The 57671-nt window shown below is 60.3% G+C and carries 43 protein-coding genes (1 of these 43 only partly in view); 25 read left to right on the top strand and 18 right to left on the bottom strand.

Translation table 11 applies throughout. The features are described 5' to 3' along the window. Positions 1-1281, bottom strand: partial view of a sugar transferase gene (locus tag IC235_RS14130; RefSeq protein WP_223847304.1) — the 5' portion only. The gene continues 141 nt to the left of window position 1, outside the view; only the first 1281 of its 1422 coding nucleotides appear in the window; it begins with the start codon at positions 1279-1281; its stop codon lies off the left edge, out of view. Positions 1282-1436: 155 nt separating this feature from the next. Between IC235_RS14130 and IC235_RS14125 the strand changes: the two genes are divergently transcribed. The 3 genes from IC235_RS14125 to IC235_RS14115 all read left to right on the top strand — a co-directional run bounded on the left by IC235_RS14125 (position 1437) and on the right by IC235_RS14115 (position 3521). After that, positions 1437-2096: a protein-L-isoaspartate(D-aspartate) O-methyltransferase gene (locus IC235_RS14125; protein WP_191005859.1), complete on the top strand. Its 660-nt coding sequence runs from the start codon at positions 1437-1439 to the stop codon at positions 2094-2096. A gap of 134 nt (positions 2097-2230) precedes the next feature. Continuing rightward, positions 2231-2749, top strand: coding sequence for an acyl-CoA thioesterase (locus IC235_RS14120; RefSeq protein ID WP_191005831.1), 519 nt, complete (start codon positions 2231-2233; stop codon positions 2747-2749). A gap of 49 nt (positions 2750-2798) precedes the next feature. After that, positions 2799-3521, top strand: coding sequence for a hypothetical protein (locus IC235_RS14115; RefSeq protein ID WP_191005830.1), 723 nt, complete (start codon positions 2799-2801; stop codon positions 3519-3521). Between the two features lie 75 nt (positions 3522-3596). Here IC235_RS14115 and IC235_RS22855 read toward each other — a convergent pair whose 3' ends face one another. From IC235_RS22855 to alaS, 6 genes are all read right to left on the bottom strand, one after another. Continuing rightward, a complete protein-coding gene (locus tag IC235_RS22855; protein ID WP_394355270.1) occupies positions 3597-3890 on the bottom strand; it encodes a DUF6896 domain-containing protein in 294 nt (97 codons plus the stop codon). 629 nt (positions 3891-4519) lie between these two features. After that, positions 4520-5653, bottom strand: coding sequence for a TlpA disulfide reductase family protein (locus IC235_RS14110; RefSeq protein WP_191005829.1), 1134 nt, complete (start codon positions 5651-5653; stop codon positions 4520-4522). 276 nt (positions 5654-5929) lie between these two features. Beyond that, complete coding sequence (gene gatB, locus IC235_RS14105; protein WP_191005828.1) at positions 5930-7393, bottom strand: Asp-tRNA(Asn)/Glu-tRNA(Gln) amidotransferase subunit GatB; 1464 nt, start codon at positions 7391-7393, stop codon at positions 5930-5932. Between the two features lie 83 nt (positions 7394-7476). After that, positions 7477-8445 (bottom strand): LIC11966 family surface protein, encoded by a 969-nt coding sequence (locus tag IC235_RS14100; RefSeq protein WP_191005827.1) that lies wholly within the window; start codon positions 8443-8445, stop codon positions 7477-7479. Positions 8446-8481: 36 nt separating this feature from the next. After that, complete coding sequence (locus IC235_RS14095; protein ID WP_191005826.1) at positions 8482-9234, bottom strand: energy transducer TonB; 753 nt, start codon at positions 9232-9234, stop codon at positions 8482-8484. Between the two features lie 393 nt (positions 9235-9627). Further along, positions 9628-12309: an alanine--tRNA ligase gene (alaS, locus tag IC235_RS14090; RefSeq protein ID WP_191005825.1), complete on the bottom strand. Its 2682-nt coding sequence runs from the start codon at positions 12307-12309 to the stop codon at positions 9628-9630. A gap of 79 nt (positions 12310-12388) precedes the next feature. Here alaS and IC235_RS14085 point away from each other — a divergent pair, with 79 nt between their 5' ends. From IC235_RS14085 to IC235_RS14075, 3 genes are all read left to right on the top strand, one after another. Further along, complete coding sequence (locus tag IC235_RS14085; RefSeq protein WP_191005824.1) at positions 12389-12751, top strand: MerR family transcriptional regulator; 363 nt, start codon at positions 12389-12391, stop codon at positions 12749-12751. Between the two features lie 137 nt (positions 12752-12888). Beyond that, positions 12889-14016 carry a DNA-processing protein DprA gene (gene dprA / locus IC235_RS14080; protein WP_191005823.1) on the top strand — a complete coding sequence of 376 codons (1128 nt, stop codon included), beginning with the start codon at positions 12889-12891 and terminating at the stop codon, positions 14014-14016. Between the two features lie 52 nt (positions 14017-14068). After that, complete coding sequence (locus tag IC235_RS14075; RefSeq protein WP_191005822.1) at positions 14069-14875, top strand: aminotransferase class IV; 807 nt, start codon at positions 14069-14071, stop codon at positions 14873-14875. Between the two features lie 529 nt (positions 14876-15404). Here IC235_RS14075 and IC235_RS14070 read toward each other — a convergent pair. The 3 genes from IC235_RS14070 to IC235_RS14060 all read right to left on the bottom strand — a co-directional run bounded on the left by IC235_RS14070 (position 15405) and on the right by IC235_RS14060 (position 17495). Then, positions 15405-16199: a thymidylate synthase gene (locus IC235_RS14070; RefSeq protein ID WP_191005821.1), complete on the bottom strand. Its 795-nt coding sequence runs from the start codon at positions 16197-16199 to the stop codon at positions 15405-15407. Positions 16200-16539: 340 nt separating this feature from the next. Then, the gene (locus IC235_RS14065; RefSeq protein WP_191005820.1) at positions 16540-17199 is read right to left on the bottom strand and encodes a hypothetical protein; all 660 of its coding nucleotides are present in this window, start codon (positions 17197-17199) and stop codon (positions 16540-16542) included. A gap of 89 nt (positions 17200-17288) precedes the next feature. Next, entirely contained in the window at positions 17289-17495 is a 207-nt protein-coding gene (locus tag IC235_RS14060; protein ID WP_191005819.1) for a hypothetical protein, read from the bottom strand. 179 nt (positions 17496-17674) lie between these two features. Between IC235_RS14060 and IC235_RS14055 the strand changes: the two genes are divergently transcribed. The 10 genes from IC235_RS14055 (at position 17675) to IC235_RS14010 (ending at position 31517) form a co-directional block, all read left to right on the top strand. Continuing rightward, positions 17675-19987 (top strand): efflux RND transporter permease subunit, encoded by a 2313-nt coding sequence (locus IC235_RS14055; protein ID WP_191005818.1) that lies wholly within the window; start codon positions 17675-17677, stop codon positions 19985-19987. A 310-nt stretch (positions 19988-20297) separates the two neighbouring features. Beyond that, positions 20298-21719, top strand: coding sequence for a Glu/Leu/Phe/Val family dehydrogenase (locus IC235_RS14050; protein WP_191005817.1), 1422 nt, complete (start codon positions 20298-20300; stop codon positions 21717-21719). A 207-nt stretch (positions 21720-21926) separates the two neighbouring features. Beyond that, positions 21927-22424, top strand: a complete 498-nt coding sequence (locus IC235_RS14045; RefSeq protein WP_191005816.1) for an FKBP-type peptidyl-prolyl cis-trans isomerase — start codon at positions 21927-21929, stop codon at positions 22422-22424. Between the two features lie 126 nt (positions 22425-22550). After that, the gene (locus tag IC235_RS14040) at positions 22551-23123 is read left to right on the top strand and encodes a TetR/AcrR family transcriptional regulator (protein ID WP_191005815.1); all 573 of its coding nucleotides are present in this window, start codon (positions 22551-22553) and stop codon (positions 23121-23123) included. 164 nt (positions 23124-23287) lie between these two features. Next, positions 23288-24301, top strand: a complete 1014-nt coding sequence (locus tag IC235_RS14035) for an SDR family NAD(P)-dependent oxidoreductase (protein ID WP_191005814.1) — start codon at positions 23288-23290, stop codon at positions 24299-24301. Positions 24302-24373: 72 nt separating this feature from the next. Continuing rightward, complete coding sequence (locus IC235_RS14030; protein ID WP_191005813.1) at positions 24374-25216, top strand: SDR family oxidoreductase; 843 nt, start codon at positions 24374-24376, stop codon at positions 25214-25216. A gap of 103 nt (positions 25217-25319) precedes the next feature. Then, on the top strand, positions 25320-26138 hold the full coding sequence (locus tag IC235_RS14025) for an oxygenase MpaB family protein (protein ID WP_191005812.1): 819 nt from the start codon (positions 25320-25322) through the stop codon (positions 26136-26138). Then, a complete protein-coding gene (locus IC235_RS14020) occupies positions 26128-26586 on the top strand; it encodes a ribosomal maturation YjgA family protein (RefSeq protein ID WP_191005811.1) in 459 nt (152 codons plus the stop codon). The genes IC235_RS14025 and IC235_RS14020 overlap by 11 nt, the downstream gene beginning before the upstream one ends. Before the next feature lie 484 nt (positions 26587-27070). Beyond that, positions 27071-28408 (top strand): SWIM zinc finger family protein, encoded by a 1338-nt coding sequence (locus IC235_RS14015; RefSeq protein ID WP_191005810.1) that lies wholly within the window; start codon positions 27071-27073, stop codon positions 28406-28408. Between the two features lie 100 nt (positions 28409-28508). Then, entirely contained in the window at positions 28509-31517 is a 3009-nt protein-coding gene (locus IC235_RS14010) for a DUF6493 family protein (RefSeq protein WP_191005809.1), read from the top strand. A 233-nt stretch (positions 31518-31750) separates the two neighbouring features. Here the strand turns inward: IC235_RS14010 and IC235_RS14005 are convergent, their stop codons facing one another. Together IC235_RS14005 and IC235_RS14000 are read right to left on the bottom strand one after the other, a co-directional pair. Next, a complete protein-coding gene (locus IC235_RS14005) occupies positions 31751-35350 on the bottom strand; it encodes a DEAD/DEAH box helicase (protein WP_191005808.1) in 3600 nt (1199 codons plus the stop codon). Positions 35351-35547: 197 nt separating this feature from the next. Next, entirely contained in the window at positions 35548-36015 is a 468-nt protein-coding gene (locus IC235_RS14000) for a 2-dehydro-3-deoxyphosphooctonate aldolase (protein WP_191005807.1), read from the bottom strand. Positions 36016-36028: 13 nt separating this feature from the next. Between IC235_RS14000 and IC235_RS13995 the strand changes: the two genes are divergently transcribed. From IC235_RS13995 to IC235_RS13980, 4 genes are all read left to right on the top strand, one after another. After that, positions 36029-36649 (top strand): hypothetical protein, encoded by a 621-nt coding sequence (locus IC235_RS13995; protein ID WP_191005806.1) that lies wholly within the window; start codon positions 36029-36031, stop codon positions 36647-36649. Between the two features lie 15 nt (positions 36650-36664). Continuing rightward, on the top strand, positions 36665-37024 hold the full coding sequence (locus tag IC235_RS13990) for a hypothetical protein (protein WP_191005805.1): 360 nt from the start codon (positions 36665-36667) through the stop codon (positions 37022-37024). A gap of 566 nt (positions 37025-37590) precedes the next feature. After that, positions 37591-39576 (top strand): AAA domain-containing protein, encoded by a 1986-nt coding sequence (locus tag IC235_RS13985; protein WP_223847303.1) that lies wholly within the window; start codon positions 37591-37593, stop codon positions 39574-39576. Between the two features lie 409 nt (positions 39577-39985). Beyond that, positions 39986-40501 carry an FKBP-type peptidyl-prolyl cis-trans isomerase gene (locus IC235_RS13980; RefSeq protein WP_191005804.1) on the top strand — a complete coding sequence of 172 codons (516 nt, stop codon included), beginning with the start codon at positions 39986-39988 and terminating at the stop codon, positions 40499-40501. Positions 40502-40716: 215 nt separating this feature from the next. Here IC235_RS13980 and IC235_RS13975 read toward each other — a convergent pair whose 3' ends face one another. Next, entirely contained in the window at positions 40717-41325 is a 609-nt protein-coding gene (locus IC235_RS13975) for an acyl carrier protein phosphodiesterase (RefSeq protein WP_191005803.1), read from the bottom strand. Between the two features lie 108 nt (positions 41326-41433). Between IC235_RS13975 and IC235_RS13970 the strand changes: the two genes are divergently transcribed. Both IC235_RS13970 and IC235_RS13965 read left to right on the top strand, forming a co-directional pair. After that, positions 41434-41943: a pyridoxamine 5'-phosphate oxidase family protein gene (locus IC235_RS13970; protein WP_191005802.1), complete on the top strand. Its 510-nt coding sequence runs from the start codon at positions 41434-41436 to the stop codon at positions 41941-41943. A 269-nt stretch (positions 41944-42212) separates the two neighbouring features. Next, positions 42213-42911 carry a spheroidene monooxygenase gene (locus tag IC235_RS13965; RefSeq protein ID WP_191005801.1) on the top strand — a complete coding sequence of 233 codons (699 nt, stop codon included), beginning with the start codon at positions 42213-42215 and terminating at the stop codon, positions 42909-42911. A 140-nt stretch (positions 42912-43051) separates the two neighbouring features. On the opposite strand, the gene IC235_RS13960 is transcribed toward IC235_RS13965, so the two are convergent. Together IC235_RS13960 and IC235_RS13955 are read right to left on the bottom strand one after the other, a co-directional pair. Then, entirely contained in the window at positions 43052-43576 is a 525-nt protein-coding gene (locus IC235_RS13960) for a hypothetical protein (protein ID WP_223847302.1), read from the bottom strand. Between the two features lie 449 nt (positions 43577-44025). Then, positions 44026-45636: a hypothetical protein gene (locus IC235_RS13955; RefSeq protein ID WP_191005799.1), complete on the bottom strand. Its 1611-nt coding sequence runs from the start codon at positions 45634-45636 to the stop codon at positions 44026-44028. 185 nt (positions 45637-45821) lie between these two features. Here IC235_RS13955 and IC235_RS13950 point away from each other — a divergent pair, with 185 nt between their 5' ends. Further along, the gene (locus IC235_RS13950) at positions 45822-47408 is read left to right on the top strand and encodes a hypothetical protein (protein ID WP_191005798.1); all 1587 of its coding nucleotides are present in this window, start codon (positions 45822-45824) and stop codon (positions 47406-47408) included. An 89-nt stretch (positions 47409-47497) separates the two neighbouring features. After that, positions 47498-49048: a hypothetical protein gene (locus IC235_RS13945; RefSeq protein WP_191005797.1), complete on the top strand. Its 1551-nt coding sequence runs from the start codon at positions 47498-47500 to the stop codon at positions 49046-49048. A gap of 37 nt (positions 49049-49085) precedes the next feature. Here the strand turns inward: IC235_RS13945 and IC235_RS13940 are convergent, their stop codons facing one another. After that, entirely contained in the window at positions 49086-50195 is a 1110-nt protein-coding gene (locus IC235_RS13940) for a DNA topoisomerase IB (RefSeq protein ID WP_191005857.1), read from the bottom strand. A gap of 400 nt (positions 50196-50595) precedes the next feature. Between IC235_RS13940 and IC235_RS13935 the strand changes: the two genes are divergently transcribed. Continuing rightward, positions 50596-51723, top strand: coding sequence for an App1 family protein (locus tag IC235_RS13935; protein ID WP_191005796.1), 1128 nt, complete (start codon positions 50596-50598; stop codon positions 51721-51723). 35 nt (positions 51724-51758) lie between these two features. Here the strand turns inward: IC235_RS13935 and IC235_RS13930 are convergent, their stop codons facing one another. Next, on the bottom strand, positions 51759-54767 hold the full coding sequence (locus IC235_RS13930; protein ID WP_191005795.1) for a T9SS type A sorting domain-containing protein: 3009 nt from the start codon (positions 54765-54767) through the stop codon (positions 51759-51761). Between the two features lie 672 nt (positions 54768-55439). Beyond that, complete coding sequence (locus IC235_RS13925) at positions 55440-57410, bottom strand: T9SS type A sorting domain-containing protein (RefSeq protein ID WP_191005794.1); 1971 nt, start codon at positions 57408-57410, stop codon at positions 55440-55442. Positions 57411-57671 lie beyond the last annotated feature (261 nt).

Here is a 57671-nt window from a genome sequence, read left to right as displayed (position 1 = left end):
TTTCACCTGGCCCAGCGAGGTGAGGCCTGGCCGCACCCGGTGCAGGTGGCGGTAGTGGGGGGCAATCAGCATGATCTGGTCGATGAAGAACTGCCGCTCTGGGCGGGGACCGACGATGCTCATCTCGCCTTTGAGCACGTTCCAGAACTGGGGCAGCTCATCGAGCCGCACTTTGCGCATAAACCGGCCCCACTTGGTGATGCGCGGGTCGTGGTCGGAACTCAGCGCGGGGCCCATCTTTTCGGCATCCAGAAACATCGACCGAAACTTGATGATGTTGAAAGGCTGGCCATTCTTGCCAATGCGCTCTTGCCGGTAAAAGACGGGCCCGGGCGACGAGAGCTTGACCATAACGGCCGTGAAGGCGTACACCCAGCTGGCTAACAGCAGAAACAGCGCCGAGCCGACCACGTCGATGATGCGCTTGAGCACCGCCTGCCACACCGGCAGCAGGTCCTGCTTGATTTCGATAAGCGGCGTCCCGAACAGATGGTTGACTTTTACCGAGCCGAGCAGCATCTGGTACAGGTCCGGCAGGACGCTCACCCGGGCGGGGGTGCCCTCCAGCAAGGCCAAAATGTTTTGAATGAGGCGGTGCTCGCTGGGCTCGATGGCAATGACGATTTCCTCGATGTTCAGGGCCTGGACCAAGGCTGGCAGGCGCTCGTACGAGCCCTGAACCGGTAGCTCGGCCGCCAGCTCGGGGTCGATGGTATCGCCCACGGGCGTAAAGCCTACCAGCCGCATCCCCAGGTTACGGCTGGTTCGCGCCAGATCACGCATGGTGTTCAAGGCTAAGCTATTGGACCCTATCAGGAGCGTGGGGAACGAGATGCGACCCCGGCGCACTTGGCGCTGCACGCTGCCCACCGCCCAGGTGCGCAACACTGCCGTAATGAAAAAGTGCAGCAGGTAGTAGGCCGTAAAGGTTTTATAGTAGGCGCGGTAGTTCACCACGCCTTGGTCGTCGAGCAGCAGGGTAAAGAAGATGAACACGGCCCCGAGCCCCGAAACCTGCGCCAACCGGATGATTTCGGCCAGCCGCGACTTGCGGTAAATGTCGCGGTATTCGCCCACCAAGCTGTACAGCACAATCCAGAATACGGCGATGAAGACGGCTGAGCCAGCGAGGCCCAGCAGGGCGCTTTCGGTGAATTGATACCCCGTCAGTTCATCGAGCAAATATTTGCGAACGAGGAAGAAACACACCCACGCGAGCAGAGCCGCTCCAAAATCGGCGGCAATTAGCTTAACATATTGAAAGCGGCGAATTAGCTGCAAAACGACAGGATAAGTGGTATTTTCGCGGCTCGATAAAAGGGCATCAAGCCCGGCAAAGGTAGTCCCTATAGCTAGTTGCTAGGCTTTGTTTTCCCGACCACCGGGCTAAGACCGGCCCAGCCACCTTTTTTTCGCCCTCAATCGCCTCATTCGCTATTCCAACGCTCCAGGACACATACCGCCACCAAGGCCGAAGACGGGCCCTCGTTCGGGAGCTGCGCCAGCGCGGCATTCACGACGAACGGGTGCTGGCGGCCCTGGCGGCCGTGCCGCGTCACTTGTTTTTCGAGCCGGCTTTCGAGGCCCACGCGTATCAGGACAAGGCGTTTCCCATCGGTGAGGGGCAAACCATCTCGCAGCCCTACACGGTGGCCTACCAAACCCAACTGCTGGGCGTGCAGCCGCACGACCGGGTGCTGGAAGTTGGAACTGGTTCGGGCTATCAGTGCGCCGTGCTGCTGCACCTCACCCCCCACGTCAGCAGCATTGAGTTTAATGAGGTGCTGTTTGCCCGCACCCGGCTGTTGCTGGCCGGTCTCGGCGCCGGCGGGGCCACGCTGCACTGCGGCGACGGCTCGCTGGGCCTGCCCGACCGGGCACCTTTCGATGGCATCCTGGTTACGGCCGGCGCCCCGGGTTTGCCGCCGGCCCTGTTGCGGCAGCTGCGCGTGGGGGGCCGGCTGGTGATTCCGGTGGGCGATAATCAAACTCAGCGCATGGTGCGCGTAACCCGCGAGGGCCCGGAAAGCTTCGTACGCGAAGAGTTCGAGAACTTCCGCTTTGTGCCCCTGCTAGGCGCCAGCGGCTGGCGCTAGCGCCCCCGAGCGCCACTTTTTTAGGAGATTCGGCATCCCTACGGGGCAGAGCTACCCTCTATCGGATCGTACCTTTGGGCTGGGCCCACGGTCTCTGGCTGGGGCCGCTTTTTCTTTACCTTCTTTCTTCGCTCATGCGCAAGCAAAAATCCGTCGCCGAGTCTTTCGTCATCATGACCGAGCTGGTGCTGCCTAACGACACCAATACCCTGAACAACCTCATGGGCGGCCGTATGATGCACCTCATGGACATCGCGGCCGCCATTTCGGCCCAGAAGCACTCCAACCGCATCGTGGTCACGGCCTCGGTCGACAACGTGTCATTTCGCGACTCCATCCGGCTGGGCAACGTGGTGACGCTGCAAGCCCAGGTAACGCGGGCGTTCAACTCCAGCATGGAAGTTCACATCGATGTGTGGGCCGAAGACATTCCCAGCGGCACCAAGATGAAGACCAACGAGGCTTTCTTTACGTTCGTGGCCGTGGACCAGGCGGGGCGCCCCATCGACGTGCCGGAGGCGGTGCCGGAAACCGAAGAAGAAATCCGACTCTACGAGGGCGCCCTGCGCCGACGCCAACTGCGCCTCGTGTTGGCCGGACGCATGAAGCCCACCGAAGCCCAGGAGCTGAAGGCCATTTTTGCCTTGGAATAGCACCGCCCCCGGCCGGTTCTTTGTCGTTTACCCGTAAACCTGATTTGCCATGTCCTCCGGAAAGCTGGCTTTTCTGCAGAATTTCTACACCGACGTAACGCTCTACGTTCCGGCCGAGCCCTCCGTCAGCCCCCCCGCATCGAGCCTGGCGCCGGCCGAAGGACCGGCCGCTACGCCTTCGCAGCCGACCCCGCCCGGCCACCTTCAGCCAGCGCCGGCTCCAGCGGCGCCCGCCCCCACTATGCACCTACCTCCTGATGCCGGCAGCTTCCCAGCCGCCAATGCGCCGGGCGCGGCTCCGGCGAATAAGCCCGCAATCGCGCCCAGCCCAGTTACTCCCACCGAGCCGGCCGTGCCACCCGTGATGCTGACGCAGTTTACCACCCTGGGCAGCAACGCGCAGGGCCTGGTGCTGTTGTTCCGCCTACCGCACGAGCAGTTCCTGAAGCTGCACCGCAACGTATTTCTGAACAAGATGCTGCAAGCGTTGGGTCTGGTAATGGCCGACGTTGTACTCGTGAATGTGGAATCCGAATTGCCGGTAGCCTTGGTTAACCTGCGCCGGGAGTTGGCGGCCACCCGCGTCATTGCCTTCGGCAAAAACCTGCTTGACGTTACCATTCGCAATACCCAGATCTACGAGCCCGTGCTGTTTCCCAGCTTGAGCCTCTCCTACCTGGCCTCGGCCACCGTAGATTTGGTAGAGTACGATGTGAGCCTTAAAAAACGGCTTTGGCTTGGCTTGCAACGCATGTTTAACCCAACCGAGTAGTCGAGTAAACAGTCGATTAAAACGAAGAGAGGCCCCGAACTCCATTGGGAATTTAGGGCCTCTCTTCGTTAGAATTCACACTTTTCTATACACACCAGCTACTTGCACCATTTTCTTCTGCCTTTCCATTGCTTCGAAAAAATTCAGCACATCAGAAAATGAATTTTCAAAATATCTGACTAAATAACTCAAATCATTAGTTGTCTGCAGGAAGTGATGAAAAAAATATGGGTCAAGATTCCCGATACTTTCTTTATTTCCAAGCGAAACCTCGACGCTTTGTCCGGTTATCGCATTCCTAAACAGGCAGTGTTCTCCGTGAACGTCAAACCACCAATTATCTGATAGGAATTCATTTCCATTTAGCAGGTCAGCATTTTGGATTTCATAATAATGACCCTTCTTAATCTTCTCTTTTTCAGGCTAGTCCGTTTCCGAAATTAGCTTATCAATAAGTTGCTCACTGATAGACTTGTAAGCCTCCATTGCCATCAGTAGCCTGTTTGCTATCTCCTCCGGGATCATCATAAAACTACTGATTTATCGCCTGTCGTAGTGAGCAATGTACAGTATATATCCGCTCACAGACCCGAAAGGCTGATTAAAGTACTAACTTTTACTATAGATTAAATTATTTCAAATGCCGGAATAAGAATCGGCATCTCCTTGGACGCACTTCCAGCTGCTTTTCGCCTATTCTATTGCTTGAATCCTCCGGTCTGATTTAACTGACTTTTAACTGCGTATAAAAAATTAGGCGGTGGTCTAACGTAGGGTGGTGCCACGAATTGCCCACAGGGCTTCGTGGTACCACTACTAGCTTGCACAACGGCCCGAACGACTAGTGGTGCCACGACTTGCCGTCGTGGCACCACCCCATTTTAGACCACCGCCAAATATTTAACCTTTTGCAGTAGCACCACTAAGCCTGACCGGCAATTCGTGGTGCCACTACAAAAGGTTATATCGCCTCGGGCTGGGCTCGTTAAGCTAAGCGATTACTTGCCGGCTCCTTTGCCTAATACTTCTTCCAGCTTAGCGGCGAGCGCTTCGCCGCGCAGATTTTTAGCGACAATCTTTCCCTGGGGGTCAATCAAAAAGGATTGCGGAATGGATTTCACGCCGTAGGCTGCGCCTCCTACGCTGTTCCAGCCGGCGAGGTCCGACACGTGGTGCCAGGTGAGGCCATCGGCGGCAATGGCTTTCTGCCACTTGGCTTTGTCCTGGTCGAGCGATACCGAGTAGATGGTAAAGCCTTTGCCCCGGTCCTTGAACTGATTGTAAGCCCGCACGACGTTGGGGTTCTCCTGCCGACAGGGGCCGCACCACGACGCCCAGAAATCGAGCAGCACGTACTTGCCCCGTAGGCTGCTCAGCGCCAAGGTACCTCCCTCGGGGGTGGGCAGATTAATTTCCGGAGCCAGCACCCCGGGGGCCGTCGTGCGCAAGGGCTCCAGGCGGGCGGCGAGCTCTTTGGTAAAAGGCGAAGTGGGGTTGGCTTTGCGCTGCACCGCCGCGACGGAATCGACGAATTGAAACTCGTCCTCCGGGCTCAGGAACGCTCCTACGGCAAAGCCGCTTACCACGGCCGTTGCGTTGCGCCGGATCAGGCCCTTTACTTTGTTGGTGTTGCTACTCTGAAGCACCCGGTACTGCTGCTCAAGGACCTTGAGCTCATCGGCCTTGCCCGCCTGGCCCGCGGCGTTGTAGCGTTGGCCGAGGCTTTCGAGCTCGGTCTTGGTGCCGTGCATCACTTGGATGAGCTGGCGCAGAACTTCCGCGTCCTTGTTGCCTTTCACCTGGTACGTGGTGGGCAGGCTCTTGGCGTCGCCATTGAGCTGCACCCGGGTTTTGTTGTCGAGCAGCAGCAGCACCTGGTTAGGCTCGTCGAGTTTCAGCTGAAAGATGCCGGGCGTGGCGCTGGCCCCCTTAATCGTAAAACGACCCGCGTCATCCGTTTTAGCCTGGCTTTTCTCCACGAACTGATTGGAAACCAGCTCTGAGAGGTGCAGCACGGTACCGGCGGGCGCGTTTTTTAGCTGGCCTGAGATTTCGTAGCCATCCGCCGCAGCCACGTTTTGGCAGGCATTGGTCAGGCCCAACACCGTGGCAGCCAGAAGAACAGATTTCATCATAATGGTAGTGGGAAGCATTAATCAATGAGTGATTAATAATGAGCAATTATAATCAAGAACTTACCAAGGGGCCTAGAGTAGTTTCAGAATCGAGGTACTGGGCCCAGCCGCAGCAACCTCACCCCCGGCCCCTCTCCACAGGAGAGGGGAGCCAGACAATTAGGTGCTATACCTCCAAAACGGCTATTAGTGTCCCATCATGAGCCTGCACGGGGCGCCCGGCGCAAAGCTCTAACACACTTCGGCGCGGCCATTGTTCATTATTCCTCCTCACTACTCGTTGCCGTCGAGCGCGGTACGCAGTAGCTGGTTGGCCAGCTTGGGGTCGGCTTTGCCGCCGGTCAGCTTCATCAGCTCGCCCATGAACATGCCGGTGAGCGACTTTTTACCGGCGCGGTACTCGGCTACTTTGGCCGGGTTGGCGGCCAACACCTGCTGCACCAGGCCGGCCAGCTCGCCGGTGTCGGCCTGGGTGAGCAGGCCTAAGTTCTGGGCCGCGCCCGTGGCGTTGGCCTGGGGGTGGTCGAGCAGGTACGGGAACAGCTGCTTCGACGCCACTGAGTAGTTCAGCTTGCCCGCGTCGATCAGCTCAATGATACCGGCCAGCTGGGCCGGGTCGAGCGGGAAATCGGCCACGGTCAGGGCCCGCTCGTTGAGGTAAGACTTCACCGGGCCCATCACCCAGTTGGCGGCGGCCTTGGCGTTGGGCGTGAGGCGGGCCAGCTCGTCGAAGAACAAGGCCACCTCCTTCTGGTCGATCAGCACCGAGGCGTCGTAGTCGCTCAGGCCCAGCTCGCCCACGAAGCGCGCGTACAGCTGCTGCGGCAGCGGGGGCAGCTCGGTGGCCACCCGGTGCAGCCACTCGTCGGAAATGACCAGCGGCGGCAAATCCGGCTCGGGGAAGTAACGGTAGTCGTTGAGGGTTTCCTTGCTGCGCTGGCCGTTGGTGGTGCCGCTGGCCGCGTCGAAGCCCCGGGTTTCGCTGTCTACTTCCCCGCCGGCTTCGAGGATGGCAACCTGCCGCTCAATCTCGTAGGCAATGGCCCGCTGCACGTTGCGGAAGGAGTTCATGTTCTTGACCTCCACCTTCATGCCGAATTTGTCGGCTCCTTTCCGCATCACCGAGATGTTGGCGTCGCAGCGCAACGAGCCTTCTTCCATGTTGCCGTCGCAGATGCCCAGGTACTCCACCAGCTTCTTGATTTCAATCAGGTAGGCGTAGGCCTCCTCGCCGGTCCGGATGTCGGGCTCGCTTACAATCTCAATCAACGGCACCCCGGCCCGGTTCAGGTCGACGAGGGTTTCGGTTTCGCCGGCCAGGTGCATGCTCTTGCCTGCGTCTTCCTCCAGGTGAATGCGGGTAACGCCGATTCGCTTCACCGCGCCATCGCTGAGGCGGATGTCGACGTGGCCGTCGTGGCAAATCGGGGTTTTGTCCTGGGTTATCTGGTAACCCTTGGGCAGGTCGGGGTAAAAGTAGTTTTTGCGCGCGAACAGATTGTCGCGCCGAATCTGGCAGTTGGTGGCCAGGCCCATTTTCATGGCAAACTCCACGGCCGTGCGGTTCACCTTGGGCAAGGTGCCGGGGTGGCCGAGGGTGATGACCGACAAGTTGGTGTTGGGCGCTACGCCGTACTCGTTCTCGTCGGCCGAGTACATCTTGCTGTGCGTGAGCAGCTGGGCGTGTACTTCGAGGCCGATGACGGGCTGGTAGTTGGCAAGGGTGGCTTCGTCCATATCAAAAGCAAGGCTGGATTGAGCCCCAAAGGTAACGGAACGGCCCGCGAGGAGCGGACGCCCCCTCCGGCGTCGGTGGTAGCTCAGTCGTTCATCACCGGCACGTAGGTATCCATAAAGGCGGCCGAGGTGCGGTTGTAGGCCTCGTTGAACTTCTGGTTTTGCGTGTTGTAAGCGTTGATGTTACCGTTGATGGCCTGGGCATCGGCTTTGGTGAGGTGGTCTTTTTGCTTGAGCAGCTCCGCGATCTTGACAAACTGGTTGGTGCACATCACCACGTACAGGTTGGCCACATCGCGGGCCGCGTTGCGGTACGCCACGTCTTTGCCCCGAAACGCCGACACGGCCGACAGCTCGGCGGCCGACTTCTCGGCCGCGGCGGCCAGCAGCACGCGGGCAGCTTCAAACGCGGCGGCATCCTGCGCATTCAGGGCGTCGGTGAGCTGGGCGCTGGCCTTCTGCACCCGGAAATAGGGTAAAAAAACCTGGTGCTGGTAGTGGTTCACGGCTGACACCTGCCGCGTGTATTCCGCCAGCCGGGCCGATTCCTTGCTGGCTTCGAGGCCCAGGCCGAACTGCTTGGCGAAGCGCTTCTGAGCGGCGTTGACGCTATCGTCGACCACGGCCAGTTTTTGGCCCGCCACTTCCTGCGCGTCAAAATACTGCTGCATGGCTTCGAAGCTTTGGGTGCGGGTGGTGGCCAGCGAGTTCACCTGCTTGTAGTCGGCCGAATACACTTGCAGCATGGTTTTGAACGCTGTGAGGGCTGTGGCCCGCAGCTCGTTGTTGCCTTTGTAGGCAGGCATGTGTTGCAGCTTGGCGATGGCTACTTTATTCTGCTCCACCACCTCCAGGCGGCGGTTTTCGATTTTGCGGTCGTTCTCACTGTGCGCGGCCTTGCTGATGTAGCGCAGGTTCTTCTTGAGCAAATCGATCTGCTCGTTTACGATGGCGTTATTGTAAGAAACCGGGTCGCTGAAGGTCTGGGCCGAAGCCGAGAAACCGGCTACGACCAGCAGGCCGGTGATCGCGAATTGCGTAAAAAAGCGCATAGGCAATGTTGGTTTTGAAAAACGAAAAATGAAGCCTTATTCAATGGCAAATGAGACGGGCACAGCGAAGCCAACTACTACTGGCTTTCCATCCACTTGGCCTGGCTTGAAGGGCTTCAGTTTCTGTAGCGCCTGCACCACGGCTCGATCAAGGGACGGGAAAACGCCCTGCACAACTTTGATATCCGCTACCTTTCCTTTACGGGTTACGTTGAAGCTGACTAGCACCCGGCCCGATTTTTTCGCGACGAGAGCGTCCATCGGATATTTTACTCTCTGCTGTATTGCCGCTACAATAGCCTGTTTGCTGCCGTCGCCATCCGGATATACCGGCATCTGCTCGTATTCGAAGAAAGGCACGGGCTGGCCATCTTTCGAAAAACATTCGCCGGTCGATGTGAAGGGTGCCGTGTAACTGGCCCGCCTTTTTAGTTGGCCATTCTCATAATACTGCCGCAGTTCGCCCACGCGCTTGCCGTGGTCAAATTCTGTGTGCTCACTGAGTTGCCCATTGTCGTGCCAGCTCTCCGAAATGCCATGGCAGATTGGCGACTTTCGTAGTTCGACTTCGCACACACTCCGGCGCCGGCCGTCAATAAAATAGGTGCGCTCAATGCCTTTTATCGAATCCAGCTGCTCGATTTCACGACGGTAGTAGGCCCCAACAGCGTCCGGCAGCACATGAAACGAAGCATCTAAGAACTCCTTTTTTATCGGGGTAATGCCCTGCTGTGCTGACGCCTCCGCGGCAAAGAGGCAAGCACCTGCAACCAATGTATAAAAGCGCATCCTGAAACACTTAAAATATTCGCAAATTAAATAACAAAAGTTAAATAACTGGCCGAAAACGCATAGGTATAAACTCACCCTATCATTAGCCTTCAGTTTCTAGGTCTGTAGCATACGGCGCGGCCGGGGCACCTCACCCCCGGCCCCTCTCCTCAGGAGAGGGGTGCCAGACGGTAGGAATAAGGATAGAATTCCTGCAAACAGTTCAGCTACTAGGGGTACTAGGGATTTTGCTAGCCAGACATCAGGTACACACCGAAAAACGGCGCTAATCCTGGTACTTACTACGGCAAGCGCAAAGCCATAGAATAAGTATCAAGACCAGCGCCGTTTCGTCGGCTGGCTCCCCCTCTCCCCCGGAGAGGGGGCGGGGGGGTGAGGCCCCACCGCAGCCTACAAGGACTTGCTCACGACTTCCTGCGCCTTGGCAATCGCGGCGCCCAGCCCGGCTACGTTCTTGCCGCCGGCCGTGGCAAAGAACGGCTGGCCGCCACCGCCGCCCTGAATCTCTTTGGCCAGCTCGCGCACCAGCGTGCTGGCGTTCAGCTTGCCGGCTTTGGCAATTTCGTCGTCCAGCATCACGGCCAACTGCGGCTTGCCGTCGATGGCGGCGCCCAGCACGGCGACCAGGTTGGGCACGGCCTGCCGCAGGTTGAAGGCCAGCGTCTTGAGCGCGTCGGCGCTGCCGGCCTGCACCTGAGTCGCCAGGAAATTCACCCCGCTCAGCTCTTGCACCTGGCCGACCAGCTGTTCCTTCTGCTGGTTGATGCTTTGCTGCTCGAACTGCTCGATTTGCTTGCGCAGCGCGGCGGTTTCCTCACTCAGCTTCTCAAGGCTGGGAATGAGGTGCTGGGGGTTGCCGAGCGTTTCGCGCACCTGAGCTAGCAAGTCGAGCTGCTGGTCGACGTAGGCTTCGGCGCTGACGCCCGTCACGGCCTCGATGCGGCGCACCCCGGCCCCCACGGCGCTTTCCGCCGTGATTTTGAGGTAACCGATGCGGCCCGTATTAGGCACGTGCAGCCCCCCGCACAGTTCTACCGAGAAGTCTTTGTCGAAGGTGATGACCCGCACGAATTCGCCGTACTTTTCGCCGAACAGCGCCATGGCACCCAGGCTTTTAGCCTCGGCGATGGGCACGTTGCGGCGCTCGTCGAGCGGAATCTGCTGACGGATGCGCTCGTTCACGATGCGCTCAATCTGGCGCAGCTGATCGTCCGTCACCTTGGTGAAGTGCGAGAAGTCGAAGCGCAGTAGCTTGTCGTTCACCAGGGAGCCTTTCTGCTGCACGTGGCTGCCCAGTACTTCGCGCAGGGCCGCTTGCAGCAAGTGCGTGGCCGAGTGGTTCTGGCGAATCTGGGTGCGGCGGGCCACGTCGGGCCGGGCCATGAACTCGCCGGTCAGGTCCTCCGGCAAGTCCAGTACGGTGTGCACGATCAGGTCGTTTTCGCGCTTGGTGTCAATCACGCGCACCTTGGCAAAGTCGCTTTCCAGGTAACCGGTATCGCCGACCTGGCCGCCGCTTTCGGCGTAAAACGCGGTTTGGTCGAGTACGACCTGGTATTCGGTTTTGCCCTTGGCGGTGGTTTTGCGGTAGCGCAGGATGCGGGCGGGCGCGGCCTCCAGATCGTAGCCCACGAAGGCAGGCTGCTCATCGGTATCGGCCACGATGGTCCAGTCCGACTGCTCAGTTTCCTGAGCGTTGCGGCTGCGGTTCTTTTGCTGCGCCAGCTCCCGCTGGAACCCCTCCTCATCCACGGTTAGGCCCTTTTCGCGGGCAATCAGGGCCGTGAGGTCGAGCGGGAAGCCGAAGGTATCGGATAGCTCGAAGGCCGTTTTGCCGTCGATGCGGTTGCCATTGGCGCGGGCGCTTTCTTCCAACGCATCCAGGCGGCGCAGGCCGGTTTCTAGCGTCTTCAGAAAGGCAATTTCCTCCTCTTCTATTACGCGCTGCACAAAGGCCGTTTGCTGCTTCAGCTCCGGGAAAATGCCGGCCATCTGGTCGGCCAGCACCGGTACCAGCTTGAACAGGAACGGCTGCTTCTGGTTGAGCGACGAAAACGCGTACCGCACGGCACGGCGCAGGATGCGGCGGATGACGTAGCCGGCCTTCACGTTGCTCGGCAACTGACCGTCGGCAATGGCGAAGGCAATGGTGCGGATGTGGTCGGCAATAACCCGGATGGCAATGTCGGTTTTCTCGTTTTCGGTGGCCGGCTGGTCATTCACCGTGGCGGGCGCGGTGCCATGATACTCCACCCCCACTTCCTTCGCGATGAACTGGATGAGCGGCTGAAAGACGTCGGTGTCGTAGTTCGACTTCACACCCGATACCGCCATCATCAGACGCTCGAAGCCCATGCCCGTGTCGACGTGCTGGGCCGGCAGCTTCACCAGGCTTTTATCGGCCAGGCGCTGGAACTCCATGAAGACGTTGTTCCAGACTTCCACCACCTGGGGGTGATCGGCGTTCACCAGCTCGCGGCCGGACTTTTGGGCCCGCTCCTCGTCGGAGCGCAGGTCGATGTGGATTTCGGTGCAGGGACCGCAGGGACCGGTGTCGCCCATCTCCCAGAAGTTGTCCTTCTTGTTGCCGGGCAGGATGCGGTCGTCGGTCGTATACTGGCGCCACAGGTGCTGGGTCTCGGTGTCGGCGCCGAGGTTGTCGCCGGCGTCGCCCTCGAAATACGTGACGTAGAGCCGGTCTTTGTCGAGCTTGAATACTTCGGTAAGCAGCTCCCAGGCCCAGGCAATGGCATCCTGCTTGAAGTAGTCGCCAAACGACCAGTTGCCGAGCATCTCGAACATGGTGTGGTGGTAGGTATCGTAGCCTACTTCTTCCAAGTCGTTGTGCTTGCCGCTCACCCGCAGGCACTTCTGAGTGTCGGCAATGCGCTTGTAGGGCGCGGGCTTGTTGCCCAGGAAATAGTCCTTAAACGGGGCCATGCCGCTGTTGATAAACAGCAGCGTGGGGTCGTCTTTCACCACAATTGGGGCCGAGGGCACGATGTGGTGGCCTTTGGAAGCGAAGAAATCGAGGAATTGCTGGCGGACGTGCGAAGCGGTAGGAAGCGACATATTGGGAGGGCCATGCCAGTGAAATGGCGACGGCTGCGGTTTTTTAGGTACTTTTCGGAGGAATTGCAAAGGTAGCCATATGCCCTACAAAGAGCGCAGCATTGAGAAACAGTACTTCACCATTGGCGAAGTGGCCGCCCAGTTCAAGGTGGCTGAGTCGCTGGTTCGCTTCTGGGAAACCGAATTCGATGAATTGCGCCCCCGCCGCAGCAAGAAAGGCAACCGCCTCTACACCCCGCAGGACATCGAGGTTTTCCGCACCATCTACCACCTGGTGAAGGAGCGCGGCTACACCATCCCCGGCGCCCGCGACATGCTCAAGCAAAAGGGTCCGCAGCTCAAGGAAAAGATTGACGTGGTGCAGAGCCTGGAAAAAGTGCGGGCGTTTCTGCTGCAGCTGCGGAAAGAAGTGGAAGCCGCCGGCAAGGCCGACCCGGAGTAAACCATAGGTGAATTAAAAAATAAAAAATTAAAAATGAGGGCTATAGCTGAAATTGAATACGGAATGACCTTCCTCCGGCGGGCCATTTTTAATTCTCCATTTTTAATTTTTAATTCAACCAAAAGGGTGGTTCCCCGATGAACGACGACGCCCTTTTCCACGAACTCGCCCTTACCCTCCTACCCGGCATCGGCCCGCAGCTCACGCGCCAGCTGATGAGCTACAGCGGGGCCGCCAAAACGGTGCTCACGATGCCACCGGGCAAGCTGCGCCGCATCCCCGGCGTGGGCGACGCCACCATCAAGATTCTCACCGGCCCCGACCGCGAAACTGCCCTGCGCAAAGCCGAGGCGGGCCTGAAGAAGGCCGAGAAGGAGGGCATAGAAATCCTTTTTTACACCAGCAAGCGCTTTCCCCGCCGGCTCAAGCTGATTCCCGACGCTCCGGCCATTCTTTATTACCAGGGCACGGCCGACCTGAACGCCCCCAAAGCCGTGGCCCTGGTGGGCACCCGCCAGGCCACCGACTACGGCCGGGCGCAAACCGAACGCATCATTAAAGGACTGTTGCCACACCACCCCTTGGTCATCAGCGGCTTGGCGTACGGTATCGACATCCTGGCCCACCGCGCGGCCTTGCAGGAAGGGCTGGCCACCGTGGGCGTCATGGCCACCGGCCTCGACATCATCTACCCGGCCGCCCACCGCAAAACGGCCGAAAAGATGCGCGAGCAAGGGGGCCTGCTCACTGAATTCGCCTTCGGCACCCCGCCCGACCGCTATAACTTCCCGGCCCGCAACCGCATCATTGCGGGCCTGGCCGATGGCACGGTGGTAGTCGAAGCCGCCCGCAAAGGCGGGGCCCTGATAACCGCTGAGCTGGCCCTGAGCTACGACCGCGACGTGCTGGCCGTACCGGGCAACCTCGACTCCGTGGCCTCCGAAGGCTGTAACGCCCTCATCAAAAACAACAAAGCAGCCCTCTACGCCGAGCCCCGCGACCTGGAAGAACTGCTCAACTGGGACGCGGCCCTGCACCAGGCGGGCAAGTTTAAGCCCGCTCCCTCCTACTCTGCCGATGATTTTTCGGCCGATGAGTTTGCCCTCATAACGCTGTTGGCGGGTGCACCGGGGCGCGAACTGCACATGGACGAGTTGGCCTGGAAAGCGCAGCTGCCCATTCACGCCGTGGCCTCCCTGCTGCTGGGGCTGGAGTTTCGGGGCGTGGTGCGGGCCCTGCCCGGCAAGAAGTTTCTGTTAATCTGAACCACGGATTCATGCGGATTTTTCGGATTTCACGGATTTTGTGGACGGCGCGATGAGGCAGAAGCAACTAGTATTTAATGGTGAGCTATTGGGGGCGGATTTATTTCGCGTTGCCCTGCCCAACCGGGGGCTGGCTTTTAGGGATGGTTTTTTTGAGACCTTTATTTTTATAGATGGGCGCGTCCGATTCGTGGCCGACCATGTGGTTCGCATGCAACGGGCGGCTACGGCGCTTTACTTGAGCCTGCCCGCGGCGCTGGCTTCTGCGGAGGCTTTGGAGGCTACCCTGGCTGACCTGGCTCGGGCTAATGGGCTGCTGGCCGCTCGGCTGCGCTTGCAGCTCTGGCGCGCCGGGGGCGGCCGCTACACGCCGCCCACTGATGCCTGCGAGTGGTTGGCGACAGCGGAGCCCTTTGTGCCTGATGATTCGCCGGTAGCGAAGGCTGACTTTGCGCTGGAAACTTATTCTATTCACTCCCCGCTCAGTTTTTGCAAAGGCCCGCAGGCGTGGCTCTACGTGCGGGCCGCGCACGAGCGGCACCAGCGCGGGCTCGATGAAATCATCCTCTGCGACGCCGCGGGGCACGTGGCGGAAGCGGGCGCGGCGGCTATTTTCTGGATTAAAAACAACGTGCTGTTTACGCCCTCACTGGCCAGCGGCTGCGTGGCCGGAGTGCGCCGCACCCAGGTGCTCCGGGCCGCCCGAGACGCGGGGATGGAATGCCGGGAAGGGCTGTTTTTGCGTGAAGAATTGCTGGATGCGGACGCGGTTTTTACGGCGAATGTGGCAGCCGTGCGGGTACTGGCACAGGTGGGCACCTTCGAATTTGGCCCACCCGACTTCAATTTTACTGCATGACAAACCGCTGTGTTATCGTCACGGTATCAGTTCCGATACTGCTTGGCTCAAAACGCAACATCCGCACAACACGCAGTACTTCTGCATCCAAATCGGCCCTACCACTCGCAGAATAGGGGTTATCGCTTCCCTCTCCGCTGAGTTCGCGGCGCGTGATCTCAGCTCTGCCTACGGTTCCGTCAGCCACTACCGTTATTCGTACGTGAATTAGGCCATCCAGGCCAGCTCGTAAAGTAGTAGTCGGGTACCTCGACTGGGAGCTGGCAAACCGATGCAGCTTCCACGTTGACCTAATTTTGGCAGTGTCGGTTTGGTGCCAAAAACGCGGCAGCACGGGCGGAACTACTGGTGCAGTGGTGACGATTGCCGGGGGCTGGGGACGCTGCCGAGCGGCAGCAGGTGGCATCCGCCCTGGCACTCTCACAGCCATCCCAGGTGCCGCATAGACCTCTCCCGTGCCTTGTGCTTGCGACACCGTGACCAGGCAACCCAGGAAGATAGTCAAAAGCCCTCTTTTTATCCGCCCAAGTTACACCGCTACCGGCGCTTTTATTGCGGGCCAGGGCTCGTAGTTCTCGAGCTGGAAATCCTCGTATTGGAACCCAAAGATATCTTTCACCGCAGGGTTGATGCGCATTTGCGGCAGGGCCCGCGGCTCACGCTCCAGCTGCAGGCGCGCTTGCTCCAGGTGGTTGCTGTAAAGGTGGGTGTCGCCGCCGGTCCAGATGAATTCGCCGGCCTGCAGGCCCGTCACCTGGGCCACCATGAGGGTAAGCAGCGCGTAGGAGGCAATGTTGAACGGCACCCCCAGAAACACGTCGGCTGAGCGCTGGTAGAGCTGGCAGGAAAGCTTGCCCTCGGCCACGTAGAACTGGAACAGGGCGTGGCAGGGCTGAAGGTTCATTTCCGGTAATTCAGCCACGTTCCAGGCCGAAACCAGGATGCGGCGCGAGTCAGGCTGGGTTTTAAGCTGTTGAATAACCTGGCTGATTTGGTCGATGTGGCCGCCGTGTCCATCGGGCCAGGAGCGCCACTGCCGCCCGTACACCGGGCCCAGGTCCCCGTTCTCGTCAGCCCACTCGTCCCAGATCTTTACGCCGTGCTCCTTGAGGTAGGCAATGTTGGTCTCGCCCTTCAGGAACCAGAGCAATTCGTGGATGATGCTCTTCAGATGCACCTTTTTAGTGGTGACGAGCGGGAAGCCCTCGGCCAGGGTGAACCGCATCTGCGGGCCGAAGATGGACAACGTGCCCGTGCCGGTACGGTCGGTTTTGACGGTGCCGGTGTCGAGAATCTGGCGGAGCAGGGCGTGGTATTGGCGCATGGGATCGTGGAGCGTTGTGACGATGTAAAAATAAGGTAATCCCAAGGGGCTCGCATCAGAATTAGCCGCTACTTTTGGCTATTCTAGATCCTGTTATGGGGTTATGTGCGAAATTAGCGGGGATGGGACCTACCCGCCGCGCATATCCGAGTGACGTCACCGACGATGAATGGGGCTTTTTGCTCCCGTAATTAGTTTGCTTTGCTTTCCTAGCGTCTTTAGCTGCATTCTTCATAAGTGCGCAGATTGCTGGAATCGGGTTGGCAACTATTTGGCCTTTGTTGGCTTGTTGCTTACCAAAGCGGCCTATTTCAATTTGCTCACAGATTCATCACACCATCTAGGCTTTAAATAACCGGCGTATAACAACGACAAGCACATAGATTATCGCTCCGTAAGCCAAGAGACTTCCCATTAATGAGCCCAGTTTATAAGCGAGGGTCTGCGTTTCGGGATCTACAGGAAGAGTTTTCTTTACTCCTGTTTGGAAAGACGAGAAAAAGCGTTTTCGACTTTCCGTAAGAATTGAGTCTTGGTCGGAGTTAGCCCAAAAGCTCTGACTATAGAATATCCCATTTGCTAATAATAGTCTCACGTATTTGACCTTGGGCAAACTTGGTCTGTTTGGTGTTATGTATTGTGCTTCAACACCTGTAAAATCATCAACAGTGAAGATTTTCTTTTCGGTGATTTGACCTCCTCCAGCAGCATCCATGGTCCCTTTCAACGCCGCGTTATAAAATTTTGTCAGCTCACTTTCTATGGGATTACCATTATAGGCATCTCGTTGTAAAGCAATAATATATATTGCCTGTCCGTTCTTATGATAGAATGCCTCCGTCTCCTTCGCCTTCTTTTTCAAAACGCGACCGGGCAATTCTACCGTTGCCGAATCGTCAATACTAACCCGGTGCCACTTATCTCCTTGTGCATTTGCACGATAGTAAGTTAGGAAAATTAGAAACAATGTGCTTCTTTGCAAAGCAGATATAAAGCTCATTTTAGAAGTAGGTATCTCTTTCCAGGTGATAAAAAGCCGCCTTGTTTCCAAGGCGGCTTTAATATTTATAGGGACGAAGCCACCAGCCTCTACATCTTTGCCGCAGCCGGGACTTTCTCGACGGGCTTTACGCTCGCAGTCTTGGCATCTTTTTTCGCGCAGCACGCGCCGGCGGCCATTCCTTTGGAACAGCTTTCTTTCTTGCCTTTTTTGCCGTCCTTATCGTGGCGGTCGTGAGCGAAGGCACTGGTGCCGACAAAAGCACACAGGGTGAGAGCAAGCAGGGTCTTTTTCATGGGGTACTTGATGAGGTGGGGAGAAACAAAAGACGAAAATGAAGGGTTTCCAGGCTCTAATATACGGGCGGGCCTCTCAACTCTGAGCCCGGGCGTAGTTGTTTTGTTCGCTTACTTGCTCACCATTTGCCGCCAGCCTGGCACCGGTTCCGGCCGGTGCTTGCGCAGGTGGCCCGCCTATGCCCCTTCGCCGCCTCGCCTACCTCACCCTATTCCTGCTCGGCCTGCTCACGGCCCTGAGTATGTTTTCCGTCGCCCAGCTGCGGTTCAACTATAATTTCAACGATTTTTACCCCGCGGGCGACCCCGACCTGGACTACTACCAGGGCTACACCCGGCGCTTTGGCAACGACAACGACTACCTGTTGCTGGGTGTGGAAGCCCCCACGGGCAAAACGGTGTTTGACCCCGCGTTTCTCACCCAGGTCGACTCCCTCACGCAGCTGGCGCGGCGGCAGCGCAACGTGCGGCACGTCACTTCCCCCACCACCCTGGCTAACCCGGTGGTGGAGGGCCTAGGCTTTTTCAACCTGCCCTATCTGCACCCCACCGAGCCGGGCCGGCGCGCCGACGACTCCACCCTGATTTACCGCACGCCGGGCTTGGTGGGCAACGTGTTCAGCCCCGACGCGCGGGCGGTGGCGCTGGTGCTGCAGCTCACGCCCGACCTCGAAAAGCCGCCCGGCGACTCGCTTTTCGCGACCCTGCGTGGGGGGATGGCCCGCCTGGGCCTGCCCGAAGAGCGGATGCATTTTGCCGGTCGGATAGTGGCCCAGTCGGTGTTTGTCGACCGGCTGAAGTGGGAGCTGGTCGTGTTTATGTCGCTGTCGGTGCTGCTGGTCACGGGCCTGCTCTGGCTTACGTTCCGGAACTGGTGGGGCGTGGTGCTGCCGCTGATTGTGGTGCTGGGGGCTATTTTTTGGGGCCTGGGCATAATGGCCGCCTGCGGCGTGAGCATCGACCTGATGACGGCCCTACTCCCGCTGATGCTGTTCGTGGTGGGTATGTCCGACACCATTCACATCATCAGCCGCTACGTGAGCGAGCTGGGCTACGGAGCCAGCAAGAAAGATGCGTTGCGGGTCACCATCAAAGAGTCGGGGTTTGGCTCGGGCTTGTCGGCCCTCACCACCAGCCTGGGCTTTTTTACCCTGATGACGTCCACCATCCGGCCCATCCACAATTTCGGGCTGTTTACCGGCATTGCTGTCCTGCTGGCCTTCGTGCTCAGCTTTACGCTGCTGCCGGCCATGCTCGTGCTGCTGGGCCGGCCCCAGCTGCGCACGCCGCGCCGCCAGGGCCACAGCTGGGACGGCGTGCTGGGCCGCCTGTTCCGCATGGTGCTGCTGCGCCGCCGGCTCATCTTCACGGTGAGCGGCCTGGTGCTGGTCGGGGCCATTGGGCTGGCCAGCCGGGTGCGCATCAACTCCTCACTCCTTGATGACTTGTCGAAAAATGACCCCGTCCGGCTGGATTTTGCCTTTTTTGAGCGCCAGTTTGCCGGGGTGCGGCCCTTCGAGCTGGAGCTGAAGCCGGTGCCGGGCCACGACATCTACGACCTAGCCGTGCTGCGGCAAACTGAGCGCATCGAAAGCTACCTGCACCACACCTACGGCCTGCGCTTCGCGGCCTCGCCGGTTACCCTGGTCAAGTCGGTGCGCAAGGCGCTGCACGGCGGCGGACTAGCCGAATACCGCCTCCCCGCCGACCCGCGGGAGCTAGGGCCCCTGCGTCGGAAGCTCCAACTGTTTCGCAAAAAGCCCGAATTCAGCGCCCTGGTTCTGCCCGACGGCTCGGCCGGCCGCCTCACCGGCCGCATGGCCGACGTGGGCAGCATCCGGGCCGATGCCCTGAATGCGGCACTGCGGACCTTCCTGCACACGTCCATCGACAGCACCGTGCTGCGCACCCGCCTCACCGGCTCGTCCAATCTCATCGATAAGAATAACGAGAACCTGACCCTGAACATGATTCAGGGCATGGCCATCGACGTAGCCATGGTGACGCTGATTGTGCTGGCGCTCTTCAAGTCGGTGCGCATGACGGTGGTGGTGCTCATTCCCAACCTGCTGCCCATCATCATCGTGGCCGGGGTAATGGGGCTGGCCGGCGTAAACATGAAGGTCAGCACCAGCATCATCTTCACCATCGCCTTCGGCATCGCGGTCGACGACACCATCCACTTCATCTCCAAGCTCCGGCTGACGCTCAGCAAGGAGCCCGACATTTTCCGGGCCGTGCGGCACACGTATCTGCTGGCCGGCAAAGCCGTGATTACCACTTCCCTGATTCTGGTGGGCGGCTTTTCGACCCTGCTGTTCTCGAAATTTGACGGTACCTTCTACGTGGGCCTGCTGATTGGACTAACCCTGCTCTTCGGGGTAGTTGCCGAGCTCACGCTGCTGCCGCTGTTGATTTTGTACTTCTACAAACGCCCAAAAGTCGGCCTCCCCCAGGCCCCCAACCTGGTGGCCGATACGGGCCGTAGCTAAAGGCTCCCAGCCAGGCGGTAGGTTGTGTGGTGCCCCGAATTCCGCGCAGCGGTTCGTGGTACCACTATTCGGGGTAACACGAACCGCTGAACCACCCTTGCGTGATTGTTCCAGTTATTACTAGTACCCACTACTCGTTAAATACTTTCACTGATTAGTGGTGCCACGAACCGCTGCGCGGAATTCGGGGCACCACGCCGTTCGGGTAGTGGGCCTCTCCCGGCAAGTTGGCCGCCCGGCACCCCGCCGGGCAACCGTTCGGTGGTGTTTGCGTTAGCGATGGGATACTCCCACCTAACCTTTTTGTAGCATGAGCGCGCCAATGCAGGGAAAAGATTTTTACGACAGCGTGTTGCAGTTTTACGACCAGGCAGCCCGCTTTTCCAAGCTCGACCCGGGCATTCTGCAACAGATTAAGGCCTGCAACAGCATCTACAAGGTCAACTTCCCGGTGGAAATCGACGGGAAAGTGCAGGTTGTGGAAGGCATTCGGGTGCAGCACAGCCACCACAAGCTGCCCAGCAAAGGGGGCATCCGCTACAGCATCCACGTCGACGAGGACGAGGTGAAGGCCCTGGCCACGCTCATGACTTTTAAGTGTGCCTTGGTCGACGTGCCCTTCGGCGGAGCCAAGGGCGGCGTGAAAATCAACCCGCGCACCAGCTCGGTCGAAACCCTGGAGCGCGTGACGCGCCGCTACGCCAGCGAGCTCATCAAGAAGAACCTCATCGGCCCGGGTATGGACGTGCCGGCCCCCGACTACGGCACCGGCAGCCGCGAAATGGCCTGGATTGCCGATACCTACCTCACCTTCAAGTACGGTGATACCAGCGCCCTGGGCTGCGTCACGGGCAAGCCCGTGGGCCAGGGCGGCATCCGGGGCCGGACCGAAGCCACCGGCCTGGGCGTGCTTTTCGGCCTGCGCGAGCTGTTTGCCGATGCCGACCTGCTCAAGCACCTGGGCTTGAGCAGTGGCCTGGCCGGCAAGCGCATCATCGTGCAGGGGCTGGGCAACGTGGGCTATTACGCGGCCCACTACTGCCAGCTGGGAGGCGCCCTGATTACCGGCATTGCCGAGCGCGAGGGAGGCATCTACCACCCCGATGGCCTCGATGTGGCCGCCGTGCTGCAGCACCGCACCGACAGCGGCTCCATTCTTGACTACCCCGGCGCGAAGAACGTGGCCGACTCGGCCGGGCTGCTCGAATACGAGTGCGAAGTGCTGCTGCCCGCGGCGCTGGAAAACCAGATTCACGAAGGCAACGCCGCCCGCATCCAAGCCAAAGTCATCGCCGAAGGCGCCAACGGCCCCGTTACCCGGGCGGCGGAAAAGATTCTGCTGGAGCGCGGCCTCGTTATTCTGCCCGATCTGTACCTAAATGCCGGCGGGGTAACGGTTTCCTATTTCGAGTGGCTTAAGAACCTTTCCAACGTGCGCTTCGGCCGCATGGGCAAGCGGGCGGAGGAAGCTTCACTCCAGCGGCTAGTTACCACCATCGAGCAGTCGACCGGGAAGAGCATCAGCGCGCAGGAGCGAGCCCTCATCGTGCACGGCATGGATGAGATTGACCTCGTCCGCTCTGGTCTGGAGGATACCATGATTGTCGCCTACCACGAAATTCGCTCCGTCATGAATCAGGTGAAAGGCATTCAGGACCTGCGCACGGCCGCTTTTTACAGCGCCATTGAAAAGGTAGGCGTCAGCTACCAGTCGCTAGGTATTTTTCCGTAGTCGAGCCCGAGTTGCCCCGCCGATATTTCGCTCAGTGCTCAGGCTGTAGGGTGTGGATGTCGGCGCTGCGTCTCTCTGCCCGCACCCGTCGCCCAGCTGCTGAACGCGAGATGAAGCCCACAACTGGAGCTTGCTTTGTAAACGTTTGTCACACTGGCAGCGGCCTGAACTGGGCGCGATGGCCTATTTTTACCAAAAACTACTACGATGAAAAAAGCATTTTGGGCGGGCGCGCTTCGGTTATTACTGTTGGTGGCAGTGGGCCTGGCCGGCTTGCTGACTACTGCCTGCAAGGACAAGAACTATGTGGAGATAGATGAGAAGCTCATCAAAAAATACCTGAGCGACAACAACATAAATAATGCGCAGCGACAGGGGTCGGGGCTCTATTACGTACCCCTTGTTACTGCCCCGAGTGCGCCGCGGGCGGTAGCCGGCAAGACAGTATCGGTGCTGTACACCGGCACGCTGCTCGACGGCACGGTGTTCGATGCCTCGTCGCGCCGAGGCAACCAGCCCCTGGACTTTATACTCGGGCGTGGCCAGGTTATCCAGGGCTGGGACGAAGGAATTGCGCTGATGCGCAAAGGCGAGAAAAGCCTATTGCTAATCCCGTCACAGCTTGGGTACGGAGCACAAGGTGCTGGATCCATTCCCGCAAATACGGTACTGCGCTTCGAGGTAGAATTAGTAGACGTGAGATAAGACGTTGCCCAAGTAAACTACCTGGCCCGTACCCGAGCGGGCGGAGCCCTAGAATATGTCGGTCCACCGGTTAAATGAGCACAGGGAGAACTTTTAAATGAACATTTATTCGCCTATCTTTGCGAAGTGAAATTAAAAGACGAAGGCAAAACGGAACTGATATACGCGGCCGCCTGCCGGTTGGTAGGCCGCGCGGGCATTGCTGGGTTGACGATGGCAACCATTGCTCGTGAGGCCGGACTAGCTACGGGCACGTTGTATACCTACTTTCCGAACAAAGAGGCCCTCCTGCGCGCGCTGTACCGACATGCCAAATTGCGTACTACGAAAGCTTTATTCCGGGATTTCAACGAGCAAGAGCCGCTACGCCTTGCCCTGCAGAAGATATGGTTGAACTACCTGCGCACTCGCCTAGATAGTTACGACGAAAGCGTGTTTGTGGAGCAGTACTATACCTCCCCCTATATGCAGGCCGATGAGGTGCAAATGTCTCTGGATACGATGGCCCCTTTGTTCCGGCTTTTTGATCGGGGCAAAAAAGGCTTACTACTAAAGGACCTGGACAACACCCTGCTCGCCATTTATCTAATGGGGCCGTTGCGCGAACTGGCCGGGCTTATTCGCCTTCAAGGTGGCACTGTGCCGTCGCCACTAGCCGATGCGGCGTTTTCACTGTGTTGGGATGGCATTCGATCTTAAATTTTTTTGCCGCAATAATGAATATTTATTCATCTAAAACGTCTGATCAGGTACCTCGCTGTCGGCGGAAAAATTCCCTATCAGTGTAAACCTGCTTCAACCGCCAACCCAGGCCATAGCCATTCCTACTCACGAAGTTTTTTTCACAATTTTCCCTACTCCATATGCGTCAAAGCCTTGTTTTCCGAATATTGGGCGAGTTTGCTGACCGGCTCCTGCTCCAACCTCTGATCCGGCTCAGCTTTGCTTGGTCTCTACTGGTCACCATTCTGGCCCTATCACCCAGCAATGGCTTAGGCCAGGCCAGGCCAAGGGCGGCTTCCGCGCCGGTAGTGCTAGTGACCGGAGCATCCAGCGGTATTGGGAAAGCCACCGCCCAGTTGTTTGCCCGCCGCGGCTACATAACCTATGCTACATCCATCGACACGAGCAGCGCCTTAACCGAATTGCAAGCGCTCGGATGCCGCACGGCTTACCTTGATGTGACTGATGACCGGTCCATGCGGGCAGTGGTGGATCAGATTGAGCGCGAAGCCGGAGGCGTGGACATTCTCATCAACAATGCTGGGTACGGGCAGAACGGCGTGCTGGAAGAATTGCCCTTGAGCGCCATTCGGCAACAGTTTGAGGTCAACGTCTTTGGTTTGGTGCACATGGCGCAACTGGTGGCTCCCACCATGCGGCGCCAGGGATTCGGGCGCATCATCAACGTGGGGTCGGTCGGCGGCGACTTTACCACGCCGGGAGCCAGTGCCTACCACGCCAGCAAGTACGCCGTAGAAAGCTTTAACGACGGGTTGCGGGGGGAACTAGGACTGTTCGGCATTGACGTGGTATTGATTAAGCCCGGTGGAGTGGCGACCAACTTCATGAACGTAGCCAATGCCCGGTATCCAGCCGCGATGGCCCAGAGCCCCTACCTGGAGTTTCGCGCCAAGTTTGCCAGTATGACCACGCGCATGTTCGATCCCAAGGGCAGTTCCTACGGCATTCTGCGCCCGGAAAAAGTAGCCGAAACCATTGTGAAAGCCGCTTCGGTGCGTAAACCCCGCACTCGTTACCGGATTGGCTTGCTGGCCAAGCTGACCCCGCGCATGCGCCGGCTGCTGGGCGACCGTGGATTTGAGCGCCTCCTGCTGCGGCAGATGGGGATGAAAAAAGACAAGATGAAAGGCTAACGGGACGGTTCCAGACAAACGGCTGCCCCCACTGCTTTCTGCTCATTTTAATTTCAATCAACTTCGCCGATTATGATTTCCCTCCCTAAAACAGTTCTCATCACCGGTGCCTCCTCCGGAATAGGATTGGCGGCCGCCCGCATGTTTTTAGCCGCCGGCGTTACTACTTACGCCTCGGCCCGCCGGGTGGAAAGTCTGGATGAATTGGCCCGCTTGGGCGCGCGCGTACTCGCGCTGGATGTAACCGACGACGAGTCTATGCGCCGGGCGATACAGCTCATTGAGGTGGAAACTGAGGGCCTGGACGTGCTGGTCAATAACGCTGGCTACGGGCAGAACGGTGTCTTGGAAGAGCTTCCCCTGGCTGAGCTACGGCGGCAGTTTGACACCAATGTGTTTGGCGTCGTTCGGCTTTGCCAGTTGGTATTGCCGGGCATGCGGCGCCGGGGCACTGGTCGCATCGTCATCACTGGCTCTGCCGGCGGCGACTTCAGCACACCCGGCGCCGGGGCGTACTGCGCCAGCAAGTTTGCCTTGGAGGCTCTGGTGGATGCCCTGCGCTACGAAGTGCAGTCCTTCGGAGTGCGGGTCTCCCTTATTAAGCCGGGTGGGGTGCGCACCAGATTTATGGAGGTGGCCGACGCTGGCTTTCCCGCCCCTATTACCGGTGATCCGTACCAGTTGTTCCGGAAAAACTTCTTGGCGATGACCGTACGCTTGTTTGACGCGAAAAGCTCTTTTGGTATTCTATCACCTGAAGACGTGGGGCAGGTAATCTTTGAGGCCGCTACAGTGCCTGTTCCCAAAACCCGCTACCGGGTCGGCGTGCTGGCTAAGGTGATGCCCCGCCTGCGCCGCCTGCTATCTGACCGGCTATGGGACCGACTTATGGCCGCTCAAGTACCTATCACTTGAATCTTGGGCCAGCTTGCGGTCATTGAATCTGTATTAGCTTTGTATCTCAAAGTTCTTTTCATATCACTGTAGCGAGCTATCGGTCGCCATTCTCCCTGTCTTTATGGAATACTTCGTGGCTCCTCATTCCATCGTGCGCCGCATTTGGGGTACTGCCGATACGGTGCTGTTCGTCTTCGCTGGCGCGGCGGCCGAGTTCGCCCTAAACAAAGCCGTGGACTGGCTTTACTTCACTGGCCGGCTGCCGGCCGACCCGTTGGGCCGCCTGTTCTCCACGGTTGACTACGCCCGCCGCATCGTGTTTGCGGACCGCGCCGGGGCTGAGCGCGCCATTGACACCATCGCGGCCATTCACGCGGCCGTGGAAGCAAAGCGTGGCCGGACCATTCCCGATTGGGCCTACCGCGACGTCCTATTCATGCTCATTGCCTATTCCATGCGCGCGTTCGAAATGCTGGAACGGCCCCTCACCGCCCCCGAACGTGAAGAAATCGTGGAAGTGTTCGGCCGCGTGGGCCAGCGGATGGGCATCCCCGGCTTGCCACGCTCGTACGCGGCCTGGCAGGCCGCACGGGCCCAGCACCTGGCTGAAGACCTGGCCCCCAGCCACCACACTACCGACTTGTATCGGCAGTATCGCCGACATTTGGGGGCGCCGCGCTACTGGCTGCTGCGGGGCGTTCAGGGAATGGTGGTGCCGCCCCTCGTGCGCGCGATGCTTGGTCTAAGCAAGGGTACCTGGCTGCAGCCCGCTCTGTCGCTTTATCGCGATACCAAGCAGTTTGCGCTAAGCCAATGGGCCAAAAACGCCCTGCTGCCAACCGAATACCAGGGCCGAATCCGGGCGCTGGACAATGAGCCAGTGGCTCTGGCACCGACGGGCTGCCCTTACTCAGGAACACGTACTCATCATGCTAAATAGCCCATCCCAGTCCCACCGGACGCTCCACACAATTGGTTTCCAGAAGAATTACGCCCTGGCCACCGTTCTTCTTTTCGCGCTCGAGGTTTGTATTGCCCTCTTTGTTCACGACCGGATTATCCGGCCTTACGCGGGCGACTTTCTAGCAACCATTCTGCTTTACTGCCTGGTGCGAAGCGTTGTAACGGCCCCGGCAGGAGTTATTACGGCCGCTGTTTTGGCCTTTTCCTACGCGGTGGAAGCCTCGCAATACTTCCACTTGCTGGCGCACCTGGGGTGGCAGAAAAATAAGCTGGCCCGTATCGTTTTTGGCAACCATTTCGAGTGGTCCGACCTGCTTGCTTACACCTTGGGAGCGCTGCTGATTTTCACAATTGAGCAACTGAAAGCCCGGCGGATACTTCGTACCCCCAACGGCTTGGTGAAGGCAGACAGGCTAAACAACTAATAATCAATTATTTATCCGTTATTTAACCTGGTAAGAACGTCAGAAGCATAACGATAAGCTATTTCCCCTGTTTTTATTATGGACAGTAGTGGGTGTCAGCCTGGGGTGAGTCAAGAAGGCTGACCCTAATTGCCCGCATGTTTCATTCCGCTTCGGGTGCTAATGCAGTAGGAGTAGCTCAAGCGCTAGCCTGTTGAGCAGCCCGGCTGGATTGGGCGGATATTTTATAGGCTCGACTGGCTTATTACGCCTGCGCCAGGCCCCAGTCCTGGACCGCCCGGCGAACGATTTCATAAGCTCAACTGGCTTATTACCCGACGTGTACAACCATTACTACTAAAAATAATAGCTTTGTGAATCAGTAAGTTGATAAATTACCAATTTATTTAGCAATAATTTGGATGATTTCCGTATACATTTGCAATAGTTGAAACAAAGGCGTGGCTGAGTACTACGTCTTACGCATAACCTAACTGTTGCAGCTATGTCTGATTTCGCCTACGCTTATGCCCGCCCTTCCATCCTGGAACGCAGCTCGGGAGGTAATACGCTCTCACTCGCCGCTTATGCTGAGGATACGCCCACGGGGGCTTCGTGCTTTTTTTGGGGACGGCTGCGCGACTCGTGGCTGGCGGCCCGTGGACTAACTACCTTAGCAAAGGTAGTAGCCTCGCGCTTCGTGCCGCAGAGCGCTGCCTTACGCGACCCCATCGTGACGGCCGGAGCGGGCATGCTGCGGTTTGAGGCATTTTCGTCGTGCAACGGGGTGTACGCCCGGCTCGACCTGGGCCCCGACGCGCTGGATGGTGAGTTTTTGAGCAGCGGCACCACCAACGTCGACTTCAATGAGCCGATGGTGAACGCCCTGGCCCGCATCTCGCGCACCGAGCCGGTGCTGTTGAGCGTGGGTGAGAAAGAAGTAGTGCTGGAACGCGCCGCCGGCAAAGTGACCGAGCGCAAAGTGACCCTGCCCGAACGCTGGATTAAGGGCCTGACGGCGGTGCAGGGCTACCTGGCCGTGATGGAGGACAAAATAGCCCTCAGCCGCGTGCAGGCTGTGCAACTGGTGCAAAGCATTCCGGCTGGCACGGCCAAAAGCGACTTTTTCCTGGTGCTGCGCGGCCCCCGGCCGAGCTTTGCGCCGGTGGGTAGCGCGGGCGCCGTGCGGGTGGGTGGCATCCACCGGCTACGGCTGCTGGAAGGGCTGCTCCCGCTCTGCGAGGGCGTGCGGGTATTTGCCACGCCCGACGGGCAAGCGGCGGCTTTCGTGCTGGCTATGGGCGGGGGGCAGGAGTTTGTACTGGCCTTATCGGCCAAGGTGAACCGGGGGTTTTCCGGCGAAGGCAACCAGCTCGACACGCTGATGGACGAGCTGCCGGCCGAGTGGATTGTAGGCGCTAACAACCTGTTTCGGGGCAACGAAACCTTCAACCCGACCTTGTTCGCGGTGGAAAACAACCTGACGCCCGATACCGTGGAGCGGCTTTGTGCCAGCCTCTCGGCCATGGGTCTGCTGGGCTTCGACCTCACCGAAAACCACTATTTCTACCGCCGCCTGCCGTTCAAAACCGACCGGATTATCAAGCTAAACCCGCGGCTGAAAAACGCCCGGGCCCTGCTCGAAACGGCCGACCACGTGCAACTGGTGGGCATTGGCGCCAATGGCCGCACCGAAGCCCGGGTGCGGGGCACCGACGTGTGGCACACCGTGGTAGTGGGCCGCTCCGAGCCGGCACGCTGCACCTGCTCGTGGTTCATGGGCAACCAGGGGCAACGCGGACCGTGCAAGCACATTCTGGCGGTGCGGATGCGGTTTTTGTAGGTTCTACCCGGCCTGGGTGGGGCTGGAGGCCCAATCTCGTTGGCAGCCCACTACTCTGCCACTGTCAGTGCTTCATTTATTCTGCTTACCCCGCTGCTTTATGACTGTTGTTGACAAGTTTGAACAGCTCGTCCGCCACTCGAGCCTTGATGAGCTGCTGCCGTTCCTGTTGGAACTGGAGAAGAAGGACCTGATACCTGTACGGCTGAAAACCAAGCAGCTATACAAGGAGAGGGATGAGTGGGACTCGAACCAGGCGCGGCAGTTGCACCAACAGGAGCCGCACTTGTTTCTGGCGGGGCTGACCACGTATTCTCGCCAGGAAGCGCTGACCCGAACGTTCCGTTTTCCGCACCGCTTCTACTACTCGCACAAAGCGCTGTTGATGCAGGTGCTGGAGCACTACCGCCCCGCTTGGCTCACCGACTGGTTGCAGAGCCTCGCCCGCCGCAATATGGGGTGGCATGGCTTCGACTATCACCTGTTGCGCGGGTTGGCCGACGCCGGGCTGGTCAGCTACGACCCCTGGCTGTTCAGCCAATTGCTGGCCGACTGCCTGAACCATCATAATCAGACCTTTGAGGAGCGCGGCCAGAGCTTCGAAGCGCACGTGCTGAAGCAGTTCCAGGCCGACGCAACGCTGCTGGAGCGGGATGTGCCCCTGCTGTTCGACTTCGACACGCCGGTGGATACGGCGTCTGGTTACGTCAACAAAAACCGCCCGGCCATCACCTGGCTTACCTTGCTGCCGCAGTTGGTTGCCTCGGGCCACCTCGACCGGAATGACTTGCTCACGCGTAGCCTGCTGGCGTTGCGCCGCGACTTCCGGCGCCCGCTGCTCACGTGGTTTAAGAGCCTGGTGCTGGCGCTCAACCCCACGGCGGCCGAGTGCCTGGCCCGGCAAACGGAGTTGATTGAGCTGCTGGCCCACCCCCTGCCCCTGGTCGTCAATTTTGCCCTCGACCAACTCAAGGACCTCTGGGCCGAAGCGGACTTGCAAGCTGCAACGCTGCTGCTTTACGCCGATGGGCTGATGACGCGGCCGGACCTTAAGACCGGCCTCAGAACGCTGCTGGGCGGTTTTAGCAAGCTATTGAAAGCCCATCCGAGCCAGGCACCGGTCGTGGCCCGGCTCTACGCGGCCGCCCTGAGCCACGCTGATGCGGCCGTGCAGGAGCGCGCCGCCAAGGGCCTGGCGGAGGTACTCAACGCCCGAGAGCCCCTGCTTGCGGCCACCGAGACCAGCGAAATCGTCGATGCGCTGCCGCTTTACGCGGACTTGCTGGCCCCGGCCGCGCGCACCACACTGGCCCCCTGGCTGGGGAACCCCGACGAGCGGCCCGGCGCCACGCACGCGGCTTACGCCCCCTCGCTCGATTTCAGCCCCGACATCTCGGCCGCGACGGCCATTGCGCCGGTGGCCGACTGGCACGAGTTGCTGTTCCTGACCGGCCAAGTGCTCCAGCACGACGACCCCAAGGCCCTTGAGCGTTGGCTCGCTGGCCTGCTACGCCTACGACCACTGTTTCCGGCGGATTGTAACGAGCCTTTGCAACCTTACGTGCTCCAGATTTTACCCTATCTGAAGGGCAAAACGGAGGCTGAAGTAGCAGCCATCATCAAAAGGCCACACCTTGCTAACGGGTACGTTGGTTTGGTGCAGGCCCTGACGCTGGGCTGGGCTAACGGTTTCGTCACGCCCCTGGTAAAATCAGTCCTTCTTCGTACCAATTACCAGACTGCGGACCCGCTGGTGGCCCTGGAACAACGCCGACTGCTTTTTGTGGAGCAGCTGTTACGCGACCAACAAACGTTGCCGCTGTTGAGCACGCCCTCGCACGCGCCGCACTGGGTAGCGCCTACCGTGCTGGTGCAGCGGCTTCTGGCTTACCAAGCCGCCGAACAGGAGCCCAATGCCGTCGACCTGACCCTGGCCCTGGCGCGCACCGCCCACCAGCATCCGGCCACGACGGCCGCGGCCCAGGCCCTCCTGCCCCAGCTGCGCCACACCGGCCTGCGCGAACTGCTGCAGTGGCTGCTGAGTGCGGCCGGTACACCGCTGCCTCAGGGCATCGCTAGCCACCATCGGCCCGTCGGGTGGAAAGTCTGGATAAAATCGTTGCGCCAGCAATTTACGGAACCGTTGGGGCAAGGGCTGCCCGCGGCGGTGGCGACGCCCAGCACCCTGGCCGAGGCCCTGCCGGGGCTGTGGGTCGTAGCGGCCCGCACCCGAATGCCCGCTGCTGAATTTCCCGAGCTGGCCAACCTGACGGCCAACGACTGTCCAGGCGTGGTGCGGTCCTGGCAACCCCGCTGGGAACTGCAACGCAAGTCGAATACCTACGTCGACAAGTGGAAGGCTGGCAGCCCGGAAGTCACCGAATACTGGACGGAATTACGGCTCTTGTGTGAACCCGCGGACGCCGTTTTGCCCGATTGCCTGTTGCTATATTCTCTGCACACAACCTTTAAGAGAAATGAACAGTACCAAATCTGGCGGCACATTGGCTCGCTATCCGCCGATTATCCCTTCCTGGTGGCGCTGTTGCCGCACTATCCGGGGCCGTTGTACTGGCACACCCTCAGGCTGGCCGCTACTCACGATACTGTAGATTCGACCACGCGTGACCCCTTAGTTCAGGCCCTGCGCAGCCTGCTCGGGTCGGGCCCCTGCTTTGATGAACCCGCCACGTTGCTGTTGGCAGTGGGCCTAACGCACAACGCCTCACTATGTCGGGCACTAGCTCTGGAAGTGCTGCTGGCGGCTGTCGAGCAGCGCCGCGTAGAAACCAGCACCTTGGGCAAGGTGTTGGGCCAGCTTTTAGCGGCTGAATTTGTGCCCGTACAACGTCTGGCCGATGGCCTCGCCCAGGCCCGCGCCATTAGCCCGGTCACCGACGACGCGTTGCGCCAAACCCTGGACGCGTTGCTGCCCCAATTGCCTGCCGAGCCACCCCGCAACACGCGCAAGCTGCTCGAAGCCTACGCCGACGTGCTGGGCCGAACCCATCAGCCCGTGCCCGAAACAGTAAAAGCCCGTTTGCACGAGTGGCAAGCTTCGGCCAGCCTCAAAAAAGCGGCGGCCCTGCTGGCCAAGCCTAAAATTTAGGGACTCGAGCACGGCATCGCCCCTTGCTTATTTTCAGGTTTGAGTTACAGAGGGCTCGCCTTAGAAATAGGCGTAGGAAGCCAAGCATAAGCCCGTTGGTTGTACCACGAGCCGACCTCCCGAACCTTGGGCGTGTAATAGCTCGCTTAAGCCGGCGCACCCGGGTGACAGTAAGCACCAAACTTTCTTGAAGAACCGAGCGGGATAAAACTACAGTTCAGGCCGGCCAAGACTTACGAATTTGACGTGGTTACTACCTCGCGGGCTAGCAGCCGCACCCGGGCCAGCAGCGCCGCGTGATGGGGCGCCCGGCTCAGAATCTCCTCGTTGCCCAGCAGTACTAGCTGCTGACGGGCACGCGTCAGAGCCACGTTTAGCTTGCGGTCGACGTGCCCGGTTTCGTCGGGCGACACCAGGAGCTCCAACTGGTGCTCGTGGTGGCAGCAGAAGCTCACAATGATGACCTCGCGCTGGCTGCCCTGATAGCGCTCCACGGTATCGACACTGACTTGGGCGAGGCCGGGGAGCCGAAGCTCAATGGCTAGCTGGGCCAGCCGGGCGCGGATACGAGCCGCCTGGTTGCGGTAGCTGGCGATGATGCCTAACGTACTTTCGGGGTCAAACGCCCCCACGTAGCCCTGGGCCACGTAAGCGGCGGCCCGGGCAGCCAGTTCGGCTTCCTGGGTCGATTCTTTCATCGATAAGTCCTCGGGTACGCGCTGCGTGGGCACGAACACCACCCGCTGGGTGCGCAACGACGCGATGAAGGCGTCGGCGGGGTCCGGCACGGGCCAGGTGGCGCGGTTAAGCGGGGCAACCTGCCAGGGTTGGGGGCAGCGCAACTGATTGTCGTAGAAATCCTGGTTGACCAGGGCAGCCAGGTCCTGGTGCATGCGGTACTGGTCGGCCAGGGTGCCGTGCGCGTGGGGCCACCGGGCCTCGGCCCGCCGGAACAGGCGCTCAAAGTAGGAATTGCGCAGGTTGGTCAGGCCCAGCTCTTCGCGCAGCAGCTCGGCGCACTCGGCGGCCACGGCGCTGGCTTCGGGTTCCTGAGCTACCACAGCGGGCAGCTGGCGATGGTCGCCAATAAGAATAAACTTGGGCACCTTGGCCAGCAGCGACAACATGGGCGACTCCAGCACCTGGCTGGCTTCGTCCACCACGGCCAGGTCGAACTGCTTCAGGGTGAACAGCTCGGGCTTGCCCAGCAGGCTGGCCACCGTGCCCACGTAGAACGGGCAGGTCGTGAGCCGGCCGCGCACCATCTGACGGCTGGTGCAGTCGCGCAGCATATTGTCGAGCAGGTACGGTCGGTACGCGGGCGCCGTCCCCAGCCGCGACCCGACCCGAATAAACGGCAAGCCGGCGTCGACCAGCTGCTCGCAGATTTCATCCACGGCGCGGTTGGTGTAGGCGGCCAGCAGCACTTGCTGGTCTTGCTTGTATAGCCTGACGGCCAGTTCCCGCAGCACGGCGCGGGTCTTGCCCGTGCCAGGCGGGCCGCACAACACAAACCAATCGGGCGCCGCCAGGGCGCGGGCCACCACCTCGGCAGCGCTGGTGGCCGGCCCGGTCGCAGCCGACCAGTCGGCCGGCTCGCGGGGCGCGGTGCGGGCCAGCAGCCTGCGGCGGCGCTCCGGGGGCAGCCCCAGAAAGGCCGACAAGCCCGCCCACTCGCGGCGGAAGGTGTCGTACGTGTCGGGCTCCAGGGCCCAGTGCGAGTGGCCCAGCAGGTAGCGCGGAGCCATGCGCCGGTTACGTACGCTCAGCACCACCAGGCCGTCGGCGCCAAGGTCCTCGGCTAAGACTACCTTGACCACCTGCGCGTCCAGCACGGTCAGGGGGCTGCTTTCATTGCCGGGTTCTTCCGCTTGGTCGGTACTTACGCCGGGGCGGCCCGCGGCGGTCCGGCGGCGCGGATAGAGAATAAGCGTATCTCCGGCCCGGAAGTTGACTTCCCGCCCTCCGTCGGGGCGGCGGAAAATAAGGTGCGGGCCTAAGCCCTCGCGGGCATCATCGTCGGCATCGCTATGGTCCTCGAACAGCACCAGATCGTCGAGTAAGCTGAAGTTCTGGTACTTGCGGGCCTGAGGCAGCAGCCACAAGCCCGCTTGGCCGCCCGCATCGCCCGGGCGCGCCTCGTCGCCGAGCAGGGTGAGGCGCATCTCACGTGCCGTGAAGCGGGCCAGCTCCAGGCAGTAGGCGCGCTCCACGGGGTCGGCGGCGGCCCAGGCCTGGGCTACTCTTTCGGCTTTGGCTTTGCCGAAGGCGGGTAGAGCCATCAGGTTGGGGTGCAGCACCGGGGCCAGCAGCTGGGCGGTTTGGCGCGGGCCGGTGGCGCGAGCCAACTGCAACTCGATGCCTACGAGCTGGTTACGAGCCGAGAGCAGGCGGTCAATCAGCTCCTGATCCTGGTCGACGCGGCGCACGGCGGCCTGGCCGCTGGCCGCGTTCGAGTAGAGGATGCTGGTACGGCCCCGGCCGGCCGTTTCGCCGTCGGCCCCGAACACCGACTCGAGCAGCAGGCGGTACAGCTGGGCCTGGGCGGCGTGGTTGCTCCAGGGCTCGGCGTGGGGCACTTTGGTGGAGCTTTTCAGCTCCACCAAATCGTAGCCAGTGCTGCTCTCGTGCAGCAAGTCGAGCCGCCCCTGCAGGCCGTAGGTGGCCGAGAGGAAAGTGGGCTCCAGAAAACAATCGGCCAGGCGTAAGGGCTCCTGCTGGTAGCCGGTGCGGCTCGGGGCTACAAAGCCCTGCACGCGGGTTTCGCGCAGCGTGCGGTGGTGACGGCGCAGGTCGTTGAGCAGCTCCGGTACGCCGGTGCGGGTCTGAAACTCCGGCAAGGTGCTCAGCGACAACGGCGCCAGGCGGAAGAGGCGTTTGCGCAGAAAGCCTTCGAGGTCGAATTCCTGAGGAGCGGCGGGCGGGCCATCGGGGGCGGGCTCGTCAGCCGCGGCCCCGCCCGCCACCAGCATGGACTCGGCCACCTGCTCAACCTTTCGGGCGGCGTGGCTTACTTCCTCGTCCAGCAGCAGGTTCACCAGGTTTCCGAGTACCAGCGGGCGCGAGGTTTCATCGGGCAAAAAGGCGTTCAGCAGCGCCCATTCAGGCACGGTAGCGGTGGCCTGGGCGCATTCGGCTACGGTGGTCACGCTCACCAGGTAGTCGGGCTCGAGCACTACGCGCCGGGGGCGCACGCTGCCGTCGGGCAGCACCACCGGCCCGACGAGGTGCAGGGTCGGGTGCAGGGCCGCGGCCAGGGCCCGCACGTTCTCGTAGGCCGCGGGCAGCACCAACTGAAAGGCGCCGCTGGGCCGGCCCTCAGCGGAAACGGCCATTTCCACGGTCAGTGCGCCGCTGGCTGCGTCGACGTGCAGCACATTCACGCGCCAGGCCGGACCCGCGGGGCCCGTATCAGGAATGAAGGGCTGCAGCGGAGCCGCGGCATTTTTGGTGGGGAGGGTTTCGACGGAGGGCGGCATTTCCGGCCACGCCGGGCCCTCGTAGGGCACGCCCGTCAGGTGCCACACCAGAGCTGTCAGGGCCGCGAAGCCGCTCGCGACCTCCGCTGGCGTGCCGGCGTAGCTCTCGTGCACCACCAGGTTGGCCGCCAGGCGCAGGGCCTGCAACTGCTGGCGCAGCAACAGGGGCAGGCCCTGCTCGTAAGCCACCAGCCCAATGGCCTGGTTGAGGTTGACGAAGGGCCGCTCCCGCCGCCGGCACTCGTCGCGCAACACCGTTTCGAGCAGCTTGCGCAGCTTGGGCAGCTGGTCGGCCGGCGCGGCGGTTGGGTCGGCCGCCAGAGCGGCGAGGCGGAGGTAGTAAGGGGTTGACATCGAGGGTAGAGATCCGGCGCGGTAACTAAATAACCCGGCAGCCGGCCACCGCTGGGCTTATGGCGGACTGGTTCTCCGCGAGAAACCTTCCCGCAAGCTAATTAGGAAGTCGCTTCGCCAAGCCGCTTTAGGCGGCCGCCGTACTTGTCCCTCAAAAGTAGCGGATTTACACCACCCTAGCCAGCTTATTATTCAACTCAGCGAGCCCCCGTAAAGCCGGCCGGGGCCAGGAGCTTGCCGCCCCGGTACATGTTGATGTAGAGAGTCACCGGCGTAGCTTTGCCCGTCCACGTTACCGTATAAACATCGAGCAGCGCCGTATTGTCCACCACGCCCCGGCGGGTTCGGAAGGCGCAGCAGCTGGCTTGCCGCTCGTAGGTAACGGCCTGGCCCTGGGGGCCTCGGAGCGCATTTAAGTAGCGCAGTTGATTGCGCATGCCGGCCGAGCGGCCCCCGCCGACCCGCACCGGGTTTTTCTCGGTGTAGCCGTACGTTTCGTCCTGGCTTACTTCGCGCACCACAAAAGGCAGTACGGTGGTACTCGCGGTGGTGGCCGGCGCCGGCTGAGCCCCCGTACCGTATAAGGCGGGGACTTTCTGGCTGGGGCCGCACCCGACTGCCAGCAGCCCAACCGCTCCGCAGAGGAGACCTATCTTTTTTCTCATGACTTGTCAGTAGATGATAACTGCTTCCCTACAACCCTCCCATTTAAAGCCCCAAAGTACGCTCCTCTCCGCTAAACGCTGTTTTGGAGGGCGCCTGGCCGCGGCCCTGGCCCTGAGTGGGCTGCTGCTGACGCCAGCCTTTGGCCAGGCCGGCCCCGTTGGACGGGATAGCTCCCTGGCCGGCTTGCTGCGGGAGCGCGCCGTGCTCACCACTCGCTACGCAGCCGCCAGCGCCCAGCGCCATAGCTTGTTCGGCAACAAGCCTTCCAAAAAAGATTTGCAGGAAGTGGTGGATGCCCTGCAAGGCATCGTCGATAAAGACCAGCAAATTGTGGACGTGCTAAACCAGACGGCCCGCCAGGCGCAAAGCACGTCGGCGCGGCTGGCCGCCACCACCACCCAGCTCGAAAGCACCGGCCGCGACGACCGCAACCTCACGGCCCAACGCCTGGCTGAGCTGCAAAACGAAACCGAAAACCTGCGTGAGCGCGAGAAGCAACAGCTGGCTCGACAGCTGGCGCTCGAAGCCGAGGTGGCCGAGGTTAAACACAGCCGTTTCGTGCGCGACGCCCTGATTGTCTTTTTGTCCGCGCTCAGCGTGGGGCTGCTGGTGGCCCTGCGGCGGCGCAAATAACTATAAAGCCACCCCATGCCTTCCTCTTTTCCCTTTCAGGTCGCGGTCCTGCCGCCCCCCACTGCCCCCGAGCGCCAGCTGGCCATTTTTGCCGATGTGGGCGGGCTCGAGGAGTACTACGTGCTGTTCCGCAACTACGGCTTCGGCGGCACGGCCGAGTCCTGGGTCGAGCACCTGCAAACCATTATTGAAGAGCATCAGCCCGAGCTACTCGAGGAGTTGGCGTTTGAGGAAGGCGGCCACACGTTCGTGGCCTACGCGCCGAATCAAGCCGTGGCTGACCGGTTTCTGGCCTGCGTGCTGCCCTTTTTTGGCACGTTGCCCCGGCTGCAGAACTACCTTAGTCAGGCCGACCCGGAGGACTTTTTCGCGTGAATGTTGGGCGAGCCTACGCTGGAAATCAGCGCCAATGAGCGCCGTCCCGCTGGCTTAATTTACGCGAGGAAGCGTTTACTGGAAAGCATATTCCCCCCTAACAAAATTGCTGAACTTATCATGGGAACTATTGTAATGGCGGACACCAGACCAGGAATCATGGTTTGAGCTGCCCTACAGCTACTTTCCTTCACGTCCGGAAGCAACTGATTTTACCAGCAGCTTAATCAGGGACAAGTAAAAGCTTATCAATGAGTCATCATTTGAGATGAAACGGAGTAATTTAACTCAAGCGGTGGAATAGCCGCATAGCGGCGACCGGTTGGTAGAAAATCTAACCCGGGCCAAACCTAAGCCGCGTAGCGGTACCAGACGAATCTGTCACCGCTACGCGGCTCTCAACCACGCTACTTTTTTATTCTACCAACCGGTCGCCGCTATGCGGCTACAGCTTGAATTTATAGTCGTTTCTCATACTGCTATGCAATAATCCGCTCACCTTTGTCACTCATTTCCCGCTTTCGTTGTTACCTGAACCTGAGCACCGAAATCAATTCATCATTCTTTTGTCAGAAGTATTCACTCCCGCCGACCCTTACGCCCTCGAAAAAGAGCTGCGCCACACCCAGGCCCTCATGCAGCTGGAGCAGAAGGAAGACCTGGAACAATTCAAGATTAAGAACGCCAAGGCCAGCATTGCCGAGCGCCAGCAGCGCGGCCTGACCTGGTACCCGGTTAGCATCACCAAAGAAGACATCGGCTTTGGCGGCAAGGTGGTGCTGGAGCTGGAGCGCCCCGCCGGGCAGCAGAGCCTGCACCTGTTTCAGGTAGGTAAAAATGCGTCGCTGTTTGGCAACATTCCCGGCCGCTCGGCCACCGACCGGCCCACGCTCAGCGGCGTGATTACCAGCGTGCGGCGCAACAAGCTGCTGCTGGCCACCACCAAAGAGGACCTGCCCGACTGGGTGACCGAAGGCGGCAAACTCGGCATCGACCTCACCTTCGACGAGGTGAGCTACCGGGAGATGGACTACGCCCTGGGCAAGGTGATGGGCGCCTATGGCGACCGCCTGGCTGAGTTGCGCGACATGCTGCTCGGCGCCCGGGAAGCCCGCTTCCGGGAAGAAAAAGCGTCGGACCTGTTTTACCCCAGCCCCCTCAATGAGTCGCAGTTGGCTGCCGTGCGCCACGTGATGGCGGCGCAGGACGTGGCCATTATCCACGGCCCGCCCGGCACTGGCAAAACGACCACGCTGGTGCAAGCTATTCTGGAAACCATCCGGCGCGAGCGGCGGGTGCTGGTGTGCGCGCCCAGCAACACGGCCGTGGATCTGCTCACCGAAAAGCTGGCCGAGCGCGGGGTCAACGTCATCCGCATGGGTAACCCCAGCCGGGTGTCGGACTTGCTGCTCGAGCACACGCTTGACGCCCAGGTGATGGCCCACAAGAGCTATAATGAGCTGCGCTCGATGCGCCAGACCGCGGAGCAGTACCGCGAAATGGCCGGCAAATACGTGCGTAACTTCGGCTACGAGGAACAGCAGCAGCGCAAGCTGCTGAAGGAAGAGGCCCGCGAGCTGCACCAGCAGGCCGACGCCTTGGAACGCTACATCACCGAGGACTTACTGGAGCAGGTTCAAGTGATTACGTGTACGCTGGTGGGCGCGGCTAACCGCAACATCCGCCACCTCACCTACGAAACGGTGTTCATCGACGAAGCCGCCCAGGCCCTGGAGCCGGGCTGCTGGATTCCGATTGCCAAGGCCAACCGCGTGGTGCTGGCCGGTGACCACCACCAGCTGCCGCCCACCGTGAAGAGCGAAAAAGCCGCCCGCGAGGGCCTGCGCGAAACGCTGTTTGAGAAGTGCATCAAGCGCCAGCCGGCCACCGCCCGCATGCTCATGGTGCAGTATCGCATGCACGAGCAAATTATGGCGTTCAGCTCCGAGCAGTTCTACGAGGGAAAGCTGGAAGCGCATGCCACCGTGCGCCACGCCGACCTGGCCGCCTACGACCTGCGCTTCGCCCCCGACCTGCCGGTGGAATTTCTCGACACGGCCGGCTTTGGCTTCCAGGAAATCACCATTCCCGAAAGCCGCTCCACTGCTAACCCCGAAGAAGCCGACCTGCTCCTCAAGCGCCTGGCCCAACTGCTGGAGCCCTACGATCAGGCCGACCACGAGGAAGACCTGCTCACCATCGGGGTTATTGCTCCCTACCGCGCCCAGCTCAACTATCTGAAGGATGCCATCGAGGAAAACGACGAGCTCAATGGCCTGCTGGCGCACCGCATGCTGAGCGTGGGCACCGTCGATGCGTTCCAGGGCCAGGAGCGCGACATCATTGCCATCAGCCTCACCCGCAGCAACAACCACGGCGAGATTGGGTTTCTATCCGACATCCGCCGGATGAACGTGGGCATGACCCGCGCCCGCCGCAAGCTACTGTTGGTGGGCGACTCCTCGACGTTGAGTGCCAACCCGTTTTTCAAGGCGCTGCTCGAATACGTGGAGCGCATTGGCGGCTACCGCACCGCCTGGGAGTTACAATAAAATAACGAGTGCCGGCGCGCCCGGCCCGGCAGGTACCCTCTTAAGGCAGTTTCCTCGTCAGGGTACCCGCCGTCAGGCTCCCCCTGCTGGGGCTTCGCGCCTCCCGCGAACCGGGGGCGAACCCTACCGGGTTCGTTGGCTTGGCAGACGACGAGCGGGGTGCTACCCAGCAACGAAAATAGCTTATGCCGGGAGCAGAAGAGAAAGCGGCTGACAGTCAAGCGTAAGGCGAATCCAAGCGCTGAAAATACGGTAGGGCTCGAACCGGCACTACCACGGCTCCTGCTGCTACCCGACGAAGAACCCGACGGCTCCTCGCCCTTTCTCCCGGTTTTGCGTACCTATCTTGCCTGAAATTTAGTCTTACCACCCCTTTCCGTAGCCGGCTCCCACCGACGTAATTATCCCTATGGCCACAATCAGCGACAACAAAGTCGTCACCATCACCTATGACCTCAGCGTGACCGACGAAAACCAGGAAAAAGTACTGGTCGAATCTGCCGAACCTGATTCGCCGATGGTGTTTCTATTCGGCCACAGCGGCTTGCCCGAAGAGTTTGAAGCCCAACTCAACGGCAAGAATCCCGGCGACACCTTTCAGTTCAGCCTCACCCCCGAGCAGGCCTACGGCGACTACGACGAGCAAGCCCTGGTCGAAATTCCCAAAGAAGTGTTTCTCATCGACGGCAAGCTCGACGACGAGATGCTGCAGATCGGCAACTTCCTGCCCATGGCCGATAACGAAGGCAACCATATGCAAGCCAAGGTGGTTAGCATCGGCGAGACGGCCGTGCAAATGGACTTCAACCACCCCTTGGCCGGCATGGTGATGCACTTCGTTGGCCAGGTGCAGGACGTACGCGAGGCCACGGCCGAGGAGCTTGACCACGGCCACGTGCACGGCGACGGTGGCCACCAGCATTAAGTAAGGTATCACGAAGTCGGTTAGCTGGGCTAAGGGATGATGACGCGCGGGCTTGACTCGAGGGCAGGCAGCGCGCCGCGGACACGCGCCAACGCCCCTGCCTACCAACCGACCTTTCTACCCTTAAGGAGAGCTGCGATTAGCTGGCTTGTCCGTCATTGCTTCGCGCCGCTTGCAGTGACGGACAAGCCGCGCCTCTTCATCCTCCTGATTCCTTAATTGCCAGCCCTCCCCAGCTGCGCTTCGGCGTGGGCCTGCAGCTGGGGAAAGAACTCCCAAAAGTCGCCCTCGTAGGCAGTATAATTAGCTTGCAGCTCCTCTACGGCGGTTTCCATGCCCGAGCCCGGCGACGCCCGGCGGCTCAAGCCTTGTAGTGCCCGCGCAATGCCGGCCGGCGCGGCGTAGCCCAGCAGCCAGTTGTGCTGCGCCATGTAGGGCAGGAATTGCTGCACCCGCGGCGGCATTTCGGCTTGGCGAGCGGTGAGCACAGTATAGACCCGCTGGGCAAAATCAGCCAGGGTTTCCGCCGAAAATTTCCCAAAGTGCCCGGCCAGGAAATGGTCGAAAAACATATCCGAGATCACCCCGGCGTACTTGCCGTAGCCGGCCGCGCGCAGGCGTTGGGTGGCGCGGCGCACCACGGGATGCTGGTCGGTAAACGTGTCGATGGCCCGGTGCAGGCGAATGCCGACCTGCACGGCCGGCGGGTAGTTCTCGAGCTGCCGGCCCGGCACTGAATCCGCAATAAAATTGCCGATCAGCACGTCGGAGTACGCCGCGGAGCCGGGCTGGCCGGAGAGGAACAAGTGAGCCAGGAAGTTCATGAGTGCTACAACCGGTAAGTCGTCAGTAAATCACGGCCGAAAGAAACAAGTACTGACGAGGGCCGTAAACCAAGCTCTTCCTCTAACTCTTACTAAACACCTATTCCCATGGCCGATCAAGTTGCCGTAAGCCACGACGTAACAAAGCTCGTCGAAAAAATCAAGGACGTCAAAATTGCCATGATGACCACCATCGAGAATGGCCAGGAGCTGCACTCGCGCCCCATGTATACCACTTTGCCCGAGGCCGACGGCACGCTCTGGTTCTTCACGGAGCAGGACTCGCAGAAGGTAAGCGAGGTTCAGCAAGACCGCCACGTTAGCCTGGGCTACGCCAGCCCCGGCGACAACCTGTACGTGGCCATTACGGGCACTGCCCACGTCGTTACCGACCGTGCTAAAATCAAAGAGCTGTGGAGTGAGGCCCTGCGGGGCTGGTTTCCCAAAGGTTCTGACGACCCCAACATTGCTCTGCTCCGGGTCACGATTAACAAGGGAGAGTTCTGGGATACCCCCAACTCCACACTGCTGCGGGCCTACGCCTACGTAAAGGCCGTGGCAACGGGTGAGCGCGACCAGCCCAGCCCCGAACGGCAGTCGGTTGTTATTCCGCAATAGTCTAATCTACTGGTTGTTATAGCAGTTTCTGAGCGAGTGCGCGTGCCCCAGACGTGAGGACCTCACGTGACCCCTACGGGGCGAGCCCCTCTCCCCAGGAGAGGGGAGCCAGACGTCGTGTACACGGACGAGGAAACGGCTCTAATCTACTAGGAGAAGGGAGCTTAATGGCAGGGATACTGATCTGAGAAAGGCCGGAAGCAATTCTGGTCTTTTTTTGTTGCTAGCAACCCGCCAACTAACCAAGTGCCGGCTGCTCAGCCTTCCGAATGCCACATACTACCCTTACCGTTTTTACCCTCAAGCCCGGCCACCGGCGCTGGGGCCTGGCCCAGATGGGCACTTCGCCCGCCACGCTGCAGCGGGTGCCGGGGCTGACGTTTTTCAAGCTACTGGGCAGCGGGGCCCGCAATGGGTTCGGACTATGGCCAAATCTGGAGCGCTACGCCTTCCTGGGCGTTTGGGAAGAGGCCGCCGCGGCTGAGGCTTTTTTCGGGCAACACCCGTTATGGGCCGGCTATCGGCAACGGAGTGCGGAGCTGTGGTCGGTGCAGCTGGCCCCGCTAAAATCGCAGGGCTTATGGGACGGCAAAACGCCCTTCGACTACGCCCCGCCCCTCCTACCGGCCGGCCCGGCACCGGTGGCCGTGCTGACCCGCGCCAGTATTCGCCTGCGGAAAACCCGGCGCTTCTGGCAGTTTGTGGAGCCCACCAGCGCCGCGCTCGCCCAGGCAGTGGGCGTGCGGGCGGCCATTGGCTTGGGCGAGCTGCCGGTGGTGCGCCAGGCCACGTTCAGCGTGTGGGAGTCGGCGCAGGCCATGCAACAGTACGCATACCGCGACGCTCGGCACCGTGAAGTCATTCAGCTGACGCGCCGCGAAAACTGGTACGCCGAAGAGCTGTTCGCCCGATTCCAGGTGCTGAGCAGCGAAGGTACACTCGACGGCCAGGACCCGCTGGCAAGCTGAGAGCCGTACTTGATTGTTAGCCTTTGATAGATTCGTCAAAGGCGTTAAGTTTTCGCAAATCTCTCAATAATCATAACAAGACTATCAGATACTTTCATTTGCCACTATAGCCCTAAAATGAAAGCAGTGTATTTATAGCATTACCAGCTTATATCACCATCAGATAATCTTCTCTCTAATGTCCAGTCTAGCTCCTTCATCACCTTTCCAATAGGCTCTAACTCAATTCCATCAAAAATTGCCTGGTACTCTGACCCGTTGAGCAAGTGCCTGTCTGATAAATTAGACTCATAAGATTGTGCTTTCCCTCTCAAATCGACTCTAGTGAAAGCCTCCCGGTTCAGGGTTTCGTAGTAAGAAAAACCACCATGATGCAAAACCCATACAATTTTTTCTATTGGAAATTTTATATGCGTTCCCAATAACTGTATCACGGATTTTGCTACACCAATAAAATCGCGCGTGATGTCTAGACCCGGTGGGTTGCTCCTGAGTTCAGATAGAACGGCTAGTGCTTTAGAAGTATCCGACCAAATATAGAGGCGCACTAAACAATGCGCTTCGCCACCGTCTTTGTGGAGCCAATGAAGAATAGTCTTGATTTGCTTGACGTTGCCATGATTGACTTCAATCAGTTTGGGTCGGTTATTTTGCATGTGATTCACCGGTGCTCTTAAGGAAATAACATCGCCTAGTTTTGTCGCGATCTCAATAGCATTAGTTCCTTGACAATCACTACAGGGATAGAATCTCCAATTCCATTAATATCAAAGATATATAATCAAATTAATACCTAATCTTCCCTAGCTGATAGCTGGAGCACCGCCGAATTTAATCAAGCCGAGAAGGAAGTAAGCAGATAAGTTGGCTAAATTATTAGCTAGCAGAGTTTGAATAACAGCTATCTTATTCCTATAAAGCGAGTTAGACAATACCCGGTCTGTTCACCCTACCTTTCCAGGAACGGTTTGAGTTAGCTGGAAGCCAAGCCTGCTCCCGGCTCATCATGGGCCGAGGTGTAGGGACAGTTACCGAAGCACGACGCAAATAATGAGCGACACTGGCTGGCATTATCATCCCATTTTTATGCCACGACAACCGTTCCGTCAAGCACTTAGTCATGCAGGTTGTAGCGCTTCAACCAGGCTGCGGAGTTGCTGGTTAATTCCGGCTGACGGTCGGGCTGGCTAGTTACTTGCCCCGCCTTACTAGGGCGCTGGTTATCCGGGTTTTGGTACCAGGTGACGTCCGCCACGCTGGCGGCCGAGGTGGCCCGGTTAAGCACCAGGTCGTGGCCGGCGCCGTCGTACAGGCCCACGCTGATGCCAGTGTTCAGGGGTGGCAGCAGCTCGAAAATGTCGTTTCCCGCCAAGCCGTACAGATTTATTCGGGTAGTTGTTTTCCGGTCGTATACCCGCTCGGCTAGCAGGCTATCTGCCTGGGCCGGCCGGCAAGCCAGGATTTTCACCCGCACCTGGCCCGGCCCGGACCCGCTCACGACGAATCGCTCAGCTTGGTCGGTGCCCACGAGCCGGGCTTCCTTGGCCAGGATTTCGTAGTACTGCTGGGCTACGCCGGGCAGCTGCTCCCGCCGGGCCCGCAGCAAAGGGCCGAACCGGGCCCCTACCGCAGCCCGGGTTTCGGCGGGCCCGGCCGTCAGGGCATGGGCAATGACGGCGTCGGTCAGCCGGCGGCGCAACGAATCAGCCTCCTGCCGATAATCGTCGGCGGTTAGCGTACTCAATAAGGTGCGGTCGAGTGCCCGGGCGGTGGTGGTGAGGCCATATACGGTGCCGGGTCGAATGGTAGCGTGAAAGCTGTGGTATTTGGGCACGAACCACGCCACCAGGCGAGTGATGAGCCCGTCGTCAAACAGGAAAAAAGCCTGGTCCCGGTCGCGTGGAATAGGTTGGTAGCTCACCCCACCCGCCTGCGGAAAGCTGGCCCAGCGCCACTGGTCCTCGCGCCGGCTCCAGTCGCCCAGCCACATGTCGAGCAGCCGGGCGCGTAAGTAAGCCCGGGCCACCACCCGGGCGCGGGAGCGCTGGCTGATATCCCTGAGCATGCGGGCGGTGTTCACCACGGCGGGCGAATGCCCGAAGCAGGCGGCAGCCCGCTGGTCGCCTTCGGCGCGTTCTTCCAGCAGGTACAGCGCATTGGCGAACCTCGCCCGAAACGGCCCCAGGCCAGGGTCGTCGGGCATATACACCAGCCGCGGGTTGGTGTGGTACACCCCCGCCGCGGCGGCCAGCTCGGCGGCCACGTAGGCACCATAAGGCTGAGTTGCGCTGGTTTGGTCCTTCATCAGGCGGCCCAGCACCCGGCGGGTTAGCCCGGCCGGCAAGGCCAGGCTGGCGTCCTTATCAACGGAGCGCAGCACAAACTCACGGCCCGTGGGGGACCGCAGGCGCAGGGTGCGGCTCTGGTAGCTACCACCGGCTTGCAGCGGCGTGAGCCCACCCGGTACGGCCGTGGCCAGGCGTAGCACGGGGGCGGTAATCGGCGTAGCCCACAGCGCGCGATAATGCGTTCCCCAGAAAAACCGCCACCCTGCCCCCCGGGCGTAGTGGGGCCCCGCCGCCAGTTGCACCGTGGTCGAGTCGGCAGCCCAGCGCGGCGCGGGGGGGCCACTCCGCCCGGACTCGCTGCAGGCGGCTAATAGCACGACCCCCGCGCACCATACGCGGCGAAAGAAGAAGCCGGATAAAGCAGCTGGCCCAGGCATGAATGGCAGATTATACTGGGGGTAAAGCTCTAAGTGGCCGTAAGCGGGCACTCCGGACTTGGTATACCGCAAATGCGGGAGCAACGTTCGGTTTGAGAATGGGCAAAGTCCACCTTTACCCTGAGCTTACGTTAAAGGCTCAACTGCGGCCCGTATTTTCCTGAATGCCCATTCTCTCTGCTCTCTTGCCTGCATTTCCTCGGCGCCTGTTGCTACTGGCCGGACTAGCCACCAGTGGCTGTGCGCGTCCGCACTACTTCCAGGCCGATGCCCGGATTGGCCCCGGCAGTACCGCGGCCCTGCCGGCCACCACCGATACGGTTCGCGTCGCAGCTGGTCGCCACTATAACCAACACTCGGGGTTCTACTGCTTCTTCATGGGCCGCCACTACCGTCGGGTGTGGGCCGCCCCGGCCACGGTGCCGGTCTTGCGCCTGGCCACGGCCGCGCCCGGCGGCCTGGAGCCCGGCCGGCCCGGGGGCGGCTACCAAAGCATCAGTATGACCCTGACAGGAGCGCAAGGGCGCGAGTACGCCCTGCGAGCCCTCGACAAGGACCCCCGCCGCACCGTGCCCAAGGTGCTGCGCGCTACGTTTCTGCTGAATGCGGTGCGCGATGCCACTTCGGCCGGCATGCCCTATGGCGCCCTCACGGTGCCGCCGCTGGCCCAGGCAGCTGGGGTACCTCACTCCCGCCCGCGCCTGGTGTACGTGCGGGACGATGAAACCGGCCTGGGAGCAATGTCGGAGCGTTTTCGGGGCAAAGTTGCGCTGCTGGAAGAAAAATACGCGGTGCTGGCGTCCCGCACCCCCGACCTGGCCGGGGCTACCGGGTTTGTGGACAGCGAAGGCATGTTGCAAAATGTGTACGCCCACCCTTGTTACGCCCTCGATCAGCTTGCCTTCTTGCGCGCGCGCCTGCTCGATGTGTGGCTCGGCGACTGGGACCGGCACGAGGGACAGTGGCAGTGGGCCGCATTTCCCGAAGCGGCGGGCCGGGTACAGTACCGACCTATTCCGAAAGACCGTGATCAGGTTTATTTTAAGCTTGATGATGGGCTGGTGCCTTGGCTGCTGACCCGGCTAGCCCCGCAGTTCCAGACGTTTAAAGCGCACTATGGCAACGTAGCCGGGCTGGTAAAGCAAGCTCGATTCATCGACCACCGCGGCCTCTCGCAGCTCACCCGGGCCGATTTTCAGCGCCTGGCCGCCGACTTGCAGCGCCGCCTGCCCGACTCCCTCATCGACCAGGCCCTGCGCCGCCTGCCGCCCGCCGTGTTTGCCCTGGAAGGGCCCCACCTGGCCGCGGCGCTCAAAGCCCGCCGCGAAGCCTTGCCCCAGGCCGCCGATGCCTTCTACTTAACCCTGGCCCACTCGCCCGTGCTGGGCGGCACGGCCGAGCCCGAGCGCTTTGTAGTGCACCGCTACCCCGACTCTACCACCGTGCAGGTATTTTCGGCTACGCTGGCTCACCTCCGTCCCGGTGGCGATTCCCTGCGGTTTCGCCGCACTTACCTTACCCCCGAAACGCGTCGCCTGACCCTGGAAGGCCTGGGCGGCGATGACGTGTTTGAAGTAATCACCACCGGGGCGGGCCGGCCCATTCGCCTGCGCCTGTTCGGCGGACCGGGCCACGACCAGCTGCGCCTGCAAGGCTCTCCCCAACGCTTGGCCCTCTTCGACGATGCTGCGGACATGCGGGCCGACGCGGGCCCCCGGCCGCAGCTACCACCGAAAAGGCACCGTGCTTACGACCGCCTCAACGACGACTGAGCCTGGTTTGATACCGGTTTGATAACTACTCCCACTCTTTTTTAGCCCGCACCTGCTGAGAGCCCGACCTCCTGTTTCACCCTGTTTTAATGCCCTTGCGACTATCGATCTGTTTTCAACTTCTGGCGGTTCTGGCCGGCGGGCTGCTGGGAACTGGCTGCGTCCGAAAAAACTTTTTCCAGCCTGATGCCCGGCCCGAGGCGGACCTTGCCTACCGGTTGCCCGCTACGGCCGATAGCGTGCGCGGCGCCACCGCCGGCCGCCAATACGCCCGGCCCAGCCGCCTGTACCAGGTCCTGGTGGGCCGGCATCACCGCCGCAGCTGGGCCGCCCCGGTTACCGTTGCCGTGCTCAGCCTGGCCCAGGCCCGGCGCGGTGGCCTGCAGCCCGGCAAAGTAGGCGGCGGCTTCAACAGTACGAGCCTGGCTTTGGCGGCGGCCGATGGCCAGACCTACGTGCTACGCACGGTCGACAAGGACCCCATCCGGGCCACCCCCAAGCTGTTGCGGGGCACTTTCCTGGTGAATGCCCTGCGCGATAACGTCTCGGCCACTTACCCGTACGGGGCCCTGGTAGTGCCCCCGCTGTCGCGGGCCGTCAGCGTGCCCAGCGCCGCACCCCGCTTGGTCTATGTGCGAGCCGACGACCCGGATTTTCAAGGGGACTCGCTACGCTTGTTCCGCGGCCAACTGGCGTACCTGGAAGAAAAATTCGCTCTTTCGCCCACTCAGCCGGCCCTGGACGATGCCCGTACTGTGAAAAGCAGCGAAGCGTTTGCGGCCGTGTTCGCTCATCCCAGCCAGCGCATCGACCAAGCGGCGCTGCTCCGGGCCCGGCTGCTCGACGGCTGGCTGGGCGACTGGGACCGCCACGCCGGCCAATGGAGCTGGGCCCTAACCGAATCGTCCCAAACCGGCCTGACCACCTTCGCTCCCTTGCCTAAAGACCGGGACATGGTTTTCTACCGCCTCGACGATGGCCTGCTCGGCTGGCTGCTGGGGCACGTGATACAACGGCACTGGGTCACGTTTGGCCCGAGCTACCGCAATGTGCCGGGCCTGGTATCGTCCGGCCGCTACCTGGATACCCGGGGCCTGAACCAGCTCACGCGAATCCAGTTCGGGGCCGCCGCCCGGGCAATGCAGCGGCAGCTGCCCGATACGCTCATCGACCGGGCGGTTCGTCGCTTGCCGCCCGCCGCCTTTGCCTTGGAGGGGCCGCGCCTCATTAACGCGCTCAAAGCCCGCCGCGACGCCCTACCGAGACTGGCCACGGCCATGTATGAACAACTGGCTCGCCGGCCCGTGGTGGGCGGTACGGCCGAGGCTGAACGGTTTGAGGTGCACCGCTATGCCGACTCCACCGTGGTGGCCGTTTATGCGGCCCAGGGCACCACCCGCACCTACCGCCGCTGCTTCCTCCCGACGGAAACCCAGCGGATTCAGTTGGAGGGCCTGGGCGGCGACGACGTATTTGTAATCGAGAATCACGCCCCTAAAAAGGTAAGCCGCCCCCAGCTCCGGCTCTACGGTGGGCCCGGCACCGACGAGCTGCGCGCCCAGACGACTACCAAAGGCATCCATTTTTCACAAGGCAGTCTACCCACCAAGCACGCTTACAACTGCCCGCCCAAGGAATAGAGGGAGCCCCACCCTGGCGCACGGTCAGGCCTAGCCCCTAAGCCTGCTCCAACGTTTTCAGCACCAACCGCTCGATGGGCGAAAGCCGGTCATCCGGGTTCGGCTCGGCATCGTGTTTTCGCAAGTACTCGATCAGCCGGCCCGACTTAAACAGCTCCACCACTTGCGGATGAATGTAGTACTTCGAACACACCGTCGGGGTATTGCCCAAACCGGTGGCCACTTCCTTCACAGCCTTTTTTACCACTTTGTCCGGCGCCAGATCCGGCTCTTCGTCGAGCACGCGCTCCAGGCACTCCACCATCTTCACGGTGCCCCCCCAGGTGCGAAAGTCCTTGGCCGAAAGCGCCAGGCCCGTGTGTCGCTGTAAGTACTCGTTCACATCGCCCGACTCCAGCGGGTGCCGTTGCCCATCGGCCGAATAATACTGGAACAGGTGCTGGCCGGGGATTTCTTTGCACTTGCGTACCAGGCGGGCCAGCCGGGCATCGTGCAGCGTCACGTCGTGCGCCACCCCCTTTTTACCCACGAACGTAAAGTGGACCTCATCGCCCTTGATGGCCACGTGGCGGTCACGCAGCGTAGTCAGGCCGTAGCTCTTGTTTTTCTTGGCGTACTCCTTATTGCCCACCCGAATGAACGATTGATCCATCAGGGTCAGCACCAGCGCCACCACCTTGTCGTGGTCCAGGCCGGGGCGGCGCAGGTCTTTTTCCAACTGCTCACGCAGGCCCACCAACTGCTCGCCAAAGGTGCGCAGCCGCGAAAACTTGGTCAGGCTGCGCATCTCGTCCCAGGCCGGGTGGTAGCGGTACTGCTTGCGGCCCAGGCTGTCGCGCCCGGTCACTTGCAAGTGGGCGGTGGGCGAGGCAGCAATCCACACGTCCGTCCAGGCAGGCGGAATCACGAAGCTGGCGATGCGCTCCAGGATGTGGGGGTCGGTGATTTTGTGGCCTTGCGCGTCGTGGTAAGTGAAGTTTCCCGCCCGGGTGGTCTTGCGCGTAATGCCCGGCCCCTGGTCGGTGGCGTAGCGCAGGCCGGCCATCTGGGCCTGACGGGCAGGGTCTTTGTACACGATATGCGCTTCATCTTGCGGAAGAAGGGCCTTTTTGCGGGTTTTGGGACGGGGCGCGGCGGCAGTAGTCATCAAGGGTACGAATAGTTGGGTCTTCTTACGCAGGATTCCCCGGTTGGGGTGAGCCCTGAGCCCAGCAGGCCCCCTTCGCCTGGCACGGGAAAACGATCCTACCGCGGGCCGGCCCAACATCAAACTCAGAGCCTATCCGGAAAATAAGCGAACGTCCTGCTCTATCTAGCGTCCGCTGGTCGCAGCCTCTCTACCACGAGAGTAAATCCAATCGAATGCAGTACTGCTGCAGTCAAGATACTTCGACTCCGCAGACGCCAGATAGAGTAGGACCGTTTTTATTTAGGCAAACAGCCTCTTAAATGCAGGCTCAGCTGTGGTAAGGGCCGCTGTTGGACGAGGGGCGGTACATATTTCGGGGGACGCAGCCATTATTTGCCGCCAGCCGTAGGTTTGCCCCATGAAGCTGCTCAAGGCCCTCTCTTATCTCACTGAATGGACCGACCACCTGGTCACCCGCTTCTGGGCGCAAAACGGCCGGCTGCGGCCGCTGCAGCTCGACGCCTACCGCAGCTACGGCACCGCCGCAATATTTTACATCAAGGGCCGCCTGCTGGCTGCCCCCGGCCTGGTACCCCAAACCGCGGCCGACTCGCGTTGGCGCAATTTCCGCAGCATGGTGCGCCGCTTTAACAGCCGCGAAGTAGGCGGGGCCGACCTTGTGGCCGAGCTGCCCGACGGCAGCCCACACCTGGTCACGACCGACGACGAGGGCTACTTCACACTCATCATCAAGCCCCAGGCCCTGCCCGCGCCGCTGGCCCACCTCTGGTATCCGGTGCCGTTGCGCGTATCGCGGCTGCCAACGCATTTTCGGGGGCCCTTACCAGCCATTCAGGCCACGGCTAAAGTGCTGGTGCCGCCGCCCAGCGCCGAGTTCGGGGTCATCAGCGACCTCGACGACACCGTCTTCGAAACCAGCGCGACCAACGTGCTGAAAATGCTGGCGCGTACCCTCTTCAGCAACGCGCATTCCCGGCTGCCCTTCGTGGGCGTGGCCGACTTCTACCGCCGCCTGCAACGCGGCCGGACCGGCCAGCCCGACAACCCCTTCTTCTACGTCAGCAGCAGCCCGTGGAATTTATACGACGTGCTCGAGGAGTTTCTCGCCATTCATAAAATCCCCCCCGGCCCGCTGCTGCTGCGCGATTTGAGCGTGATCCGCCCCAAAACCACGCCCCCGCCCGGCGTTACGGGCTCGGCCGCCATCCATTTCGCCCACAAGCTGCACGAAATCGACGACCTGCTCACCACCTACCCGCACCTGCCCTTCGTGCTGCTCGGCGACAGCGGCCAGGAAGACGCCCGTATCTACCGCGAAGTAGTACGCCGCCACCCCGGCCGCATCCGCGTCATCTACATCCGCGACGTCCAGGTGCCGGCCCGCGCCGCCCTCGTCGGGCCGATAATCGAGGAGCTGAGCAGCGAGCAGGTGCCCATGCTGCTGGTACCTGATTACGCCACGGCAGCGGCCCACGCGGCGGAACTGGGCCTGATTTCCAACGCCTGGGAAGGAAGTAATGAGTGAAGTACTAGGGCCCAGCAGTGCCGGGCCCGCTCGGCCTAGGGCTGGAGCAGCAGGAGCTTGTGTTTGCTGGTTTGCGTGCCCGTGGTCAGGTGTAGGAAGTACAGGCCCCGGGCCTGCTGCCCGAAGTCGAGCGCCTGGGTGTGCGCGCCGGCCGCCTGGTTGCGGTAGTCAGCCGCCTGCACGGCCCGGCCCAGGGCGTCGTACAAGATCCAGCCGACGGGCTGCACCTGGGTCAGTGTGTAACGGAGCGTGGCGTGCCCATCGCGCACCGGGTTGGGAAACACGTCTACCACCGGGTCCTTTTTCACCTGCGCCGGGCCGGTGGCCAAGGCGATGGGCTGGCCTTGGGTACCGAGGCAGACCGAAAATTCGGCCAGGTGCCATTGGTAATGCTCATCGTGGGGCGGCGCGAGCAAGCGCACATAGCGGTAAGGTGTGGTGCCCGTAATGGCCACGTAATTTGTCCCGGCCGTGGCCTGGTCGATGGTGTATAAGTCCACGTAGCCGGCCGTGGCGCTCTGGTTCGACCCCTGGATCTTACTGCCGATAATGCCGTACGCTTCCCGGTCTTGCTGCGGCGGGGTCACGCCAATGACGCCGATTTGCTGGGCAATGCCCAAGTCAAACCCCACGGCGTTCACGTTGAGTTGGTGAATAAAGGTTGACGGGTCGCCGTCGAACACCTCCGCGGGGCCGAAGGGCGTGCCCGGTACGGCGCACGTCGAGGCGCCCACGTAAAACTGCACGGTTTGCGATTTACTCGTGCCGCTCGTGTCGCGTGCGCGCGCTTCCACCGTGTGGTAGCCGGTGGGGATGTTGGTGAGCGTCAAGGCGTAGTTGGCGCCCGTGCCCTGACCAATTTTGCGGTTGTTTTCGTAGTACTCCACCGCGGCCACCGGCTGGGGGAAGTTGGCCGCTAGCGCCGTCAACGTCAGGGCCTCGGCGGGGCTGTACACGCCACCCTCCTGGGGTGAAAGCACGGTCAGCACTGGGCCCGTGGCCGGCTGCTCGGTGCAGGTGGGCACGCGCACGGCACTCCAGTCGTTGTTGGGCCACATTTGCTGGGCCCAATCGACGAGGCCGTTGATCAGCTGGCACGAAGCCCCGATCTTGGCGAAATACGACAATCCCTCGTAGAGCTGATCCGGTGCCCGCCGGCGCTCCGATCCATTCTGTCGGTAGTCGCCCAGGTGGTAGGACGACGGCGGCCAGGAAGATTCGTTGTTCTCGGAGTCGCGCACGTACTCGGCGGGGGTCCACCGGCGGCAGTGTTGCAGCACGGCGCCCAAATACGCATCGATGATCTGTTTGCGCAGGGCGGGAGAGGTATTCTTCCAGAGCACGTTGCGACTGGCATAGTTGTAAAAGGCCCCAAACGCCCAGATTCGTGGCGACCAGGCGAAATCGAACGGCGCATCCGTGCTGCCGGGGGTATGTTCGCCGGGTTTGAGCCCGTTGTTGGACGCTTGTACGCCGGCAATGGCGTGCACCAAGAAGCGCATCAGCTCCGATTCGTGGTTATAGCTCGCCAGGTCATTGAATTTGCCATAGGCGTATCCCCAGTCGTAGGGCTGAATGCCGGTAACACCTGGCCGTCGCCCCCCCAGCGAAAGCAGCAGTTGCAAATGATACCACATGTTCCCAATGGCTTCGCTGTTCTGCGCCGAGTGACCCACCATGTTTTGGCCCTCGCCACTGTCGATTCCCTGCATGAAGGGCGAGGCCCTGAAAGCGGTATAATGGCCCCCCGTGAGCCACATGCGGGGCTCGCCGCCCTCGTTGCCGTGCTTCTGCTGGCCCAGGCCTTCGAGGGCAAACTCCTGGTGCAGCTCCCACATCTTCACCAGCTTCCAGAGCTGCGCAGAGTAGATGGATTCAATCTCTTGCTTGGTGTTGTTGCCATTACGAGGAATCCATTCGGAGAACCTACCCACCGCATCCTGGAAGTTAGCTGACCCGGATTCGAAGCCGAACCGGTCAATTTTGTATTCCGGGCCTCTCGTGGCCAGGTTGTTCCGCAGGTTATTGTAGAGCCGGTCCACCTCCGAAAAGTCCCCGCCGCCCTGGTCGAGCGGGTGCACGGTCGGCAGCCAGTGCTTCCAGTCGGGCAGCATCATGCCGATGGGGATTTCGCGCGGATTAAACTTGCCGGTAAAGTCAAAGCCGGCCGCCGTGATCCCATTCGGAAACAAGTAAGGTAAGCCCTCCTCGTCGTTGTCGAGCACGGCGTCAATGCCGGCCCCCGCGGCCCATTCGTCGACGGGCTTCGACTCTAGTCCCGGGCCCGGCTGGTAAGGCGGATTCCAGGGCCGGCCGGGCTGTTTCATGTTCAGGGAGCGAACGTAGCTGGCGATTTTCTCGCCCTGGTCCTGGCTCAGGCCGTGAAACTTGACCCGCTCAATGATGCTCTTGTTGGAGTAGGAGAAGTACTTCAGGTCGCGGGCGTTCTTAGCGTGGCAGTCCTCGCATTTGGCATTGAGCACGTGGTTGTTGGCCAGGTAGCTGCTGCGTAAGCTGGCCGTTTCCCACAGGGTTTTACCGGCCGCAATGGCGGCGGCATTGTTTTGTGGGGCTACCCAGGTGGCGGGATTATCCTCCACGAAGGCGGTGGCGGGCACCAGCTTGCGTCCTCCTTCATCCACGAAGTTGAGCTTGAGGACGCGGTAGCCAATCGAAACCCCATCGGAGCTGTTGAAGCGGAAGGCCACCGTGTTATTGCCATTGCGCACGGCCCCCGCCGCGACGGGTAGGGTGAGCTTAATCGTGCCGAAAAAGGCGCGAGCCCCGCCGATGCCGCCGAGGTTACGCTCGCGCTCGGTAAAGCGCACGGTGCTGTTATTCAAGTTCACCCACGGACCGTCGTTTATTCGGACGCTGGCCTTATTGGCATAGGACAAATTGTTGACTTGCAGCCACAGCCCGCTGGCCAAGCTGCCGGTGGGCACGTTGACCGTCACGGTTTCCACGGTGCCTTCCGCGCCGAGCACCTCAATGGGCAGCGTGACGGTTTGCGCAGATCCGACGTGACTAATCAGCCACAACAAGGCACTGGTTAATAGGAATCTAGCCCTCTGTGTACCGACTCTCCAGTTCTCAAGTTGATAATATTCGCTTTTCATAGTTGCGGTATGCAGTAGGATTGAACAATGAATGAAATCGATTTGATAATGCGTGATCGCTATTACACGCTATATATCAGTTATTTACAGTAAATACCAAGCAACGTTGAAAAATCCGACTGTGTTTGTGTTGTTCCAATATTACTATTTTATTTCTACTTTCAAAAACTTATCTTTTTTAAAGCCATTCAGCCATTCATTATTTTCAACTGTCTAATTTCTAGCAAAATAATTAATGGTATTTTCTCAGGCCTATGGCAGGAATAGCACTTATCCATACAAAGAAAAGCTAGTAGCTTCGTATCAAAATCTGTGTTAAATCCATATTTATCATTGCAAATTCACCAATCAATAACAAAGGATAACGTCCGGGCGGCAAGAGTCTTCATCAAGGTGCTGGCGTGGACCGCAGCCGGTGTTAAGTACCCGCAACTCGTATGAGACCTCATCTGATTCAATCGTCCATATATAGGCTGCCACTATCTTGCTCCCGGCTCTCCACGGTTACAGCCCCGGCTTAACGTGCCAGAGCCCCGCTAGCAAGGCCCACCTCAACCGGTGGGCCTTGCTAGCGGGGCTCTGGAAACAGGGACTGCCCTATCGGGTGATGACTACCTGACGCGAGGTGAAGGCCGCGCCGGTCTGCACCTGGAGTAGATACACGCCATTAGCCAGGCCGGCGAGGTTCACCTCGTTGGTAAAGTTGTCCTTCAGCAATGTGGTGTAGACCTGCTGGCCTAGCAGATTTAGCACCTGTACGTTCAGTTGGCCGGGGGCGTTAGCCCCGCGCACGTCCACCTTCACCACGCCCGTGCTGGGGTTGGGGTACACGGATACGGCCCGGTCAAGCCCTGCCGACCGGCTCAGGGGGGTAGTCGTCGTCACTGCTTCGATCATAAACCGACCAATATCACCTGGATAAAGAGGATCATAGAAGCTAGCCCCTTGATTCGGCGCTACATCCACTAGCTCACTAGGTCCATCGTCGCCCCTGGGCGTTCTTCTAAAGAAGGTGCCGGTCCGCAGCGGCACTTCCCGCTGAAAGCCGATGGGATAGAATGACCGCTCGGCTGAAGGATTATTGGATATTACGCGGGCTACACCCACGTAAAAATCACCGGCGGCAACCGTCACTGGGCTGTTAAAAGTCAATGTCTTATAACTTCCTCCATCAGACCAAGACAATTGAAGGGGAGCAGAGCTGGCGATGATAGCGCCGGCGCTGTTGAGCAGCGTGGCATAAATGTAACGCAGGTTAATATTGTCATCATCGGCGATCATGACCCGCACACCCGTCACCGTGCGGCTAGTACTGCTCGTGTACTTGACGGCAAAAACTGCCCCGTCGTTGCCCCGTCCTCCCACGTTTTCAATAAGTCCGCTGGTGATGGCGGGGATGGTAGGGTCGGCGACGGCGAACGTAGTAGCTTCGACCTGCTGGGAGTAAGCACGCGAGTTATTCGCTGTAATACCATCTGCCGGCACGGTAACCGTGAGCGTATTCGTCCCGGTAGTACCAGGCGTGAAGGCGGCGAAGGTAACCAGGGTCGACGCGCCAGGCGCCAGGGATGCTACTATTTGGGTGTTCGCGAAGGTAGTGGCCCCCGTCACGTTCAGCGTCACGGGCAGGTTGGTGAGCGCCGAAGTGCCCACGTTGCGCACCATGGCCCGGACGGCCTGCGGACTGAGCGGCGTTTTCCCCAGCGCGTACACAGCGTCAACTGCGGCGTCGAGAGGCGCGGTCGGCTCGAAGCGAAACGTACGGCCCGCATCCGGGAGGTTAGGGCAGCTCATGTTGAACGCAAAGACCCTAACCGTACCGAAAACGTCAGTTGACCTATAGCGGCCCGCCTGGAACAAGGCCTTATTCCACGTATACCCCTCGGGCTTGTTCACTAAAACCGCGGTGGTAGCAGTATTGCCTGACCCTTTTATGCCGACGCCAATGGTCTTAAAAAGCCTGCCGTCGTTACTTGAGGTTCCTGGGCCATACACGAATTCAATCCGGTTCGAGGTTTCATACAGCTTAATCTGAAACGAGATGTTCCCAAATATTGCCCGGCTAGTTGCTGGCGAGTTATCAAAGTCGGTCACGTTTTTCCACTGCACGGTGGTTACCCGGGCCCCCACCGGCCCACTCGTCGCCACCCGATACTCGGTCGTCGCCGTTCCAGCCAGATCAAGGTTTAGCGGCAGCAGCAGGTTCGTTTCGGCTTCCGCGTTTAGGGGTCCTCCGGCTATCGACTGCCACCCCGCAAAAAAATTCCGCGGCTCCGGCGCGACCGTTCCCAGCTTGATAAAGCCGTTGGTGTTGAGCACGAAACTGGTGAAAGCCGTGCCATTGAAATTGAACGTGAACCCAATGGGCGTCGGGGCCGAGTTGGCGTCATCATTATTAGGGGTTGTAATGACCGTGCCTGCCGGGCCCAGATCGGTGTAGGTACCGGCCACGTTGGAGGCTCCCGCCGTGGTATAGTTCAGCGTCTGCGCAAAAACGCCCGTGCTGCCAAGGCCCAACAGGGTAGTAAGGGCCAGCATCCGCCAGGATGCAGTGTAAGGTTGTCTCATGAGTTGTAAGGGTGAAAAAAGGTTGGTGAGGGAAGAAAAGAAAAAATACATCCCCATATAGGGCTCAACTAAGGCCAGCTAGCGGCTTTAACCTCAACGCTACTACAGCATTATCCATAAAGGCACTACCCTCTCCAAAAAAAGGATGGCGTACTCCCAGCGGGAACCGAGCCGCTAATTCGGATTGCTCCTCTACAGTGAGGCGAGCCAGTTAATCCGGCTCTACATATGGTTTTGCAATTGTTGTGCCAGGTAGTAGCC

Source organism: Hymenobacter montanus, from assembly GCF_014699115.1.
Classification (GTDB): Bacteria; Bacteroidota; Bacteroidia; order Cytophagales; family Hymenobacteraceae; genus Hymenobacter; species Hymenobacter montanus.
This window is presented reverse-complemented; position numbering and strand designations above follow the sequence as displayed.

Bases quoted from the DNA above. Each gene is read 5' to 3' on its own strand.
- IC235_RS14120 (WP_191005831.1), top strand. From the start codon at position 2,231: ATGCGCAAGCAAAAATCCGTCGCCGAGTCTTTCGTCATCATGACCGAG.
- IC235_RS14115 (WP_191005830.1), top strand. From the start codon at position 2,799: ATGTCCTCCGGAAAGCTGGCTTTTCTGCAGAATTTCTACACCGACGTA.
- IC235_RS14110 (WP_191005829.1), bottom strand. From the start codon at position 5,653: ATGAAATCTGTTCTTCTGGCTGCCACGGTGTTGGGCCTGACCAATGCC.
- gatB (WP_191005828.1), bottom strand. From the start codon at position 7,393: ATGGACGAAGCCACCCTTGCCAACTACCAGCCCGTCATCGGCCTCGAA.
- IC235_RS14100 (WP_191005827.1), bottom strand. From the start codon at position 8,445: ATGCGCTTTTTTACGCAATTCGCGATCACCGGCCTGCTGGTCGTAGCC.
- IC235_RS14095 (WP_191005826.1), bottom strand. From the start codon at position 9,234: ATGCGCTTTTATACATTGGTTGCAGGTGCTTGCCTCTTTGCCGCGGAG.
- alaS (WP_191005825.1), bottom strand. From the start codon at position 12,309: ATGTCGCTTCCTACCGCTTCGCACGTCCGCCAGCAATTCCTCGATTTC.
- IC235_RS14085 (WP_191005824.1), top strand. From the start codon at position 12,389: ATGCCCTACAAAGAGCGCAGCATTGAGAAACAGTACTTCACCATTGGC.
- dprA (WP_191005823.1), top strand. From the start codon at position 12,889: ATGAACGACGACGCCCTTTTCCACGAACTCGCCCTTACCCTCCTACCC.
- IC235_RS14075 (WP_191005822.1), top strand. From the start codon at position 14,069: ATGAGGCAGAAGCAACTAGTATTTAATGGTGAGCTATTGGGGGCGGAT.
- IC235_RS14070 (WP_191005821.1), bottom strand. From the start codon at position 16,199: ATGCGCCAATACCACGCCCTGCTCCGCCAGATTCTCGACACCGGCACC.
- IC235_RS14065 (WP_191005820.1), bottom strand. From the start codon at position 17,199: ATGAGCTTTATATCTGCTTTGCAAAGAAGCACATTGTTTCTAATTTTC.
- IC235_RS14060 (WP_191005819.1), bottom strand. From the start codon at position 17,495: ATGAAAAAGACCCTGCTTGCTCTCACCCTGTGTGCTTTTGTCGGCACC.
- IC235_RS14055 (WP_191005818.1), top strand. From the start codon at position 17,675: ATGCCCCTTCGCCGCCTCGCCTACCTCACCCTATTCCTGCTCGGCCTG.
- IC235_RS14050 (WP_191005817.1), top strand. From the start codon at position 20,298: ATGAGCGCGCCAATGCAGGGAAAAGATTTTTACGACAGCGTGTTGCAG.
- IC235_RS14045 (WP_191005816.1), top strand. From the start codon at position 21,927: ATGAAAAAAGCATTTTGGGCGGGCGCGCTTCGGTTATTACTGTTGGTG.
- IC235_RS14035 (WP_191005814.1), top strand. From the start codon at position 23,288: ATGCGTCAAAGCCTTGTTTTCCGAATATTGGGCGAGTTTGCTGACCGG.
- IC235_RS14030 (WP_191005813.1), top strand. From the start codon at position 24,374: ATGATTTCCCTCCCTAAAACAGTTCTCATCACCGGTGCCTCCTCCGGA.
- IC235_RS14025 (WP_191005812.1), top strand. From the start codon at position 25,320: ATGGAATACTTCGTGGCTCCTCATTCCATCGTGCGCCGCATTTGGGGT.
- IC235_RS14020 (WP_191005811.1), top strand. From the start codon at position 26,128: ATGCTAAATAGCCCATCCCAGTCCCACCGGACGCTCCACACAATTGGT.
- IC235_RS14015 (WP_191005810.1), top strand. From the start codon at position 27,071: ATGTCTGATTTCGCCTACGCTTATGCCCGCCCTTCCATCCTGGAACGC.
- IC235_RS14010 (WP_191005809.1), top strand. From the start codon at position 28,509: ATGACTGTTGTTGACAAGTTTGAACAGCTCGTCCGCCACTCGAGCCTT.
- IC235_RS14005 (WP_191005808.1), bottom strand. From the start codon at position 35,350: ATGTCAACCCCTTACTACCTCCGCCTCGCCGCTCTGGCGGCCGACCCA.
- IC235_RS14000 (WP_191005807.1), bottom strand. From the start codon at position 36,015: ATGAGAAAAAAGATAGGTCTCCTCTGCGGAGCGGTTGGGCTGCTGGCA.
- IC235_RS13995 (WP_191005806.1), top strand. From the start codon at position 36,029: ATGATAACTGCTTCCCTACAACCCTCCCATTTAAAGCCCCAAAGTACG.
- IC235_RS13990 (WP_191005805.1), top strand. From the start codon at position 36,665: ATGCCTTCCTCTTTTCCCTTTCAGGTCGCGGTCCTGCCGCCCCCCACT.
- IC235_RS13980 (WP_191005804.1), top strand. From the start codon at position 39,986: ATGGCCACAATCAGCGACAACAAAGTCGTCACCATCACCTATGACCTC.
- IC235_RS13975 (WP_191005803.1), bottom strand. From the start codon at position 41,325: ATGAACTTCCTGGCTCACTTGTTCCTCTCCGGCCAGCCCGGCTCCGCG.
- IC235_RS13970 (WP_191005802.1), top strand. From the start codon at position 41,434: ATGGCCGATCAAGTTGCCGTAAGCCACGACGTAACAAAGCTCGTCGAA.
- IC235_RS13965 (WP_191005801.1), top strand. From the start codon at position 42,213: ATGCCACATACTACCCTTACCGTTTTTACCCTCAAGCCCGGCCACCGG.
- IC235_RS13955 (WP_191005799.1), bottom strand. From the start codon at position 45,636: ATGCCTGGGCCAGCTGCTTTATCCGGCTTCTTCTTTCGCCGCGTATGG.
- IC235_RS13945 (WP_191005797.1), top strand. From the start codon at position 47,498: ATGCCCTTGCGACTATCGATCTGTTTTCAACTTCTGGCGGTTCTGGCC.
- IC235_RS13940 (WP_191005857.1), bottom strand. From the start codon at position 50,195: ATGACTACTGCCGCCGCGCCCCGTCCCAAAACCCGCAAAAAGGCCCTT.
- IC235_RS13935 (WP_191005796.1), top strand. From the start codon at position 50,596: ATGAAGCTGCTCAAGGCCCTCTCTTATCTCACTGAATGGACCGACCAC.
- IC235_RS13925 (WP_191005794.1), bottom strand. From the start codon at position 57,410: ATGAGACAACCTTACACTGCATCCTGGCGGATGCTGGCCCTTACTACC.